Raw genomic sequence first — 55,591 nt, 5'->3', positions numbered from 1 at the left:
ACAGGTCGGCGCCGTAGTCGCCGGGCAGGGCGTAGAGCAGGGTGCCGTCGCCGGACCAGAGCGCCTGGTCGTCGATGTTGCGCTGCTCGGCGGTGGCGGTCTCCGTCATGGTGGCGAGGTCGAGCACGTACAGCCGCCACGGGGCGTCGGCGGGCAGGCCGGGGACGCGCTTCTTGTACGCGACGCGGGTGCCGTCCGGGGAGAGCGAGGGGCACTCGACGTTGTCGTGCAGGGTGGTGAGGGTGCGGGCGGCGAGGTCGCCGCGGACGAGGTGGGTCTGCCCGGCGCTGGCGAGGGTGGCGTAGAAGGTGTTGTCGTCGGCGAAGGTGACGCCCCAGATGTTGATGTCGTGCGCCTGGTACGGGTGGCCGTCCAGAACGACCGCGAAGTCCTCCAGGTTCTCCCGCAGGTTCCAGTCCCGGACGTCCACGATCGAGGTGCGGGTGGAGAAGTCGCTGCCCGCGTACGAGTCGCCGCTGACGAAGACCGTCCAGGCGGCGAGGTGCCCGGACGGCGAGACCCGGGAGCGGGTGGGGATGCCGGCCGCCGGGAACGAGCGGAGTTCGCGCAGGTGGTCGTCCAGGACGACGGCGCGGTAGGTGTCCTCCAGCGCGCCCTGCTGGGCCTGGAGGCAGATGCCGGTGCCGGCCGCGGCGTGGAAGCGCAGGCACCGGACGCCGGAGGCGGTGCGCGGGCCGTCGGGGTGGTCGGCGGCGACGGTGGTGATCTCGTCCCGGTGCGGGCCCCAGGCCATGTTGCGGAACAGCAGCTGCCGGCCGTGGCCGGACGCCTGGAGCGAGACGGTGCCGGAGGCGACCTCCGGTCCGCCGGGCTGGACCTGGTCCCGACGGGCGGTGCGGTCGGCGGCGTAGAGCACGGCTCCGGTGCCGACGGCGCCGAGCAGCACGACGGCGACCAGCAGCACGATCACCCTGGTCCGGTTCTGCGGGTTCACGGGTTCTCCTCGGCGGCGGGGACGGGTTCGGGCTTCCCGGCAGCAGCAGCGGCAACCGGTTCGGACGGGCGCAGCACCGCCGCCGCGCCGAGCACGCACAGCGCCAGCGCCCCCGCCGACCAGCCCAGCGCCGCCGGGCCGCCGACCGCGCCCCACAGTGCGCCGAACAGCAGCGAGCAGGCGAACCGGGCCAGCGCCTGCCCGGTACCGACCAGGGCGAGCCCGGCGCCGCGCTGCTCGGCGGGTACGGCGTCGGCGGTCGCGGCGGCGAGCACGCCGTCGGTGGCCGCGTAGAAGGTGCCGTGCAGCACCAGCACGCAGAGCACCGCCGGCAGCCCGCGCAGCGGCGAGAGCAGCAGCCCGTACCCGAGCAGCAGCACTCCGTGCCCGGCGAGGAAGAGCCGGTGGCGGCCGATCCGGTCGGCGAGCGCGCCGAGCGGGACGGCGAACAGCAGGAAGGCGGCGGCGGTGCCCAGCGGCAGCAGCGGGAACAGGCCGACGGGCAGGTCCAGCCGGCGCTGGACGAGCAGGTAGAGGAAGGAGTCGCTGACGGTGGTGAGGCCGAGCAGGACGGCGCAGAGCGTCAACCGGCGCAGCCCCGGCAGCCGCAACAGGGTGAGGCTGTCGCGCAGCGAGGGTGCGGAAGTCGACAAGTCGTCACCCTGCTGCCGGTTCGGCACGAACAGCAGCAGGATCAGCACGCCGAGCGCCGCGACGCACGAGCTGACCGCGAACACCGCGTCGTAGCCGTGCCGTTCGCCGCCGTCGGCGAGCAGCGGGCCGCCGGCCAGCCGCAGCACCAGGAAGGCGGTGAGCGGGCCGAGCAGGGCGCCGGCCGTGTCCATCGCCCGGTGCACGCCGAACGCCCGGCCGCGGTGGGCGGGTTCGGTGGCGAGCGAGATCATCGCGTCCCGGGGCGCGGTGCGCAGGCCCTTGCCGGTGCGGTCGACGGCGATCACGGCGCCGATCAGCGGCACGGTGTGGACGAACAGCAGCAACGGGCGGCACAGCGCGGACAGCCCGTACCCGACGGCCGCGACGGCCTTGTGGCGGGCGGCTCCGTCGCGGCCGCGGCGGTCGGAGAGGTGGCCGCCGGCCAGCCGGACCAGCGCGCTGAAGCCGTTCTGGATGCCGTCGAGCAGGCCGAAGCCGAGCGGGGAGAGGCCGAGGCCGGTGAGCAGGTAGAGGGGGAGGACGGCGGTGACCATCTCGGAGGAGATGTCGGTGACCAGGCTGACGGTGCCGAGGGCGACGACCGCCCCGGGCACGGCGCCCCGCCGCAGCGGGCCGGCGGCCGGCACAGCGGCGTCCGGCGCAACGGGCGCCTTCGAGCTGCGGGAGTCCGCGACGTACACGGGCGTCAGTTCCGGATTCCGGTGATGTCGGCGGCTCCGGCGGAGGTGCCCGCGTGGGCGCTGACCCCGGCCAAGCCCGCCGGGGTGTGCAGCACGAGGGACGCGGAGGCGGAAGCGGGGGCGGAGGCGGAAGCGGGGGAGCCGGGGGCGAGGGCCCCGGGGATGCGCAGTCGTGCGAAGGCCATGGGGTCCTCCGGATGTCGGGGCTTCCTGGGCGGGAGCGCCGAGAACAGTAGGAGCGCCGCGGTGTCGTGTACCGCACAACACAGGTGAAGAACAGGCGAACAGCTGCCGCGCACGGACGCACCGACAGCGGCGGGAACGGCGGCGGGAACGGCGGCGGATGTCACACCCGCCGCGATTGACCCGTTCCGGCCGGGCGTGGTGGGATCACCGGAGCTCGGGACGAAAGGGTGCGGTACGTGAGCGGACTGGTCACCATCGTCCCGCGCACCCTGGTGGTCGGCATCGGCGCGAGCAGCGGCGCCGAACGGACCGAGGTGCTGCGGCTGCTGACGGACACCCTCCAGGAGGCCGGACTGGCCCGCTCCGCGGTGGCCCGGCTGGCCACCGTGGCGGGCAAGGCGGACCACCCGGCGGTGCGCTGGGCGGCGGACCACCTCACCGGGGTGCCGGTGGACGAGCACCCGGCCGAGGTACTGGCGGGCGTGCCGGTCCCGAACCCCTCCACCACGGTCGGTACGGCCGTCGGCACCGCGAGCGTGGCCGAGGCGGCGGCGCTGGCGAGCGCTCCGGGCGGCCGGCTCGTGGTCACCAAGCGCAAGTCGGCACGGGCCACGGTCGCGATCGCCCGGGCGGCGGTGCACGGTCGACTCGTGCTCCTCGACCTCGACGCGGGCCCGCCGGCACCGCGGGTACGGGCGGAGCTGCGGCGCGCCTCGGCGGTCGTGGGCGCGCCCGCGGCCATCGAGGCGGTGGCCGGCGCACTCCGGCCGGGCACCCGGCGGATCACGGTGACGGACCGCGGGCCCCAACCACCGCTGGACGCCTTCGGCGGAGCGTTCGACCGCACCGGAGCGGCCGTCGCCCTCGCCTCCCACGGCCACACCGTCGCACTGGTCACCTTCGGCGACGGCCCTGGGGCCACCGTGCCACCCGGCCCGTACGAGCTCCACCGCGTCCCCCACCACCGGCCCTGACCACCCGAACCGCCCCGCAAGGAGACCCCGCGTGACCGCCCCCGAACCCGACCTGCGCCACCACGGCGACGCCGAGGTCCGCGCCGACGGGCTCGGCCTGGTCGACCTCGCCGTCAACGTCCGCACCGGCACTCCCCCGGCCTGGCTGCGCGAGCACCTCGCGGCCACCCTCGGCGACCTCGCCGCCTACCCCGACCAGAGCGCCGCGCGCGCCGCGGTGGCCGCCCGGCACGCCCGCCCGGTCGGGGAGGTGCTGCTCACCTCGGGTGCGGCGGAGGCCTTCGTGCTGCTGGCACGTGTTTTGACGCCACGCCACATCGTCGTGGTGCACCCGCAGTTCACCGAGCCGGAAGCGGCCCTGCGGGACGCCGGGCACCGGGTGCACCGGGTGCTGCTCTCGCCCGAGGACGGGTTCCGGCTGGGTGCCGTCCCCGAGGAGGCGGACCTGGTCGTCCTCGGCAACCCGACCAACCCGACCTCCGTGCTGCACCCCGCCGAGGCCGTCGCCGCACTGGCCCGGCCGGGGCGCACCCTGGTGGTGGACGAGGCGTTCATGGACACCGTCCCGGGCGAGCGGGAGTCCCTCGCCGCCGTCCGGGACCTGCCCGGCCGGGTCGTCGTACTGCGCAGCCTCACCAAGACCTGGGGCCTGGCCGGGCTGCGAATCGGCTATGTGCTCGGGCCCGCGCCGCTGATCGCCGACCTCGGTGCCGCCCAGCCGCTCTGGCCGGTCTCCACTCCGGCGCTGGCCGCGGCCGAGGTGTGCAGCGGCCCGGCGGCACTCGCCGAGGCGGAACAGGCTGCGGCCGAACTGGTGCTCCGGCGCGAGCACTTGACGAGGGGCCTGGCCGCCTTCCCCTCGGTGCGGCAGTACGGCGAACCGGCCAGCTCCTTCGTCCTGGTGCGGCTACCGGACGCGGCGGCCGTCCGGCAGCGGCTGCGCGAGCACGGCTTCGCCGTCCGGCGCGGGGACACCTTCCCGGGCCTGGGCGAGGAGTGGCTGCGGATCGCCGTCCGGGACGAGGCGACCACCGACCGCTTCCTCAACGCCCTTGAGGCCGTGCTCGGTTCGGTGCAAGAGCAGGCTCGACCGGGCGAACGACCGGCGCTCAGTGCACCGTGAGCCGGTCCCCGGTCCGGATCACTCCGGGTACCACCACCTGGGCGTACACCCCCGCACAGGGCAGCGCCGGCATGCCCTCCAGCGGCACCACCCGGTTCCGCTCGGCCGGGATGCGCAGCGCCTCGGGGCGGCGGGGCAGCGCCCCGTGCCGCAGGGTGGGGACGGCGCAGCGCGGGGTGGGCGCGAGGACTCGCAGGCGCAGCGTCGGCCCGATCGCCAACTCCCGTCCCACCCAGGCATTCTCGGCGTACCCCTCGCCCTCGGTGCGGACCACCAGGTTGGGCCGGTAGCGCTCGGCCGCACTTCCGGTGGCGCGCAGCGTCGCGGTGGTGATCAGGTGCAGCGGCGCGAAGTCGAAGAAGCCGCCCTCCGGTGCGGCGCGGCCCAACTCGTTGACGGTGAAGTCCGTTTCGGCCGCGATTCCGCGGGCCAGCACCTCCTCCGGCACGGCCCGCTCGACGGTCGCACCGGGCGGGCGCTCGGCGATCAGCGCGACCTCGCGGCCGAGCGCCGCGGACAGCTCCTGCTCGTCCGTACCGCGTCCGTCCGGGCCGGTGATCGCCACGCCGCCATCCGCCGTGGTCCTGGCCGTGTACCCCAGCAGGCCGGACCACAGCCGGGGCCGCTTGGCGCTGGCCACCCGGCCGGTGGCCAGGTCGAGCAGCGCCCGTTCCCGGTCACCGGCCAGGCCCCGGCCGGTCACCTCGGCCCGGTCCAGCTCCTCGCCGAGCAGCCCCTTCACCGGGTAGCGCCGCAGTCTTTCGACCGTGCCGGCCACCCGTCCGCCTGCTCCCGTCTCGGCCTCGCCCGTCACTCGTCCTCCACCCGCTCCCGCCTCGGCCACGCCCGTCACTCGTCCTCCGCCCATTCCCGCAGGGCCGCGAAGTGCAGCTCCCGCAGTCCGATCCGGGGGTCGACCCAGAGCGCCAGGCCCGGTCCCGGGTGATTCGCCTCGATCCACTCGATGTCCTGCGGGCCGAGTTCGTCGTCCACCCAGACGAACGGGCGCCCGTCGGCCCAGGCGACCACGTCCCTGGTCTTCCAGTGCAGCCCGTCCGGGTCCTCCCCGAACAGGTCGGACCAGCGGATGTACGGCAGTTCGGGCAGGCCGATGTGCGGGCCTATGTGGGTGTTCGCCTCGCCCATCCACCCGGTGGCCCACACCAGTTCGTACGGCAGCGCCAGCAGCTCCTCGCCGTGCGACGGGTTCAGCCAGACCCGCAGCGGCTTGACCCGGACAGCGGGCGGCTTGGCGTGCTTGGCCCGCGTGGCCTGCCGCGCCTGGACCGCCGCCAGGTGCTCCTGCTTCGCCACCCACCAGGCGGGGCGCAGACGGTGGGTGTCGTAGCCCTCGGGCCTCCGCTTCGGCGCGGCATAGGGGTTGAGCGGTCCGTCCACGTCGAGGAGGAGCAGGGGCTGCTGGGTCATGCCATGAATTCTCGGTCCGGTGGGGGCCCTTGACCAGCGATTTGCAGGTCACGATCGGGTTCCCGCAGCAGCCCGATGCCGGCCGGATCCAGCGGACCTTCTCCCGGACCTGGGCGGGCGGTTCGCCCCGGGCCGGGCAGACGTCCGCGTACCGGGCGTCCGTCTGCTCGGCGGACTCCCCGCCGGTCACCACGTTGGGCAACAGCCGGTCAGGGCAGAGGTCGAGGCAGGGGCCCGGGAGTGCCGCGACGCCCGCAGGCCCCCTCCCGGTGCGAGGGGGCCTGCGGGCGTCGCGCGTGTGCCGGATGCGGCGGCGGATCAGACCTGGCCGGCCTTCTCCAGGGCCTCGCAGCAGGTGTTGATCAGGAGTCGGGTGACGACGTAGGGGTCGACGTTGGCGTTCGGGCGGCGGTCCTCGATGTAGCCCTTCTTGTCCACCTCGACCTGCCACGGGATGCGCACGGAGGCACCACGGTCGGAGACGCCGTAGCTGTAGAGGTTCCACGGGGCGGTCTCGTGCTTGCCGGTGAGGCGGGACTGGATGTCGTCACCGTACTGGTTGACGTGCTCCAGCACCTTCTCCTGGGAGGCGCCGAGCGACTCGCAGGCGGTGATGATGGCGTCGTAGCCCTCGCGCATCGCCTTGGTGGAGAAGTTGGTGTGGGCACCCGCGCCGTTCCAGTCGCCGCGGGCCGGCTTGGCGTCGAGGGTGGCGTCGATGCCGAACTCCTCGGCGGTGCGGTAGAGCAGGTAGCGGGCGATCCACATGTCGTCCGAGACGGTCAGCGCGTCGACCGGGCCGATCTGGAACTCCCACTGGCCGGGCATGACCTCGGCGTTGATGCCGCAGATGGCCAGGCCGGCGTCGATGCAGCGGTCCAGGTGCAGCTCGACGATCTCGCGGCCGAAGACCTCCTCGGCGCCGACGCCGCAGTAGTAGCCGCCCTGCGGGGCCGGGTAGCCGCCCTCCGGGAAGCCGAGCGGGCGGGAGCCCTTGAAGAAGGTGTACTCCTGCTCGATGCCGAAGATGGACTCCTGCGCGGCGTACTTCTCCGCGACCTCGCGCAGCAGGGCGCGGGTGTTGGAGACGTGCGGGGTGCCGTCCGTCTCCAGGACCTCGCAGAGGACCAGGATGTGGTCGCCACCGCGGATCGGGTCCGGCACGACCCGCACCGGGTCCAGCACGCGGTCCGAGGCGTGGCCCTCGGCCTGGCTGGTCGAGGAACCGTCGAAGCCCCAGGTCGGGATCTTGTCGGCGTTGGGCAGGACGCGAGTCTTGGAACGGAGCTTCGCGGTCGGCTTGGTGCCGTCGATCCAGATGTACTCGGCCTTGATTGCCACGGCTTGTCCCTCGCATTGCTGGGTGGTGGGTGCCCGCGTAGCGTTGCAAGCCGCCGTTTCCCGGTTGTTCCTCTCGTGTAACGCGCATGTGAACCAACCGTCCGCATTGCCACGGTCACGGTGCGGGAGTGCCGGGGCGGCACTCCCGCCGTTCCGGGTGCCGTCAGTGACGGCATCGGTGTGGTCAGTGACGACGGGCGTGCGCGGCGCGGCGGCGGCGGGTGGCCCACAGGGCGGCCGCCCCGCCCGCGACCAGGGCGGCGGCCCCCGCGGCGAGCGGGCCGGTGGCGCTGCTGCCGCCGGTGGCGGCCAGCTTCTCCGGCTTCTCCACCGCGGCCTGCGGGGCGGGGGCGCGCGAGGTGGTGGTGTCGGCGACCGGCTGGGCGGCGGGCACGCCGGCGGGCGCGGTGCCCGGGGCGGCCGGGCCGGACGGGGCGGCCGTCGGCGCGGAGGGCTTCTCGCAGCTCACCGAGGCGACGGTGATCTTCCCGGTGACCTTGGCGACGTTCAGGTTGAGCGGGTTCACCTCCACCTGCACCTCCAGGGCCGAGGCTGCGGCCGTGGTCGTGGTGACGGTCTTCTTGGAGAACTCCACCGAGACGTTGCCGATCAGCGGCACGTCCACCTTGGTCGCCCCGTACAGACCGACGGTGACGGGCTTGCCGAGCACGCTGAGCTTGACCGGCGCGACCACGTCGGCGGTCGGCTGCCCGTCCACCGGGCAGGTCGCCTCGGCGCTCATCGCCTCCAGACCGAGCAGCACGGTGGCGGGCAGGCCGGGGGCGTGCACGTCGGCGTTGACCAGCTTGACGGAGGCGGTGGCGCCCTTGGCGTCGACGTGGGTCACCGACTTGCCGACGTCAGCCCTGACCAGGGTGACCGGGCCCTGCTGGTCGACCCCGTCCACCTTGGCGGTCAGGACGGAACCTCCCCCGGTCTCCGGCTGGGCGGACCCCCCTCGCTGCGCCTGCGACTCCACCTTGTTCAGCGCGATGTTCACCGGGACGTCCACCGCCTTGTTCAACAGACTGACGTCCAGGTCGAGTTCGGCGGTGACGGCGCGCGCCTTGCCGGGCGACGGGGCGGGCTCAGCCGCATGGACGGGCGCGGCGGTGAGCAGCGTGCTCGCCACCGCGGCGGTGGCCGCAGCAGCGGAAACGATTCGGCGAGAAGACATGGCGATACCCCCACACAGATGAAACGATGAGCCGCCAGTCTTCTCGAACAATCCGTCACATGAGTAACACAGAAAGTCATTTCACTCTTTGGAGTGAGATTGGCGTTCCGTGTCGACCCGGCTCTGCTACGGCAGCCGCCAGTCCACCGGCTGCGCCCCCTGCCGCACCAGCAGCTCGTTGGCCCGGCTGAACGGCCGCGAACCGAAGAAGCCGCGGTCGGCCGACATCGGGCTGGGGTGGACCGACTCGACCGACGGGACGCTGCCCAGCAGCGGGCGCAGGTTGCGGGCGTCGCTCCCCCACAGGATCGCCACCAGCGGGCCGCCGCGCGCCACCAGCGCGCGGATCGCCTGCTCGGTGACCGCCTCCCAGCCCTTGCCCCGGTGCTGGCCGCTCTTGCGCGGCTGGACGGTCAGCACGCGGTTGAGCAGCAGCACACCCTGCTGCGTCCACGGGGTGAGGTCCCCGTTGGACGGCTGCGGCAGGCCCAGGTCGGTGCCGTACTCGCGGTAGATGTTGATCAGGCTCGCCGGGATCGGCCGCACCTCCGGCGCCACCGAGAAGCTCAGCCCGACGGCGTGGCCGGGGGTCGGGTACGGGTCCTGCCCGACGATCAGCACCCGCACGTCCGCGAAGGGCTGCTGGAAGGCCCTCAGCACGTTCGGACCGGAGGGCAGGTAGGTACGGCCTGCGGCCAGTTCGGCGCGCAGGAAGTCGCCCATCGCGGCGACCCGTCCGGCGACGGGTTCCAGGGCGGTGGCCCAGCCGGGCTCGACGATCTCGTTCAGTGGACGCGGTGCCATGGTCGCCACCCTATCGGCCTACACCGACAGGACGTTCAGCGGATGATCATGGGATCGGGAGACCCCTCCCGAGGCCCGCCCCAGGGCAGTCCCCAGGGCAGTCCCGGCCACCCCCGAAGCCACGAAGCCACACGACGCGGCGCCCGCCCGACCGCCCCGCCCCCGACCCCGGCGCGACTACCCGACCGGCCGCCCCCGCAGCACCACCAGCCGCGGGTCCGCGAGCACCCGGACGTCCGCCCGCGGGTCCTGGGCGTACACCACGAAGTCCGCCGGCGCGCCTTCCTCCAGCCCCGGCCGTCCCAGCCACTCGCGCGCTCCCCAGCTCGCCGCCGACAGCGCCTCGGCCGGGCTCAGCCCCGCCTTGACCAGCTCCGCCACCTCGTCCGCGACCAGCCCGTGCGCCAGCGAGCCGCCCGCGTCCGTACCGACGAACACGGGGATGCCGGCGTCGTGCGCGGCCCCCACGGTGTCGTACCGGCGCTCGTGCAGCCGCCGCATGTGCGCCGCCCACGCCGGGAACTTGGCCTCGCCGCCGGCCGCGAGGTCCGGGAAGGTGCCGATGTTGACCAGGGTCGGCACGATCGCCACCCCGCGCTCGGCGAAGACCGGGATCAGCTCCTCGGTCAGCCCGGTGGCGTGCTCGACGCAGTCGATCCCGGCCGCCAGCAGGTCCGGCAGCGACTCGGCGGAGAAGCAGTGCGCGGTGACCCGGGCACCCTCCTCGTGCGCCGCCGCGATCGCCTCGGTCAGTGCGTCGCCGGGCCAGCAGGCGGCGAGGTCGCCGCGCTCGCGGTCGATCCAGTCGCCGACCAGCTTCACCCAGCCGTCCCCGCGCCGGGCCTCGGCCCGGACGTAGGCGGCCAGGTCGCCGGGCTCGATCTCGTGCGCGTAGTTGCGGATGTAGCGGCGGGTGCGGGCGATGTGCCGCCCGGCACGGATGATCCGGGGCAGGTCCTCGCGCTCGTCGATCCACCGGGTGTCGGCGGCCGAGCCGGCGTCGCGGATCAGCAGGGTGCCGGCATCCCGGTCGGTGAGCGCCTGCTTCTCGCTGGTCTCGGCGTCCACCGCGCCGTGCGCGTCCAGGCCCACGTGGCAGTGCGCGTCCACCAGGCCGGGCAGCACCCAGCCGGTCACCGTCCGCACGTCCCCGGCGGTCGGCGGGCGGGTGAAGCTCACCCGGCCGTCCACCACCCAGAGTTCGTCCCGGACGTCCTGCGGACCGGCCAGCACCCGACCCCGCACGTGCAGCACCGCGCCATCGTTCATGGCCGCACTCTACCGACGGGCGGGTTCCGTGTAAGCAGTCACGATGCGGCAGACTCGTTTCCGGCACCCCACCCCCGTGAAAGGCGATAAAGACGTGAGTCCCTTCCTCGACCTGCCCCCGCTCAGCGCCGCCGAGTTCGCGGCGATCGAGGACCAGGTGGCCGCGCTGCTGCACACCGAGGCCGACGTGATCGTCACCCAGGGCGAGGCGCTCCTCCCCCTGGAGGCCGCGATCCGCGGCGCCGCGCACCCCGGCTCGACCGCCCTCAACGTCGTCACCGGCCCGTACGGGCAGACCTTCGGCAACTGGCTGCGCTCCTGCGGGACGAAGGTCGTCGACCTGGCCGCGCCCTTCGACAGCGCAGTGAGCGCCGAGCAGGTCGCCGAGGCCCTGGCCGCCGACCCGGAGATCGACTTCGTCTCCCTGGTGCACGCCGAGGCCGCCACCGGCAACACCAACCCGGTCGCCGGGATCGGGGCCGTGGTCCGCGAGCACGGCGCGCTGCTGATGCTCGACGCGGTCGCCTCCGTCGCCGCCGAGCCGCTGCTCACCGACGAGTGGGGCGTCGACCTGTGCGTCATCGGCGGCCAGAAGGCGATGGGCGGTCCGGCCGGGGTCTCCGCCGTGTCCGTCTCCGAACGGGCCTGGGAGCGGATCGCCGCCAACCCGGCCGCCCCGCGCCGCTCCTACCTCTCGCTGCTCGACTGGAAGGAGCGCTGGACCGACGCCGGCCGCGCCGTCCTGCCGCACGCCCCGGCCCAGCTGGAGATGCTCGCACTCGGCGCCTGCCTGGACCGGATCGCCGCCGACGGCCTGCCCGCGGTGATCGCCCGCCACCGCGCCGCCTCCGCCGCCACCCGGGCCGGCGTCCGCGCACTCGGCACCCTGGCCCCGTACGTCGTCGAGGACGCCCACGCGGCCCCGGTCGCCACCACCCTGCGCACTCCGGACGGCGTCGACGCGACCGCCCTCGCCGCCCGCCTCGACCCGGCCCTGCCGGTCCAGCCGGGCGGCGGCGCCCTGGCCGGCTCGATGCTGCGGGTCAACCACTACGGGCAGGCGGCCGCGCTGGACACCGTCCGCGCCTGCCTCACCGGCCTCGCCGCCGCCACCTCGGCCGACCCGGCCCCCGCCCTGGCCGCCGCCGAGGCCGCCTGGAGCGCGACCGTCCAGGCCTGAGCGGGTACGTGACGGGCTGCGGCCCCGGAGGACGTCCTCCGGGGCCGCAGCCCTGTCCGCGCACCACGGCCGGCTCCGCGCACCACGGCCGGCTCCGCACACCGCAGCCGGCTCAGTGCCCGTTGACGTCCACCACCTCGACGCCGCGGATGTTCCGCTCGATGTCCTCGACCGGCAGCGCGATCGCCAGCGCCCAGTAGTAGACGACCAGCGAGAACGCCACCACGACGGCGATGTCCCACCACAGCGGCAGGTTCCCCCGCGAGCCCGCGCCGAAGGTGCCCTGCCAGGAGATCAGGCCCATGCCGACCAGGTAGACCGGCAGCCACTGCCCGGCCCGGAAGTCCATCCGGGGCGCGTTCGGCATCCCCTTCGAGCGCGCGTACCAGGAGTACCCGCCGAGCAGCAGGTAGCCGATCACGATCGCCAGGCCCAGTCGCCACAGGGTGTCCCAGCCGGACCAGTAGATGACCAGGCTGGCCACCACGAAGGCCAGCGGCGAGACCACTGAGCCGCCGGGCAGGTGGTACGAGCGCTCCATCGCGGGCAGCCGCTTGCGCAGCACCCCGAAGGCCAGCGGGGCGCCCGCGTACATCAGCACCACCGCCGAGGTGATGAACCCGACCAGCCGCTGCCAGCTCGGGAAGGGCAGGAAGCAGATCACCCCGGCCACCCAGGCGATGAGCAGGCCGAGCCAGGGCACCGCGCGCCTGTCGGTGGACTGCAGCACCTGCGGCGCGTAGCCGTTGCGGCTCAGGCCGTAGGTGACCCGGGAGCTGGAGGTGATGTAGACCAGCCCGGTGCCGGCCGGCGAGACGACCGCGTCGATGAACAGCACGGTGGCCAGCCAGCCCAGGCCGATCAGGGTCGCCAGGCCGGCGAACGGCCCGCTGATCCCGGGGTAGTCGAGCGTGCTCCAGCCCTGGGCGAAGGTCTCCGGCGGCAGCGCGCCGATGAACACCACCTGGAGCATCACGTAGACGATCGTGCCGACCACCACCGAGCCGAGCACGGCGCGCGGGATGTCCCGGCGCGGGTTGCGGCTCTCCCCCGCCCACTGGATGGCCTGCTCGAAGCCGAGCAGTGCGAAGATCACCCCGCTGCTGCTGATCGCGGTGAGCACGCCCTTGGCGCCGTCCGGCGCGAAACCGTGCACGCCGAAGTTGGAGCCGTGGAACTCGGTGAATCCGAGCGCGAAGATGGTCAGCACCGGGATGGCGACCTTCCACACGGTGGCCGCGCTGTTGGTGTGGGCGAGCAGCCGCACGCCGAGGAAGTTGACCGCGACGAAGACTCCCAGCAGGACGGCCGCGACGACGAACCCCCAGCCGGTCAGTGTCAGGTTCTTGTTCAGCAGGCCGTCCGCCCAGCTCCAGTGCTGGGCGTAGTTGATCATCGCCTGCACCTCGATCGGCGCGATGGTCGCGGCCTGGAGCCAGGTGAACCAGCCGAAGGACATCCCGGCGAACCCGCCGAAGGCGTAGTGCGGGTAGCGGGCCGTACCGCCCGCCACCGGGAACAGCCCGCCCAGCTCGGCGTGCACCAGCGCCAGCAGGATGATCGCCACCGCCCCGATGCCCCAGGACAGCAGCGCCGACGGCCCGGCCGCCACCGCCGCCTTCTGCGCCCCGAACAGCCAGCCGGAGCCGATGATCGCTCCGACCGAGGCCCAGAGCAGCCCGATGACGCCGACCTCGCGCCGCAGCCCGGTCTGCCCCGCGCCGGGCGGATTGGAGGAGGAATGGGCCATGGCCGATCGCCTCTCGAAGCAGGAGGAATTCCTCCGACAGTGCCGCAGCCGTGCCGTCTCCCCACCCCGAAACGCCCCGTGCCCCGCGCCCCTCACTCGAACAGCCTGCCGGAGCCGTCCACCGCGACCGCCCGCCGGCACAGTTCCCGCAGCGTTCACCTGCCCGGCACGTGGAACTCACCGGGGGCAGGCAGGCTCCCGACCGGGACGTGAAGTTGGCTATACAACTTCAGCCGATACGACAGCCGTAGTGCCGCCGAGGAGAAGACCGATGACCGAGCTGCCGCCGTACTGGCTGCGCGACAACTGCCCGTGCGCCGAGTGCCGGGACCCGCGCAACGGGCAGAAGCTGTTCCAGATCGACGACCTGCCGCAGGACCTGGCGGTCGCCCGGAGCGAGGAGGCCGACGGACACCTGGAGGTGCTCTGGTCGGACGGGCACCGCTCCCGTTACCCGCTGGAGTGGCTCGGCCGGGCGGACGAGGGCGACGGACGGACCGAGCACGGCAAGCGGCTCTGGACGGCGGCGGACTTCGCCCCCGGCATCCCGGAAGCGGACTGGGAGGCGTACCTGACCGACCCGGCCGAGCAGGCCGCGGTGCTGGCCGCCGTACGGCGCAACGGCTTCGCCGTGCTGCGCGGGGTGCCGGCCGTGGAGCGGCAGGTGCTGCGGGTCGCCGAGAGCTTCGGGTACGTGCGGGTCACCAACTACGGGGAGCTGTTCGACGTCCGGGTCGAACCGGACCCGAACAACCTCGCCTTCACCAGCGTCGCCATCGCCCCGCACACCGACAACCCGTACCGGGACCCGGTGCCGACCCTCCAGCTGCTGCACTGCCTGGAGAACTCGGCGACCGGCGGCGACTCCGGGCTGGTGGACGGGTTCATGGCCGCGGCGGTCCTCCGGGAGGAGGCGCCGGCCGAGTTCGAGGTCCTGACCCGCACGCCCGTCCCGTTCGTCTTCCGCGACCGTCACACCGAGCTGCGTGCCGACCGCCCGCTGATCGACGTGGACCCGCGCGGAAGGATCCGGGAGGTCAGGTTCAACAACCGCTCGATCGGCACCCTGCGCGGGAACGGGCCGAACGACCTGGACGCCTTCTACGCCGCCTACCGCCGGTTCGCCGCGATCACCCTGCGCCCCGAGCTCCGGCTCACCTTCCGCCTCGGCCCCGGCGACTGCCTGATCTTCGACAACACCCGCCTGCTGCACGCCCGGACGGCGTTCCGGCAGGACGGCCACCGGCACCTCCAGGGCTGTTACGCCGACCTCGACGGACTGCACAGCACCCTCGCCGTGCTGCACCGCCGCGCCGCCGCGCTGGACACGATCGCCGCCCTGTTCGCGGGCGAGGGCGCCGGGGAGTACCTGGGCGAGGAGGTCACCATGGCCGAGCACATGCTCCAGGCCGCCGCTGCCGCCGAGGCCGCCGGGGCGCCGGAGCACCTGGTCGCCGCCGCTCTGCTGCACGACGCCGGCCACTTCTTCGACGAGCACGGCCGGGGCACCCGGCACGGACGGGATCTGATGGAGGGCCAGGACAACCGCCACAGCCACACGGGCGCCGACTGGCTGGCCCGCTGGTTCGGCCCGGAGGTCACCGAGCCGGTCCGGCTGCACGTGGCCGCCAAGCGCTACCTGTGCGCGGTCGAGCCCGGGTACCGGGAGCGGCTCTCCGCGGCCTCGGAGTACACGCTGAGCGTCCAGGGCGGCCCGATGGACGAGCACCAGGCCGCCGCCTTCGCCGAACTCCCGGGCGCCCAGGACGCGGTGGCGGTGCGGCGCTGGGACGAGCAGGCGAAGGTGGCCGGCGCCCCGACGCCGGGCTTCGAGCACTACCGCCCGCTGCTCGCCGCGCTCATGCGGTGAGGACTCCCGGGGGCGGGCTCAGTCCAGCTCCCGGGCGTGCCGCGAAAGCGCCGAGGTGGCCAGGGAGTTGTGCACGCTGAACGCCACCGTCCCGGGCAGGTAGCGGTCCTGGGACCACTCCACCGGCGTGCCCGTCGGGTCGGTCGTGCGCCGCCGCTCGCGCAGCAGCGGACCGCCCCGACGGCAGCCGAGCAGCCGGGCGTCCTCGGCGTTGGCCGCGACGATGTCGATGGTGTGGTCGGCGTCGGTGAACAGGATGCCGTGCTCGCGCAGCACTTCGGTGTGCGAGACCACGTCCGGCGGCAGCTCGGCGACGATCTCGCCGACCCGCGGCGGGTAGACGGTGCGCTCGACCATCACCGGCGTCCCGGACAGCGTCCGCAGCCGGACCGTCACGTACACCTCGGCGCCGGGTTCCAGCCGCAGCTGCTCGCGCTCGGCGGCGTCGGCCGGGCGGCGCACCAGCGAGTCCAGGATGCCGCCGGGCTCCTCGCCCATCGAGTACGCCCAGTGCGTGAAGCTGAGCAGTTCGGAGAAGCTCTGCACCCGGGCGCCGCCGAGGACCACCCGGCGGGTGCCGCGGCGGGAGGTGACCAGTCCGTCGGAGCGCAGCACGGCGAGCGCCTGGCGGACGGTGCCACGGGAGACGCCGTACTGCTCGGCCAGCGCGCCCTCGGCGGGCAGCCGGCCGGCCTCGCCGTACGCGCCGGTGGTGATCGCCTCGCGCAGGTCGGCGGCCACCTTCCGGTACAGCGCGCCGGAGCGCTCGCCAGGGTGGTCCCCGGCTGCCGGGCGCCCCACGGCCTCGGGGCGCTGGGGCTCAGTTGCCACGTCAGTCAATGTCCCTCCTGGGGGTGTCCTGCGCAGCCGTACCGGCGCGGACAGCCCGACCTTATCCCGCTGCGCCTTCGAAGCATCGCACCGAACGGTTCACGCTCCGATGGCCGGATTCCACCGTTCCCGCAGCCGACCCCGGTTCTGGGCCGTCCGTTCACCTTCCCGTCACCGGGCTCCGGCGTACTTACTGCCGTCAGCGAAGTTGGCTAGTCAACTCGGACGACGTCGATCGATCGCTCACCCGGCCGGTCCGCCGCCCTTCGCGAGACCCAAGCCCGCGGAACCCCCCGCGAACGCCCCTCGCAGTACGCCCCCTTAACAGGAGACTTCCCCGTGACCGTGCACCGCGCCCGCGCCGCCGCCTTCGCGGCCGTACTGACCGCCGCCGCGCTCTCCCTCACCGCCTGCGGCTCCGCCGGTTCGAGCAGCAAGTCCGGCGACACCGCCACGGGCGGCGCCAAGGACGCCAAGACGGCCACCTCCGCCGCCGACTTCGGCGGCATGGACGGTCTGGTCGCCGCCGCCAAGAAGGAGGGCAAGCTGCACGTCATCACGCTGCCCCGGGACTGGGCGAACTACGGCAAGATCATCGACAGCTTCAAGGCCAAGTACGGCATCGAGGTCGAGGAGGAGAACCCGGACGGCGCCAGCCAGGACGAGATCAACGCGATCAACTCCCGCAAGGGCCAGGACCGCGCCCCCGACGTGGTCGACCTGGGCAGCGCCTTCGCCCTCCAGGCGGTCAAGGACGGCATCCTCGCCCCCTACAAGGTGGCCACCTTCGACAAGGTGCCGGACACCATGAAGGACGCGAACGGCGCCGCCGTCAACGACTACGGCGGCTACGTCTCGATCGGCTGCGACGCCAAGAAGATCGCCAACTGCCCGAAGACCTTCGCCGACCTGCTCAAGCCGGAGTACAAGGGCCAGGTCGCCCTCAACGGCAACCCGACCAAGTCCGGCTCCGCCTTCGGCGGCGTCTACGCGGCCGCGCTCGCCAACGGCGGCTCGCTGGACAACATCCAGCCCGGCATCGACTTCTTCGGCAAGCTGAAGCAGTCCGGCAACTTCAACCCGGTCGAGTCGACCCCGGCCACCATCGAGAAGGGCGAGACCCCGATCTCGATCGACTGGTCCTACCTGAACGCCGGTTACACCGACGAGTTCAAGGACAAGGGCATCGACTGGCAGGTCTCCATCCCGTCCGACGGCTCCTACGCCCAGTTCTACAACCAGGGCGTCAACAAGTGGGCCCCGCACCCGGCGGCCGCCCGCCTGTGGCAGGAGTACCTGTTCAGCGCCGAGGGCCAGAACCTCTTCCTCGGCGGCTACGCCACTCCGGCCACCTTCGAGGCCCTGAAGAAGGACGGCAGCCTGGACACCGCCGCGGCCGCCAAGCTGCCGATCGTCGAGAAGCCGTTCACCACCTTCCCGACCGTCGACCAGATCAACGCGGCCAAGAAGGTCGTCACCGAGAACTGGACCAAGGCCATCGCGGGCTGACACCCGCGCCGCGCACCGTACTTCGGGCTGAGAAAAGGCACTCATGACCACGGCTCCCACCCCGGTGCCGACCACCCCCGCCGCCACCTCCCCCGGTGGCGGCGCGGGGGCGTCCGCCACCGCCACGACCTCCCCCGCTCCCACTCCGCGGCGCCGGCCGCTCGCCCGCCTCGGCGGCGCGTCCTGGCTGGCCACCGTGCCGCTGCTGCTGTTCTTCCTGATCGGCTTCGGACTGCCCACCGTCGCCATCGTGATCGGCGCGTTCACCACCTCCAGCGACGCGGAGACCGGCGCCGGGCAGTTCACCTTCGACAACCTGACGGCCTCCGTCCAGGGCGGCTACCAGACGGCCATGCTGAGCAGCCTCAAGCTCTCCGCGCTGACCGCGCTGCTCGCCACCGTGCTCGGCCTGCCGCTCGCCCAGGCCGTCGTCACCTCCCGGCACGGCTGGCTGCGCCAGGCGGTGCTCACCGCCTCCGGCGTGCTCGCCAACTTCGGCGGCCTGCCGCTCGCCTTCGCGTTCGTCGCCACCCTCGGCAACGCCGGCGAGATCACCAAGCTGCTGCACCTCACCGACCACGGCTGGTCGCTGTACTCCTTCACCGGTCTGACCATCGTGTACCTGTACTTCCTCATCCCGCTGATGGTGCTCACCATCACCCCGGCCCTGGACGGCCTGCGGACCCAGTGGCGCGAGGCGGCCCAGAACAACCGCGCCACCACCGTCCAGTACTGGCGCCACGTCGCCCTGCCGATCCTGCTGCCCTCCCTGCTCGGCGGCTTCGTGCTGCTCTTCGGCAGCGCCTTCGCCGCCTACGCGACGGCCGCCGCCATGGTCGGCGCGACCGTCCCGCTGGTCAGCCGCTCGATCGCGGACGCGCTCTCCGGCAACGTGCTGGTCGGCCAGGGCAACCTCGCCCTCGCCCTCAGCCTCAACATGATCATCGTGGCCGTCCTGGTGATGGCCGTGTACCTCCCCCTCCAGCGCCGGAGCGCCCGATGGCTCAGCTGACCACCCCCGCCCGCCCCGGCCGACGCACCGTGCGCTGGTGGCGCGGCGCCGTGCTGCTGCTCGCCGGTGTCTACTTCGTCGTCCCGCTCGCGGCCTCCTTCTGGTTCTCGGTCGACGACCCCAAGGGCATCTCCTTCGAGGCCTACACCGGACTGCTCTCCGCCCCGGGCTTCCTGGACAGCCTCTGGCTGACCCTCGGCCTCGCCGTCGTCACCGTCGTGGTGCTGCTGCTCCTGCTCGTCCCGGCGCTGATCGCCGTCCGACTCGGCGCGCCGAAGCTGCGCCCGGTCATCGACGTGCTCTGCACCCTGCCGCTGGTCGTCCCGCCGGTCGCCCTGACCGCCGGCCTCATCGGGGTGCTCCGCTGGGGCCCGGACTACCTGATGGACACCCCGTTCTTCCAGACCTTCGTGTTCATCCAGGACCCCGACTTCCCGCTGGTGCTGGTCATCGCCTACGTGCTGATGGCCCTGCCGCTCGCCTACCGCGCCCTGGACGCCGGCCTGCGCTCGATGGACGTGCGCACCCTGGTCGAGGCCGCCCGCAACTGCGGCGCGAGCTGGCCGCGCGCGGTGTTCACCGTCGTCCTGCCCAACCTGCGCGGGGCCCTGCTGAACGCCTCCTTCCTCACCCTGGCCCTGGTGCTCGGCGAGTTCACCTCCGCCTCGATCCTCGGCTTCCAGCCCTTCCCGGTCTGGATCTACTCGGTCGGCAACAGCCAGGCCCACATGTCGGTCGCGGTCTCCATCCTGAGCCTGCTGCTCACCTGGCTGCTGCTGCTCCTGCTGGCCACCGCCGGGCGCGAGCGCCGCGCCAAGACCGCCGCCTCCTGAACCCCCCGGAGTCACCAGTCATGACCACGCCCACCGCCATCGCCAACGGCATCTCGCTCTCCCCCGGCAGTGCCACCGTCGAGTTCCGCTCCCTGCGCCGCACGTTCGGCGCCACCACCGCGCTCGACGGCCTGGACCTGACCGTCCACCCGGGCGAGCTGCTCGCCCTGCTCGGCCCGTCCGGCTGCGGCAAGACCACCGCGCTGCGCATCCTGGCCGGCTTCGAGCAGCACGACTCCGGCGAGGTGCTGGTCGACGGCCGGGACATCACCGCGATCCCCGCGCACAAGCGCGACGCGGGCATGGTGTTCCAGTCCTACAGCCTCTTCCCGCACCTGACCGCGCTGGACAACGTCGCCTTCGGGCTGCGGATGCGCGGCACCGGCAAGGCCGAGCGCCGCAAGCGGGCCCAGGAGCTGCTGGAGCTGGTCGGCCTGCCGCACCGCGCCGAGCACTACCCGCACCAGATGTCCGGCGGCCAGCAGCAGCGCATCGCGCTCGCCCGCGCGCTCGCCCTCCAGCCGCGTGTCCTGCTGCTGGACGAGCCGCTGTCCGCGCTGGACGCCAAGGTCCGCCTCCAGCTGCGCGAGGAGATCCGCCGCCTCCAGCAGGAGCTGGGCATCACCACCCTGTTCGTCACCCACGACCAGGAGGAGGCGCTGTCGATGGCCGACCGGGTCGCGGTGCTGCGCGCCGGAAGGCTGGAGCAGTGCGCCGTCCCGTCCGAGCTGTACGGCCGGCCGGCCACCGCCTTCGTCGCCGAGTTCGTCGGCACCATGAGCCGCATCCCGTGCACCCGCACCTCGGACGGCGTCGAGGTGCTCGGCCGCCGGCACGCGGTGGACGGCGCGATCCCGGCCGACGGCGAGCTCCAGGTGCTGGTCCGCCCGGAGAACGTCACCCTGACCCCGGACGAGAACGGCCCCGCACTGGTGGTCACCGCCTCCTTCCTGGGCGCCGTCACCCGGCTCACCGCCCGCCTGGACGACGGCACCGAGGTCAAGGTCGACCTGCCGACCGAGGCCGCCGCCGCGCTGCCGGCCGGCGCGCGGGCCGCACTCACCCTGCCGGAGCGTCCGGTACTGGTCGACCGCCGCGCCGTCTGAGAGCCTCACACCTCCCCGCTCCGACCGAAGAACCACCGAAGGTACCGCCATGCCTGACACCGCCATGCCCGACAGCGCCCTGTCCGACTCCGGGCCCGCACTCCCTGCCGCCGTCCTGTTCGACATGGACGGCACCCTGGTCGACACCGAGCAGCTGTGGTGGCAGACCGCCGCCGAACTCGCCGAGGAGCTGCACCGCCCGCTCACCGACCTGGACGCCCCCGAGGTGCTCGGCCAGGCCGTCGAGCACACCGCCGCCCACCTGCACAAGGTCAGCGGCACCGCCCTCAGCGAGGCCGAACTCGCCGCCAGGCTGGGCGAGTCCTTCGCCGGCAAGGTCGCCGCCGAGACGGTGCCACGTCCCGGTGCGCTCGCCCTGCTCGCCTCGCTGCGCGACGCCCGGGTGCCCACCGCGCTGGTCTCCGCCTCCCCGCGCCTGGTGGTGGACCTGGTGCTGTCCGCCATCGGCCGGGACTGGTTCGCCGTCACCCTGGCCGCCGAGGACACCGAGCGCACCAAGCCCGCGCCCGACCCGTACCTCGCCGCCGCCGAGCGGCTCGGCCTGGACCCGGCCGCCTGCCTCGCCGTCGAGGACACCCCGACCGGGGTCGCCTCCGCCACCGCGGCAGGCTGCGCCGTGCTCGCCGTGCCGTCCACCGCGGTACCGATGCCGCAGGGCGAGCGGATCACCCTGCTCGCCAGCCTGGAGCAGGCCGATCTCGCCCTGCTCGGGAAGCTCGCCGGCGCGGGCGCGGTTCGACCCTGACATGCCCTATCTCCTGCTCGCCCTTGCCATCGTCAGCGAGGTCTGCGCCACCAGTTGCCTCAAGCTCACCGAGGGGTTCACCCGGCTCTGGCCGAGCCTCGGCGTCGGCCTCGGCTACGTGCTCTCCTTCCTGCTGCTCGGCCGCGCGCTCAAGCACATACCGGTCTCCGTCGCCTACGCGGTCTGGTCCGGGGCCGGCACCGCGGCGGTCGCCGGGATCGGCGTGGTCGCCTTCGGCGAGTCGCTCGGGCGGCTCCAGTGGCTGGGGATAGCGCTGGTGATCGTCGGGGTGGTCGTGCTCAACCTCAAGGGCGGCCATTCCTGACGATGCGTCAATTCTGATCTCGCTGGTCAACTCGCCTGTCGGGGCGGGAAGTCGGACACACCGACTTCCCGCCCCGACGGCTTCGCTACGGTGTCCCCCATGACGGACCCCCGGCCCCACCACTACCGCTTCGTCCACCGCGAGCTCGCCCGCCAGGTGCTGGAGTTCGGCCCGCGCGTGGCCACCCCGACCCCGGACGGCGGCAGTCTGCTGCCCGTCGTCACCCAGATCTGGGACGACCTCGGCGGCACCCTGCCGCCCGAGGACCGCCTGCCCAGCCACGGCCTCGACTGCCGTCACCTGTCGGTCGACGGCCACCACATGCTGCTGGTCACCCTGCCCACCCCGGCCGGCGCCACCGAGGCCCACTTCGTCGCCGCCGTCCAGCCCCAGGGCGCCAGGACCGTCCGCTACGTGACCCTGGAACACGCGTTCAGCCCCTTCGACGGCAGCCCCGGCACCGTCCTCGGCGAGTGGACCGCCGAGAGCCACCTCAACCACGGCCCGGGTCCTTCACCCGTCGCCGAACTGTTCGTCACGGCCGTGGTGCAGCTCGTCACCCCGAAGAAGCGCGGCTTCTGGCACCGCTGAGGCCCGATCGCCCGCGCACACCCCAGGGTTGGGCCGCCGGCGTCAAGGAGGCGTCGACGGCCCGTAAAAGTCCCGTGACGACCGCGCCCTCTCCCGGCAGCGGCGATCGCCGGAGCGCCGGCTGGGACTATGCTCGCCCGGTCCGACAATCGACGCATCGGGGGGCGAAAGTGTCCGACTTCAAAGTCAGTACCGAATTCCTCGCCAAGTTGGCCCAGGACCTCAAGGCCTGTGGCGACGAACTCGACCAGGGGCTCAAGGCCTTCGAAGCGGCCGGCCACGCCGGCACCGGCTACGACTTCCTGGACGAGGCCTGCGGGCACTTCAAGGACAAGTGGCAGTTCGGTCTGAAGAAGGTCCGCGAGTGTGTCAAGGCCCTGGACGAGGGCCTGGAGCAGGTGCAGAAGAACTACGACGGCACCGAGCAGAGCATCGTCAAGGTCCTCGCCCCGGCGGGGCAGTCGTGAGCGCCCCCGCGCCGGCGGCGCCCGACTGGTCCGGCCTCGGCTTCAACCCCACCCCCGGCGACTCCGCCGCCGTCACCGCGCTCAGCAACAGCCTGCGCCGGGTGGGCCAGCACCTGAGCGGCGTGCACACCACGCTCTCCCAGATCTCCGACAACCAGGGCCAGTGGACGGGCGAGGCGGCCAAGCAGTTCGCCAAGCAGTTCGGCAAGCTGCCCGGCTACCTCCAGGACGCCTCCGAGTCGATCACCGCCGCCTACACGGCGCTCGACGTCTGGTACAAGGCGCTCACCGAACACCAGCCCAAGGCCGCCGAGTTGGCCGCCTCCGCGGTCGCCGCCAAGAAGAAGAAGGAGGAGGCCGACCGCGCCCACAGCGCCGCGGCCGCCGCCCCCGACCTCCAGCTGGCCGGCCGCTACTACGCCGACGACGCGAGCCTCGCCGCCGCCGAACAGCGCTACAACACGGCGAAGAGCCACCTGGACTCGGCCGCCAACCTGCTCACCAGTGCCTCGAACGAGCTGGCCGGCCTCCAGAAGCAGGCCCACGAGCTCGCCGGGACCCACAAGTCCGACGCCCGGAAGACGGCCGAGGCCATCCGCAAGGCCGCCGACAGCAAGGCCCCGCCGGAGCCGGGCATGCTCAGCAAGATCGGCGACTGGTTCAAGAACCACGGCGCGGACCTGCTGACGGTGGCGGCCGGCATCTGCGGCGTCGCGGCGATCTTCTTCCCGGCCTTCGCGCTGCCGGCGATCCTGCTGAGCGTGGCGGCCGCCGGCTGGCATGCGGGGCAGTACGGTGTCAGCGGCCTGGTGCCGACCAGCATGAAGAACCTCGGCAACGACCTCACCCTGGCCGGTGACCTCCTCGGGGCGCTCCCCGGAGGAGCCCTCTTCAAGGGCGGGATCACCGCGTTCAGGGGTGCCCGCGCTGCCGAAGGCGGGGTCAAGGCCGTGAGCGCGACGGCCAAGGAGGTCCGCACCGCCGCCAGAGCGATGGATCCGGCCAGTCCGATCTTCACCACCGCGATCGAGAAGCCCGCCATGAAGCTCGGGCTCTCCAAGGCCGCCGCGATGAACGTCTCCGACGGCGTGCAGGCGGCCAGCGGGCTCGCGCTGACGGCCCCCACCGCCATAGGCCTCACCACGGACGACCCGAGCCCGGGGCTTGGTGCCGCGATCAACTACACGACGGGCGGCGGCACCGCGCTCAACGGTGCCGGAGGGGCCATCGGCGGCAGCGGCAAGGGCCGGATCCTTCCCGCGCTGCTCGGCGGCGGCAGTGCGATCGTCACCGGTGTGTGGGGAGTGGGCCATGACTGACACGACCACCCCGTCGTTCTGGCTCTCCCTGCCCGAAGGGTTCACCAGCATCGACCTGTCCGAGGACCCGGGCGACCGCATGAGCCGGATCGTGGACGGACTCGAAGCGCTTACCGAGGCCGGTCCGGAGCAGAAGCTCGGCATCGCCATCTCCGCCGAGCTCGCTCTCCAGGCGCAGCTGCGCGAAGGCGTGGTCCACGTCTCCAACTGCCTGGTGCAGACCGAGGAAGGCGAGATCGTCCAGGGGATGTTCAGCCTGTTCCTGCGCGAGCAGGAGCTGGGCGCCCCGGGCAGCTATGCCCAGCGCGTCGCCCGGGAGCTTGCGACCGCCTGGCCGGATGCCGACGTCGACGTCCTCGATTTCCCGCTCGGCCGTGCCGCCGTGACCGTCCGCGACCTGGCCGTTCCCGTGTCCGGGGCGGTCTACGGCCTGCCGGGATCGGGCGTCGCCACCGTCCGCCAGCTGGAGGCCCTCTTCCCGCATCCGTGGAGCCCCCACGTGCTCGCCGTCGTCTTCACCACCCAGCACCTGGACTACTGGGACGGCTGGTCGGTCCTGGTGGGTGCCGCCATCAACAGGATCTCCTTCTACCCACCACTCTCCGAGGCGCCTGACGCCCTGCCGCCCGAGCGGCGGGACAACATCCGAAAGGCCTTCGGGTGACGATCCACCAGTCCGCCCCCAGGACGGGAAGCAAGCCGCACTGGCTGCGTCGTGGCGCCGTCCTGGCCGTCGCCCTGACATGCCTGTCCGCCGGTGTCGTCCTCACGTTCGTATACGTCGGCACATCCCTGGCCTTCGGGCTGGGTGCGCTGTACATGATCGCGGCGGGCGTCGGGCTCGCGAAGCTCGGCGGGCCGGGGAACGGCCCCGGCTACGAGGACGTCGGCGGCGGGCTGGCCCTCGTCTTCTTCGCCATCCTCATCGCCACCGGCGCGGGTACCGACGCCTGGGACAACCACGTGCTGGCCTCTGGCCGGAACGTCGATGCCGTGGTCGTCGCCGAACACATCGACAAGTCGATCCGTGGCACAAAGCGGACGTACGACCTCTCCTCCGACGGCGCGAGCGTCCCCGGTGGGGACCTGGAGCCGGACAACCGGCGCTTCAGCCCCGGCGACCACGTCACGGTCCGGATGGACCCGGCCGGCCGGGTTGCCCCCAAACTGCCCGGCGAGGCCGACTCCCCGGCCTCCCTGTGGACCGCGATCGGCATCAACGCGGGCATCGCCCTGTTCGTGCTGTGGTTCGCCCACGGCAGCGGAAAGCCACCCCGGGCACCACGCCCGGCCGGACCGTGGCGCGAGCGGATGCGTCGGCTCGACGGACTGCCACTCACTGCAGCGGCGACGGCGGTCTCGGTGCCCTGGCTCGTGTGCTTCCTGCTCGTCCGGAGCCGCCTCGGCCTGGCCCTGATGGTCGCGATCCCTTACCCTCTCGCCGGGTTGGCCGCCTTCGGCGCGCTCGTCCGCAATGAGGAGCGGAAACAACCCCAGGGCCTTGTCCTCCTCCTGGTCGGTCTCGTCTTCACCTCGCTCGCTCTGTTCCTCTGACCAGCGGCTTGGACTGAAAGACTGTCGGATGACCACCACTCGGTCGGCTCGGCTCGGGACGGAGCCCCGCCGGGGCTCCGTCCCCCTGACGATCGCCCTCGCGCTCGTCGCACCGCTTTCGATCGTCGGCCTCGCCGCCGCCTACGGCTCGTACGGCCGGCCCGTCGGCCTCGGTGTCCTGGTGGTCGCCACCGCCGTCCTGTCGGCGGGCCTCGGCCGCCTGGCCGGCAGCGCCGTGCGGCGCCCGCCCGTCGCGGGCCCGCCCGATCAGCCCAGCAGCGCGGGCAGTTCGGCGATCGAGCCGAGCACGTGGGTGGCGCCGTCGGCCCGCAGCCGGGCCTCGTCGTGGGCGCCGGTGAGGACGCCGGCGACGACCGGGGCGCCCGCCCGGGTGCCGGTCAGCATGTCGTAGCCGGTGTCACCGGCGACGGCGATCTGGCGGACCGATTCGGTGCCGGTGCGCAGCAGGGCGGTGAGCGCGAGGTCGGGGTACGGGCGGCCGCGGCCGGCCTCGGCAGGGCAGAGGGTCAGGTCGGCGATGGACTGCCAGCCGAGGGCGTCCAGGATGCGGTCCTGGGTGGTGCGCGAGAAGCCGGTGGTGAGGACCACCTTGCGGCCCTGGCCGCGCAGTTCGGCGATGGCCTCGGCGGCGCCGGGCAGGGCGGCGCAGTGGCCGGCGTCGACCAGGTCGTCGTAGGCGGCCTCGAAGGCGGTGTTGGCCCGCTGGGCCTTCTCCTCCTCGCCGAACAGGTGGCGGAAGACGGAGATCTTGGACTCGCCCATGGTGGCCCGGACGTGGGCCAGCATCGGGTCGAACTCCGGGCTGCCGGCCTCGACGCCGAGCGCCGCGGCGGCCGCGGTGAAGGCCTGCTCGACCAGGCCGTCGTCGGCGACGGTGGTGCCGGCCATGTCGAGCACGACCAGGCGGATGTCGGTAGTCATGACAACGTTCCTTACAGGTTGGCGAGTTCGGCGGTGGTCTCGGCGATGGCGGGCGAGCAGGTCATGCCGCGCCCGCCCGGGCCGGTGACCAGCCAGACGCCGTCGCGCACGCGCTCGCGGTGGACGACCCGGGTGGAGTCGACGCACTGGGCGTACACCCCGGCCCAGCGGCGGCGGATCCGCGGCATCGGGCGGCCGAGCAGTTCCTCGACGACGCCCACCAGGTGGTCGTACGGGTCCTCGACGACGTCGAAGCCGAACGGCTGGTCGTACTCGTGGGTGTCGCCGATGGTCAGGCCGCCGTCGCGGCGCTGGACCATCAGCAGCTGCATCTTGTGCTCGGCGGCGACCGGCGACTGCGGCTGGGCCTCGCGCAGCCGGTCCAGGGCGGTGCCGGTGAAGGCGGGGTAGTAGCGGAAGCTGTCGCCGTCGGCGACGGAGGTGGTCAGGGTCTCGCCGAGCGGGTCGGTCTGCATCATCTGGAGGCGGACCCGGCGGACGGGCAGGGCGGGGGCGAGCTCGCGGACCAGGCCGCCGAGCCAGGCGCCGGTGCAGAGGACCACGAGGTCGCCGGTGTGGACGTCGCCGTGGTCGTCGCGGACGGCGTTCTCGCCGACGACGTCGCGCACCTCGCGCCCGGGCAGGAAGGTGTACCGGCCGGTGGACTCCAGGTACCGGCGCAGCGCGGGCTGGGCGGTGCGGGATTCGACGGCGGCGTCGCGCTCGCACCACAGGGCGCCGAGCAGCTTGCCGCGCAGGGCCGGGTTGGCGGCCCGGGTCTCGTCCGCGTCGAGCAGCCGGTAGCCGCGGGCGGCGGCGTCCGGCAGGGTCAGGGCCTGCTCGGCGACGGCGAGTTCGGCCTCGGTGCGGATCGCGGTGAGCGATCCGTTGGCGCGGAAGCCGAGGTCGGGGACGCGGGCGCCGATGCCCTCCCACAGCTCGCGGGCCCGCAGCGCGGTGTCCAGCTCCTCGCCCTGTGCCCGGCCGCTGACCCAGACCAGGCCGAAGTTGCGCACCGAGGCGCCGCGCGCGTCGGCCTCGCGCTCCAGGTGGACGACCTCGTGGCCGCGCTCGACGGCCTGCCAGGCGTGCATGGTGCCCAGCACGCCTGCTCCTACGACGATGACTCTCATGCGTCCAGGCTGATGCGTCCAGGTGTCCGAGGGGCGTCGCACCGCGGTCCCGCAGATGAACCGCCCGAAAAGTTGTACAGACAACCTGCCGGTCATTGCGGCCGGCTACGACCGCACCACCCGCGCCCGCAGGTAGTTGCGCCGGCCGAAGTTCGGCTCGTCCACCGCCGTCAGCCCCTCCACCTGGAACCGGTACAGCGCCGCCGCCCCGCCCCCGGTGAGGAACTGCCGCCGGACCTCCTCGTCCTGTGCGAAGGCCGGGTAGCGCCCCTGGTAGGCGGCCAGCGCCGCCTCGGCCTGCCGCCCCCAGGCCTCGCCCGCACTGCCGGTCAGCTGGAGGCCGCGCAGCTGTTCGCCGAAGACCGGCGGCGGCAGGAAGACCGTGGCGGCGGCCCGGGCCTCCTCGGCCAGGTGGTGGCTGTGCCGGGTGGAGCGCTCGCTGACGAAGTAGAGGACGAGGTCGTCGTCGTACGCGAAGAAGGCCAGATTGGCGTGCGGGCCGTGCTCGTGGCCCGCGGTGGCGAGGGTGAGCACCATGGCCTCGGCCAACAGCCCCTCGACGCCCTTGTGCAGCAGGTCGCCCGGCCAGTCCCCCTGTGTGATGTCGAGTCGGTACGGCATTCGGCACTCCCTTCGCCGGCACGCCCGGCGCCCTCGCGCCCGAGCACGACTGAGCCGGGCGGGCGCCTCCCTGGGGAGGCCCCACACCCGGCTCACATGCTCCACCCGCCGTCCGAAACCGGACAAGGGGGCAGACGGACCGACAGCGTGCCGACGGCGGAGGTCAGTGCCGCCGCGCGGAGTACGACGCGTACCCGTGGCTGACCACCGGCAGCTCGCCGGGCCCGAGCAGCGGCCGCAGCGCGCCCGCCCGCATCCGGTCCACCAGCGGCCCGCAGCGCCCGGCGAGCGGCGCCAGCACCACCGCGACCAGCAGCCCGACCAGCGCACCCACCGCCACGTCGTGCGGGTAGTGCACGCCGACCCAGACCCGGGAGGCGGCCATCAGCACCGCGAACAGGCCGGCCACCCAGCCGAGCCGCCGGTTGACGAACCAGAGCGAGGCCGCGGCGGCGAAGGCGATCACCGAGTGGTTGCTCGGGAAGGACCAGTCCCCCGCGGTCGGGCAGGTCTCCAGCGCGACGCTGCCGGGGATCTGCGCGCAGGGCCGCAGTTCCTCGACCCAGCTCTTGAGCACCGAGTTGACGCCGTACGCGAGGACCACGATCACCGGCGAGGCCAGCACCCTGGCCATCACCACCGAGTCCGCGCCACGTGCCCGCCACCACGCGTAGACCATGAAGACCGCGAACAGCCCGAGGCCGAGCGCCGACCAGACCTTGATCAGCTCGTCCAGCCAGTGCGGGGCCGACTGGGCCCAGCCGTTGACCCGGGTGTACAGGCCGCCGTCGATGCCGCTGCCGTCGTACACGGCGAGCGCCCGGGAAGGCATCACGCGTCACCTCCGTGACGTCGCGCCTGACGGGCGCGGAACAGTTCGAGAACAATGGGGAGCACGGAGATAACTACTATCAGACCGATGATCGGCAGCAGATATCCGTCGATCCCGGGAATGGACGAGCCCAGCCCGTACCCGGCGAACACCACGCCGACCGTCCAGACCGCGCCTCCGGCCACCTGCCAGAGGGTGAACGAGCGGACCGGCACTTCGAGTACGCCGCAGAGCGGATTGAGCACCGTACGGACCACCGGGATGAACCGGGCGAGCACGATCGCCTTGCCGTGGCCGTACTCGGCCAGCAATTCCTCGGCCCGCACCACGCCGTCCAGCAGGCTCCTGCGCCGACTGCGCCGCAGCAGCGCCCGACCGCCGCGCCGGCCGATCAGGTAGCCGACCTGGGCTCCGACGAGCGCACCGACCAGGGCGGCGGGCAGCACCTGCCACAGCTCCAGCTGCGGCCCCTGGGTGGCGCCGGGCACGCAGAGCAGTCCGGCGGTGAACAGCAGCGAGTCGCCGGGCAGGAAGAAGCCCACCAGCAGGCCGGTCTCGGCGAACAGCACCACGGCGATGCCGAGCGCACCGAAGGCGGCGAGCAGTGAGGACGCGTCCAGCGGGTTCACCGCGAGGTGAACGGCCGGATCGGCAAGGAACTGGAGCAAGGCCGACGAACCTCCCGTACGTTGGGGGGCGGTTCGCACGGGAACCCGCCCGGACCGTCTACAGTTCCGTAGACGGTCTACATGACTGTAGACGAAAGTTGGAGGAAGCGCCGCCATGCCCGACGTACCGTCCGCCCGCCGGCCCGCCGGGGAGCTGGAGGCCGAGGTGCTGGCCGCCCTCTGGTCCGCCCGGCAGCCGATGACGCCGCAGGACGTCCAGGCCGCGCTCGGCGGGGACCTCGCCCGCACCACCGTCGCGACGATCCTGGCCCGGCTGTTCGACAAGGGGACGGTCGTGCGCACCCGGGCCGGCCGGGCCTACGCCTACACCCCGACCGTCCAGGACACCGCGGGGCTCGCCGCCCGCCGGATGCACACCGAGCTCGGCCGCGAGGCCGACCGCTCCACCGTGCTGGCCCGCTTCGTCTCCGACCTCTCCGCCGAGGACGAGCGGCTGCTGCGCGAACTGCTCGGCGACGGCGCCCCGGAGGCGGACGCCGTGGGGCCGGACGTCTTGGGGCCGGACACTGCCGGGCCGGACGCGCCGGGAGCGGCCGGCCGATGATGCTCGCCGTCTGGGTCCCGCTGCTGCTGCCCTTCCTGGCCGCCCCGCCGGCCCGCCGCCTCGCCGAGGCGCTGCCGCCGCGGGCCGCCGCCTGGATGCTGGCCGGCAGCGCCGCCGTCCTGGCCGGCGGCACCCTCTGCTCGCTCGGTCTGCTGGCCGCCGACGGGCTGCTCCAGCTCCCGCCGGTCGCGGCCCTCGGCCACCTCTCGCTGCCGTGGCTCACCTCAGCCGCACCCGACGCGCCGTTCGCGGCCGCGCTGGCCGCCCTGGCGCTCCTCGCGCTCGGCGCGCTGGCGGTGCGCACCGCCCGCCGGAGACTGCGGGAGCTGCGCACCGCCCGGGCCGCGCTCCCCGCCCACGAGCGCCGCGCGGCGCCCTACGACGAGCTCCGCACGGAACCGTTCGCCGGCCACCCCGCGGACCACGCCGACGGCCACCGCACGGACCGGCCGGGCCGCGCCCCCTCCCCTGCCCAGCATTCGGACATGCGCCCCCCGGGCGCCTCCGTGCGCCGGTCACGCACCCCGGCGCGGCTGACCGCCCTGCTCCGCCCCACCGCGCGGCTCCGGGCCGCCGACCACCCGCTCACCGTCCTGGACGACGAGTGCGCCGACGCCTTCGCCCTGCCCGGGCGCCTGGGCCGCCCCGGCCGGCCGGGCGAACCCGGCCGGATCGTGGTCACCTCCGGCATGCTGCGTGCCCTCACCGCCCCCGAACGCTCCGCCCTGCTCGCGCACGAACGGGCCCACCTGACCGCCCGCCACCACCTCTTCCTCGCCCTCGCCGAGCACGCCGCCGGTGTCCACCCGGCACTGCGCCCGCTGCGAGCGCCCCTCGGGTACCACCTGGAGCGCTGGGCCGACGAGGTGGCGGCGGCCCGGGTCGGCGACCGTGCCGTGACCGCCCGCGCGGTCGGCCGGGCCGCCCTGGCCGCGAGCCGTTCCCCCTGGGCGGCCCGCCCCCGGCTGGTCCCCGCCGCCCACTCCGGCCCGGTCCCGCGCCGGGTCGCCGCACTGCTCCAGCCCCGCCCGGCCACCGCCCCCGGCACCTGGCGGCGGGCCGCCGCCGTGGCCCTGGCCGCCTGCCTGGCGCTGAGCACCGCCGCCACCCTCCAGGCCACCGCCGACCTGCACCACACCGTGGAGGCGGCCCAGCACGGCTCCGGCGCCCAGCGCTGACCCCGCCCGGATGCGGGCCCGCCCTCGAACGCCCGCCGGGCGCCACGGGGCCGGGCCCGCATCCGTACCGTCCGGTATTCCGACTTGCCGGACCCCATCCCCAGCGGCCCACCGCACCCGTACGCTTTCGTCAGCGCGTCGGCCCCGACGCGTCCTCGAACGGCGGCGAGGAGCAACGCGAGTGCGGCAGACCGGACGGCAGTCCCGACGACCAGAGCGCCGCACCCCGCCGACCGCGGCGGAGCTGGCCAAGGTCCACGACCGCACCCTCGCCGACGCCGCCGTCCGGGAACTGGCCGTTCCCGCCCTCACCGAGCAGGCCGGCGGCCCCCGCCTGCTCGAACCCCGCCCCGAGATCGGCGACTCCTGGGCCCGGCTGCGCCGCCTCGGCCTCGACCCCGACACCGGCGCCGCCGCCGTCCTGCTGGGCCCCGGCGAAATCGAACAACGACGACGCACCAGCGGACTCGACACCGTCCTGCCGGTGCTGCGCGAGACCCTGCTGGAGGTGGGCGGCGCGGCCCCGCTGCTGCTGGCCGTCGCCGACGCCGAGGGCCACGTGCTCTGGCAGGAGGGCGAGCGCGGCCTGCGCCGCAGCGCCGACCGGATCGGCTTCATCACCGGCGCCCGCTGGATCGAGGAGAGCGTCGGCACCAACGGCATCGCGGTCGCGCTGCGCACCCGGCGCCCGATGCACGTCCACACCGCCGAGCACTACCTGCGCAGCCACCACTCCTGGACCTGCGTGGCCGCGCCGGTGCGCGACCCCGGCACCGGACAGCTGGTCGGCGCCGTCAACCTGAGCGGCCCGGCGCACAGCGTCCGCCCGTACCTGCTCCAGCTCACCGCCACCGCCGCCCGGCTCGCCGAGACCGAGCTGCGCGCCCACCGGCTGGAGGCACTGCACCAGCTGCGCGCCCTGGCCGCCCCGCTGCTCGCCCGGGTCGGCGGCCCGGCGCTGGTGGTGGACGCGGCCGGCTGGACCGCCGCCGCGGCCGGGCTGCCGCCACCCAGCCGGCTGCGGGTGCCCAGCGAGGGCTGGGCCCCGGCCGCCGTGCACTGGGTGCCGGGCCTCGGCGAGTGCGCGCTGGAGCCGCTCGCCGACGGCTGGCTGGTGCGCCCCGTCCGGCCGTCCGAGGAGGACGGCTCCGGCACGGTGACCGCCGAACAGGCCGAGGGCGCCCACCTCCGGCTCGACCTGCGCCGCCCGGACCGCCCCGAGCTGTCCGTCCGGGGCGCCGCCGACAGCTGGTCGCACCCGCTCAGCCCGCGCCACGCCGAACTGCTGCTCCTGCTCGCCACCGGACGCGAGGGCAGCACCGCCGCCCAGCTCGCCGAGGCGCTGTTCGGCGACGCGGGCCGGACGGTGACGGTCCGCGCCGAACTGTCCCGGCTGCGCCGCTACCTGGGCGGGCTGCTGGCCCACCGGCCCTACCGGATCACCGAGTCGGTGCTGGTCACCGTGGACGGGCCGGACGACCCGTACGACCTGCTGCCCGCCTCCTCGGCCCCGGCCGTCCGGCGGCTGCGGGCCGCGCTGGCCGCGGGGACGGCCCGGCTGCCCGACGTGCCGCCACTCCCGCCGCCGTGCGCCGCCGCGCCGCCGGAACGTCGCTGACGCCCCGTCCTCAGCCGTCCGCGAGCAGTGCGGCCAGCTCGGCGTCGGTGGGGCCGCAGCGGCGCTCCTGGTGCTCGGAGACCAGTGCGTAGGTGCGGTCCAGCCAGGCCTGCACCCGAGGCCTGGGGGCTTCCAGCAGTGCGCTGCCGTGCGGGGATTCGAGCGCCAGGTGCACCGTCGCACCGTGGCACGGGCAGTACGCCGGCCACAGCTTGACGTCACCCTGGCCGCTCAGCATGCGCAGGCCGTCGCGCAGCAGTTCGCGCGAGAACACCCAGTCGGCCTCGTCCGGCCGCCCCAGATGGAAGGTCAGCAGCACCTCGTACGGGCGCGCGGCGTCGAACCGGAACCTGGTGCGCACCTCGCCGACCACGTCCTCGCCCAGCGAGATCCGAAGGCTCAGCACCTCCTCCACCGCCGCCGGAGCGGCGGTGGAGCCGTCCCCATCGCCGCCCGTGGGGGTGGCGGCGAGGGGTGCACTGGAGGCTGCGGACAGCGGGTCGAGCGGCATGACGGTCTCTCCGGGACGGCGTGGGATGCCCTCAGCCTGCGTCACGCCCGACGCGGCGGGCAAGGGTTGCAAGGGGGTTGCAATAACCCCCGTCCGGACCGACCACCCCTTACTGCGCTTGTCGGACTGAACGTCAACTTCCGTATGCCAAACGGTTGTCCACGAAACGGATGACGAAGGATCACGATGCGGTCGCCCGCTGGTACGCTCTCCCCCTCCCCGCGCGGGCCCGCGCGGAGCCGGCCCTCGCCGGCCGGAGCCGGGCCCGGCGGTGACGCGTGGGAGAATACGGCGACGCGACGGCGGCTTCGGGGAGGGAGGGGTCCGGTGGCTGTGCGCGAGGACACCGCGCGGGACGTGCAGCACGAGCCCGCACGGCAGGGCCGGCACGGTCGGCCGCGCCCCTTCGGCGGCCTGTTCCGGCTGCCCACCCTGCGCTTCTCCGGCGCCGCGATGGCGATGTCCACCGTGGTCGGCATCAGCATCGCCACCACCCTGCTGCTCAACGAGCAGCAGGGGATCGGTCGGCGGGCCGGCGTCGCCCGGGTCGGCACCACCCCGCCGCCCACGCCGGGCACCACCGACCAGGCCGAAGCGGTCTCGGCGCAGACTCCGACCGACGGCCCGTCGTCCGGCGCCTCCTCCGGCCGTCCCACCGCGGGCCGGCCCTCCTCGCACGTCTCGGCGCATCCCTCGGGGGCCGCGGCGGTCGCCGCCACCCCGCCCGCACCCCGCACGGCGGGCCCGGACGCACCCCGGACCGGCGGCCAGACCTCGGCCGGGCAGGACGCGCCGACCCCCGGCACCCAGCTCGCAGGCACCGAGGCCGGTGCCCCGGCCCCAGCCGGCCCCTCACCTTCCCCTTCCGTCCCGGCCCCGGGCACCGGGCAGCCCGGCTACGTCCCACCCGCCTCCGGCCAGACGCCGAACGACCCCGGGCTGCGGCCGGACGTGCCCGCCCGCCCGGCGCCGCCGCCCGCCGCGAACGTCCCGGAGACCGACACACCGGCCGCCCCCGCCAAGGGCACTGACCCGGACGCCGACCACGCACTGTCCGGCGCCGCCCTGGTCTCCCCGCTCGGCCGCGACGGCCTGCGGCACCAGCTCACCCTCACGGTCGCCGAGCCGGTCACCGCGTTCCAGGCCGAATTCCGGCTCGCCCCGGGCGAGTCGGCCCCCGGCACCGGCTCCGCCTGGACCGATCTGCCGGGCGCCGTGGTGACCGCCCAGCAGGAGCGCGGCACCCTCGTCTACCGGTTCACCACCCCGCCCGGCATCGACGTCCGCCCCGGCCACTACACCTTCGGCGTCCGCGGCGCCCGTCCGGCCGCCGACCCGTCCGCGGTGGCGCGCAAGCCGGCCCCGACGGAGAGCTGGAGCGTGTCCGCCTTCGCCCTCGACCGCCCCCGCGCGGTCGCCGCGCTCGGCGGCTTCGGCCCGGTGCCGCCACTGCCCGCCGAGCCGCAGACGCCCGGTGTCCCGGTCGCCCCGCCGGTCCCCGCCTCGTCGGTCCCCGCCGCGGCGCGCTGACCTGCCGACGGCCGGGCGCGGCGGTCGTCCGACGGTCCGACAGTCGGCCTCGCCGCAGGGGCGCATCCCCGTACCCTCGTTCGTTACTGTGGGCAGCACCCGGCCCGGCGCCCCCGACGGCCCCGGCAGGGCCGCCGTTCCGCACCCGAGGAGGAGTCCGTGTCCACCGTCCTGACCCAAGGCGGCAACGCACCGCTGACCGCCGCGCGAGTGACCGTCGAGGTCACCGCGCCCAAGGCGCTGGACGTCTCCGGCCTGCTGCTGACCGATGCCGGAAAGGTGCGCTCGGACGACGACTTCGTCTTCTTCAACGCCCCGAACGGCCCGGGCGTCCGCCACCGCCCGGCCACCGCCGGCGCTCCGGACGCGATCACCGTCGACACCCGGGCCGTCCCGGCCGGCATCAGCAAGATCGTGGTCACCGCGAGCCCCGCCGACCAGGTCTCCACCTTCGCCGGGATGGAGCCCACCGCCACCGTCCGCGATGCCGACACCGGCGAGGTGCTGGTCACCTTCACCCCTCCCCGGCTGGGTCTGGAGACCGCGCTCATCGTGGTCGAGGTCTACCTGCGGGGCGGCGCCTGGAAGGTGCGCGCGGTCGGCCAGGGCTACGCCGACGGCCTCGCGGGCATCGCCACCGACTTCGGCGTCACCGTCGAGGACTCCCCGGCCCCGGCCGCCGCCGCACCGGTCGCGCCGCCGGCCCCCGAGGCCCCGGTGGCGCCGCCCGCCCCGGTGGACCGGACCGTCCAGCTCCCCGTCCCGCCCGCACCGCCCGTGCCGCCCGCACCGGCCTCCGTCCCGGTGGACCCGCGGATCGCCCTCGCCACCGGCCAGACCACCGTCCCGGCCCCGCCCCCGGCTCCCCCGGCCCCGGCCGCCCCCGGGAAGATCACCCTGGACAAGGGCCGGATCAGCCTGGTCAAGGGCAGCTCGGTCTCCCTGGTCAAGAACGGCCGCCCCTTCCTCTCCTCCGTCCGGATGGCCCTCGGCTGGAAGTCCACCGCCCGCGGCCGCGACATCGACCTGGACGCCTCCTGCCTCGCCTTCGACGCCCGGCACAAGCGGCTGGAGACGGCCTGGTTCATGAAGCTGAACATCTTCAACGGCGCGATCTCCCACTCCGGCGACAACCTGGTCGGCGGCGAGGGCGGCGACGACGAGGTGATCACCGTCCACCTGGAGGGCCTGCCGGCCGAGGTCCACGGGCTGGTCTTCGTCGTGAACTCCTTCTCCGGCCAGAAGTTCACCGACGTGCGCGACGCCTACTGCCGCCTGCTCGACGCCCGGACGGAGGAGGAGCTGGTCCGCTTCGACCTCACCAACTCCGAGCCGCACACGGGTGTGATGATGTGCAAGCTGGTCCGCCGTCCGGGCGGCGAGTGGGAGATGACGGCACTCGGCGAGTACGTCGACGGCAAGACCGCCCGGGCGATGATCGAGCCCGCCGCCTCGGCACTCTAGGAACGCCCTGCCCCGCGGCGTCACGGCCGCGCCCGCGAATTCACCCCCCTGAGGCATCAAGTCACCCACGCGGCGACTCGATTGACTCTCAAGGGGGGTGAATCGCGCTCTCCCCCGCACCCCGAGGAGGAGAGCCGTGCCACGCTTCCTGTCCCGCCTCGCCGTCGCCGGTACTGCCACCGCGCTCGCCGCCGGGCTGATCACCCCGACCACTGCCCAGGCGGTCGCCCGGCCGGGCGACCGCGCCGGCGCACTGCGGTGGACGGCCCTCGGCGACTCCTACACCGCCGGGGTCATCGAGGCCACCGGCGACGAGACCGAGCCGCGCGACGGCTGCGCCCGCACCGTCGAGTCCTACCCCGAGATCATCCGCCGCGACCTCGGCTCCCTGGTCGCACTGCGCAACGTCAGCTGCAGCGGCGCCACCACCGACGCCGTCGACGCGCACGCGCAGTCCCCGCTCGGCCGCCCGCTCCCGCCGCTCGGCACCGACCCGAACGCCCCCTACCCGCCCGTCCCGCCGCAGATCGACGCCGTCGACCCGGCCACCGACCTGGTCACCGTCGGGATCGGCGGCAACGACCTCGGCTTCGCCGAGATCCTCAAGGGCTGCATCGAACTCGGCGCCTTCCAGCTCGGCCAGGGCACGTCCTGCAAGGACAAGTTCGGCGCGAGCCTGCCCGACCGCCTCGACCGGCTGCGCAACGACTACGACCGGATGCTGACCGCACTGCACGCCAAGGCCCCGTCCGCCAGGGTCCTCACCATCGGCTACCCGCGCCTCGTCCCCGAGGACGCCACCCTCTGCCAGTACGGCAACCCCTTGCAGTTCGGCACCTTCACCACCGGCGACCTCGCCTGGGCCCGCACCGCGCTCCTGGAACCGCTCAACGCACTCATCGCCCAGGACAGCACCGCCCACGGCGACACCTTCGTGGACCTCTACCGCGCCGGCACCGGCCACAGCGTCTGCGACGCCGACCACTGGCTGGACGGCGTGCTGACCAGCGTCCTCCCCCTCGAGTACGCCGTGGTGCACCCCAACGCCACCGGCCAGGCCCACACCGCCGCCCTGGTCGAGGACGCCGTCCTCGGCGGCTGACCCGCTCCCCGTCGACCGGCCCCGGCCGACGGAACCGCGCAAAACCGGTGGCCCGCCCACCCGTCGGGGGCCATTCTGGTCCGATGCCCTTCGACATCCGCGAGGCCGCCCCCGACGACTGGCCCGCCATCTGGCCGTTCTTCCACACCGTCGTCGCCGCCGGCGAGACCTTCCCCTACCCCCTGGACATGTCCTCCGAGCTGGGCCGGCAGTGGTGGATGCTCGCCGCCCCGAACCGCACGGTGGTCGCCGTGGACGAGGACGGACGGATCCTCGGCACCGCCAGCATGAACCGCAACCGCCCCGGCAACGGCTCGCACGTGGCCAGCGCGAGCTACCTGGTCGACCCGGCCCACCACGGCAAGGGGATCGGGCGGGCCCTGGTCGAGTACACCCTCGACTGGGCCCGCCGGTCCGGCTTCCGCGCCATGCAGTACAACGCCGTGGTCGCCAACAACCACCACGCCGTGAAGCTCTACGAGTCGCTCGGCTTCGAGATCGTCGGCACCGTCCCCGGGGCCTTCCTCCATCCGGTGGACGGCTACGTCGGCCTGCACGTCATGTACCGGCCGCTGTAACCGGCCTACTCCTCGATCGCCCCGCCGACCCGCCGCAGGTGCTGCCGGAAGCTGTACGCCGGGTCGGCGGCGCGCCGCTCCAGGTACGCGTCGAAGGCGGTCTGCCGGCGCAGCGTGTCCCCGGAGGCGATCCGCCCGGCCTGCGCGCGCTCGGTCCGGGCGATCGCGCCGGCCGTCTCCAGCACCTCCGCGACCCGGTCGGCGGGCACGAACAGCACCCCGTCCGGGTCGGCGAACACCACGTCCTCGGCGCTCACCGGGTGCGGCCCGAACTCCGCCGTCAGCAGCGCCTCCGGCTCCCGGTCGTCCAGCCGCACCGGGCCGAGCGGCAGCGCCCCGTAGCTGAACACCGGCAGTCCGATCTCCAGCAGCTCGGGGGTGTCCCGGTGCAGTCCCCACACCACGATCCCGGCCACCCCGGCGGCCCGTGCCTCCAGCACCGCGAGGTCCCCGATGCAGGCCTCGTCGGTCCGCCCGCCGTTGTCGATCACCAGCACGTCCCCGTCCCGGGCCGCCCCGTACGCCTCCAGGAACACGTCCACGCTCCCGTAGTGCCGTACCGGCAGCGCCCGCCCCGCCACCCGGGCCCCGGCCACCACCGCCGCCACCCCCACCGGCGCCACCCGCAGCCCCACCCCGAGCCGCACACAGGCATCCGCCACCAACGGTGTCGACAACCCCTCGAAGGCCTTCAGCATCCCCAACTCCTCTCACCAACGGCTCAGTTCACCAGCCCCGGATCCTATTCGCCTCAAACTCACACCATCGAGTGAAAGTCCGCCGTATACGGCACAGCCCGGCGGAGCGGCGAATAGCGTGACGGCTCTCTGAAGGAGGGGCATCATGAGTGCTGTGGCGCATGAGCAACCGATCACGGGCTCCCCATCACAGGCCGACATCCTGCTGGAGAGCTTTCTGAGCCTGCACTCCCCCGAAGGCTTCCGAGCCGAGCTCATCGAGGGAGAGATCATCGTGGCACCACCGCCGGACGGCGATCACGAGGACCACATCAACCACCTGCTCAAGCAGGTGATCCGCCGATCCAAGACCGACATGAGCGTTTCCGGTGGCAAGGGCCTGCGTCTCGTGAGCGGCGGGCTCTGCCCGAAGAACCATGTCATCCCCGACGCCACGTTCGCCGCCGAGGAACTCCGTCTCTTCCGCGGCGCACCGTCCTGGATGGAACCGGACGGCGTCGCCATGGTCGCGGAGGTGACGTCCGCCAAGCCCGATCAGGACCGGATCACCAAGCGGCACTGCTACGCCCGGGCCGGGATCCCGCTCTACCTCCTCATCGACCGCGAGACGTCCCGGGTCAGTCTCTTCGGCAAGCCGCATCGCGAGGAGTACACAGAGGTCCACCTGGCCGCGTTCGGCGAACCGCTCGCCATCCCCGCGCCGTTCGACTTCGACCTCGACACCAAGCCGTTCCTCTGACGCGGACGGCCCGCACCCCCCGTCAGGGGTGCGGGCCGTGGTCCGTGGGCGCCCGGGTCAGCCGCGGGTGGCCATGGCGCGCAGGAAGAAGGTCAGGTTGGCCGGGCGCTCGGCGAGGCGGCGCATGAAGTAGCCGTACCACTCCTGCCCGTACGGGAGGTAGACGCGCATGGTGTTGCCCTCGCCGGCGAGGCGCAGCTGCTCCTCGGGGCGGATGCCGAACAGCATCTGGTACTCGAAGGAGTCCCGCTTGCGGCCGTTCCACTGGGCCAGCTGGCCGGCGATCTTGATCATGTTGGGGTCGTGCGAGGCGATCATCGGGTAGCCCTCGCCCGCCATCAGGACCTTCAGGGCGCGGACGTACGCGAGGTCGACCTCGTGCTTGCCCTGGAAGGCGACCGACTCGGGCTCCTTGTAGGCGCCCTTGCACAGGCGCACGCGCGAGCCGGCGCCGGCGAAGTCGCGGCAGTCGGCCTCGGTGCGGCGCAGGTAGGCCTGGAGCACGACGCCCAGCCAGGGGAAGTCCGCCCGCAGCTCACGCGCGATGCCGAGGGTGGAGTCGGTGGTGGTGTGGTCCTCCATGTCGAGGGTCACCGTGGTGCCAGCGTCGGCAGCGGCCTCGCAGATGCGGCGGGCGTTCTCCAGCGCGATCTTCTCGCCGTCCACCGGGAGGAACTGGCCGACGGCCGACAGCTTGACCGACACCTCGGCGCCGGCCGCGAGGCCGGTCTCCTTGAGGGCCTTGAGCAGGTGCTCGTAGGCCTCGGCGGTGGCGGCGGCCTGGGCGGCGTCCTGGGTGTCCTCGCCGAGGTGGTCCAGGGTGACCTTGCGGCCGGTGGCGATCAGGTCGTCGGTGGCGGTGATGGCCGCGTCGAGGGCGTCGCCGGCGACGAAGCGCTCGACTATCGCGTGGGTCGGGGGGAACTTCTCGACCACGGTGCGGACCTGCGGGGACCGGGAGGCCGCGAGAAGGGCGGAACGGAGCATCGTGACTCCTGGAGCTGGTGTTTCCAAGGGTGGCAGAAGGGCCGGGGCGACGGAATCAGGGTGCCGCGCGACGGGGGTCCCCCGGCCGAAGGCTGAGGGAGCGTCCCGGGAGGGGTGGCGGCGGGCGACGGGCGGGAAGGCCCCGCCGCCCCGGCGGGCGACGCCCGGCTGCGGGACCGGGCGTCGCGGGTGACCGGTGGCTGTTGGACGAGCCGCGATCAGAATGACAGGGCTGGTCAGCCCATGTGCGGGTAGCGGTAGTCCGTCGGCGGGACGAAGGTCTCCTTGACCGAACGGGTCGAGGTCCAGCGCGCCAGGTTCTGCTTGGCGCCCGCCTTGTCGTTGGTGCCCGAGGCCCGGCCGCCGCCGAAGGGCTGCTGGCCGACGACGGCGCCGGTCGGCTTGTCGTTGATGTAGAAGTTGCCGGCGGCGAAGCGCAGCTTGTGCATCGCGTCCTGGGCCGCGGCGCGGTCCTGGGAGATGATCGAGCCGGTCAGGCCGTACGCGGACACCGACTCCATCTGGGCCAGCATCTCCTCGTACTTCTCGTCCTCGTAGACGTGCACGGCCAGGATCGGGCCGAAGTACTCGTCCTTGAAGTACTCGCTCGCCGGGTCCTGGCAGACCAGGACGGTCGGGCGGACGAAGTAGCCCACCGAGTCGTCGTACGTGCCGCCGGCGAGGACCTCCACGGCCGGGTCTGCCTGGGCGCGGTCGATGGCGGCCTTGTTCTTGGCGAAGGAGCGCTCGTCGATGACGGCCGACATGAAGTTGGACAGGTCGGTGACGTCGCCCATGGTGAGGCCCTCGACCTCGGCGGCGAACTCGTCCTTGAGGCCGGCCCAGATCGACGCCGGGACGTAGGCCCGCGACAGCGCCGAGCACTTCTGGCCCTGGAACTCGAAGGCGCCGCGGGTCATGGCGGTCTTCAGGACCTTCGGGTCGGCGGACGGGTGGGCGACCAGGAAGTCCTTGCCGCCGGTCTCGCCGACGATCCGCGGGTAGGTGCGGTAGCCGGCGATGTTGTTGCCGACCTCGCGCCACAGGTGCTGGAAGGTGGCGGTGGAGCCGGTGAAGTGGATGCCGGCCAGCGCCGGGTGCTTGAGCGCGACCTCGGAGACGGCCAGGCCGTCGCCGGTCACCATGTTGATGACGCCCTTGGGCAGGCCGGCCTCCTCCAGCAGCTGCATCAGCAGGTGCGCGGAGAACTGCTGGGTCGGGGACGGCTTCCACAGCACCACGTTGCCCATCAGCGCGGGCGCGGTCGGCAGGTTGCCGGCGATCGCGGTGAAGTTGAACGGGGTGATCGCGTAGACGAAGCCCTCCAGCGGGCGGTGGTCGCTGCGGTTCCACACGCCGTCCGAGGAGATCGGCTGCTCGGCCATGATCTGGCGGGCGAAGTGCACATTGAAGCGCAGGAAGTCGACCAGCTCGCAGGGGGTGTCGATCTCGGCCTGCTGGGCGGTCTTGGACTGGCCGAGCATGGTGGCGGCGGCCAGGGTCTCGCGCCAGGGACCGGCCAGCAGGTCGGCGGCCTTGAGGAAGATCGCGGCGCGGGAGTCGAAGGAGAGCGCCTGCCAGGCCGGGGCAGCGGCCAGGGCAGCGTCGATGGCGTCCTGCGCGTCGGCCTGGGTGGCGTTGCGCAGGGTGCCGAGCCGAGCCGCGTGGTTGTGCGGCTGGACGACGTGGATCTCGGTGCCGCCGCCCATCCGGCGCTCACCGTTGATCGTCATGGTCAGCTGGACCGGCTCCTGGCCGCCCAGCTCCTTCAGCTTGGCCTCCAGACGAGCCCGTTCCGGGCTCCCGGGGGCGTAGCTGTGGACCGGCTCGTTCACCGGCGCGGGGACCTGGGTCACAGCGTCCATCGATGCTCCTGCGATTCCTAGATTCATCAGCGCGGAGGGTTTCCACACTGCTGCGCTCTGCGACATGCCTGAGGCATCGGGCAGGGCTTGTCCGTCATGAGGCCGGCTCGGCCGAGTGAGAAGCCCCTGGCGCGCCAGGGGAGGAGTCACAGGGCGCACGCTCTCCTTGTGAGAGGTTGCAGTGAGCTCCGGCGTGATCGCACGCCGACCAGAAGTAACGCTATTCCAGCCGCCCGGCCCGCATGATTGGCCGGGCGGCTAAATTCCCCCGTACGGCGTTGTCCGGGCCGACGAATCGGGTCACGCCGCGGTCACGAACCGCCCCCGACCGCCACACCGTTCACACCACCCCGCACCACCGGCTCACGTCCCCGGCCCGGGGCACCGGCTCACGCTCCGGCGCCCGCTTTCTGACCGTTCACCACCGCCGCCTTGGCCGCGACCGCTTCCACCACCGGCCGCCGGGCTGCCTCGTACGCCGCCAGGGCGCGCGCCAGGTCGGGCTGCCCGGCCAGGCAGCGGGCCAGTTCGACGGCGCTCTCGACGGCCAGTGAGACCCCCTGGCCGGAGCTGTTGGACGGGGCGTGCACCGAGTCGCCGACCAGCACCATCCGGTCGCGGTACCAGTGCGGCACGGACGGCATGATCTCCAGCCGGGGGAAGACCTCGACACTCGCCTCGTCCGCCGCGGCCAGGACCTCCCGGGCGGGCAGGTCCTCGGCGTGCCGCTCGCGGGCGAGCGCCAGCCAGTCCTCCCGCGACACCGCCCGGGCCTGTTCCGGGGTCAGCTGCTCGGGGCGCGGGATGTTGCTGAACCAGGCGGTCCCGGCCCCGTCCCGCAGCGCCCAGTACCCGAAGAACGCCCAGGCCCCCTGGGCGAAGTGGATGGACTCCCCGGCCGCGCGCGGGCCGTCCAGCCGGTGCGTGCTGTACCCGCCGACCCCGATCAGGCCGGTGTACTGCGGGCCGGGTGCGTCCGCATCGATCAGCCCGCGGACGGCGGAGCGGGTTCCGTCGGCGCCGATCAGCAGGTCCCCGTCCGCGGTGGTGCCGTCGGCGAACCGGGCGGTGATACCGGTCGTGCGCTCCTCGACGCCGACCAGCCGCTTGGCGTACCGGACCGGGACGCCCACCTGTCGCAGCCGCCGCTGGAGCACGGCGTACAGCTCGGCACGCCGCATCACCCGGCCGGACACCTCGGGGAACTCGGCGAGGACGCCGCCCCTGGCGTCCTCGATGACCATCCGGCCGACGGGCTGGCCGATCGCGGCGACCTCCGCCTCCAGGCCGACGGCCGCGAGCGCCGCCAACCCGTTGGACGCAGTCATAAAAGTTCCGCCCACGCCCTCGGCGGAGCTCCCGTAGGCCTCGTACACGACCGCCTCGATGCCGGCCTCGTGCAGCGCCAGCGCGGTCACCGGTCCGGCGATGCCGCCGCCGATGACCAGGGCCTTGTTCGCGGTGCGGGTCTCGCTCATTCCATCCTCCCCAGGTATTCCTCCAGGGTCCGGCCGAATTCCGGATCCCTGAGCTGTCCGATGAGGTTCTCGGTGTAGCGTCGCTCGGCCTCCAGCAGCGCGAGGGCGTAGTCCTCCTCGATGACGAACATCGGGTGGACGTCCATCCCGGCCACCTTGTGCAACTGCGCGCGGGTGGCGTCGATCCGCTCGTCCAGGGCCACCAGCCGCCGCCCGAGCAGGTCCGCCGACTCCTCGACCGGCAGGGCCGCCAGCAGGCACAGGGCGACCCCGAACGCCGGGTACTCGTGCTGCGGTTCGGCGACCAGTTCACACATCCAGTCGTCGAGCTCCGCCCTGCCCTCGTCGGTGAGGGCGTAGACGGTGCGCTCCGGGCGCTGGGTGTCGCGGACGGTCTCCTGCTCGGCGACGAACCCGGCCTTCCGCAGCTGCTCGACGACCATGTAGAGCGAACTGCGGTTGTACTTGATGTTGCGGTCCTTGCCCTGCTCCTTGAGCCGACGCCCCATCTCGTACGGATGCATCGGCTCGATCGTGAGCTCGGCCAGGACCGCGAGGGCCAGCGGGTTCGACACCTTGCGTCGCTTCGCCATGAGAGCGTTCCTCATCAATTGGTCAGTACTGACTATCCATTCCTGGATAGTCAGAGTCAACTATTCAGGATCGACGGACCTGAACTCTGTCCGCCCGGCTAAAATCAACCACAAAACGTTGTCCGAGCGGATGAAGGAGGACCGGCGTGACCACCCCCGGCCTGCCGCTCCGTCAACTCCTGATGTCCCTCGGCGAACCGCTGGTCGAACTCCAGGCCGCCCCGCAGGGCCTGGACGTCCCGGTGCGCGACGTCGCCATCCTCGACCCGGAGGACCCGCCGACCGCCGCCCCCGGCGAACTCGTGCTCGCGATCGGCGCCCGCGGCCGCGCCGCCCTGCCCGCCCTGCGCGCGGCCGGCCGGGCCGGGGCCGCCGCCGTCGCGGTCAAGCTGGACGGCCCCGGCCAGGCCGACGCGCTGCGCGAGGCCGCCACCGACGCGGGCGTCGCCCTGCTCTCGGTGCGCCGCGAGACCCGCTGGGAGCACCTCGACTCGCTGGCCCGCGCGATCATCGCCGGACCGGACGCCCCGGACGCCCCCGGCTCCCCCGAGCCCAACGCGGGCGACCTCTTCTCCCTCGCCCAGACCGTCGCCGTGCTGACCAACGGCATCGTCTCGATCGAGGACACCTCCAGCCGGGTGCTGGCCTACTCCCGGTCCTCCGACTCCGACGAGGTCGACGACCTGCGCCGGCTCTCCATCCTCGGCTGGCAGGGCCCGGAGCCGTACCTGTCCAAGCTCCGCGAGTGGGGCATCTTCCAGCACCTGCGCAGCTCGGACACCCCGATCGCGGTCGAACCGCACCCCGAACTGGGCCTGCGCCGCCGCCTGGCGGTCGGCATCCGGGCCGGGGCGCAGCCGCTGGGCACCATCTGGGTGCAGGAGGGCGCCCAGCCGCTGGCCCCGCTGGCCGAGCAGGCCCTGGTCGGCGCCGCCCGGGTCGCGGCCGCCCAGCTGGTGCGCCGCCGCCGGGAGCTGTCCGCCGATGTCCGGCTCACCCAGACCCTGCTCACCGGCCTGCTGGAGGGCTCCACCGGCCCCCAGTCGCTCGCCACCCACCTCGGCCTGGACCTGCGCCGCCCGGCCACCGTGCTCGCCTACAGCGCGCACACCACCGAGGCGCTGCACCGCTCCGACGTCACCGGCCTGATCTCGGTGCACACCGCCGCCCGGCACCGCACCGCGTTGCTCGCCCCGATCGAGTCCCGGGTGTACGTACTGCTGCCCGAGCTGCCGCCCGGCCTGCCGATGACCACCGTGCGCGACTGGGCCTCCGAGGTGGTGACGGCCGCCCGCGAGCACCTGGGCGTCCCGCTGCGCGCCGCGATCGGCTCGACCGTCGACGGTCTGGCCCAGGTCCCCGACTCCCGCGCACAGGCGGACCGCATCCTGGACGCGATGGGCCGCGGCGGGGTGGACCTCGACGTCGCCGCGCTGATCGACGTCCAGGCGGAGGTACTGGTCAGCGAGATGCTCGCGCTGCTCCAGGAGCGCACCGGCCTGCGCGACCCGCGGCTGACCGCGCTCACCGAGTACGACTGCCGGCACGGCACCCGGCTCGCCGAGTCCGTGCTGGCCTGGCTGGACGCGCTCGGCGAGGTCCGGGTGGCCGCGGACGCCCTGCACATCCACCCCAACACCCTGCGCTACCGGGTGCGCCGCGCCGAGCAGTTGACCGGCATCGACCTCGCCCAGCCGCAGCAGCGTCTGCTGGCGATGCTGCAACTGCGACTGCCCGCGGACGAGTAGTCCGCGGGCAGTCACTGGTCACGCCTGATCGGTCACGCCTGATCAGTCATGCCTGAACATTCGAACCCGACCATTCGCATCCGGCCGTTCAGGCCTGAACGGTCATCACGCGCCGTAGCCCTGGCCGCGCTTGTGCTCGTTCAGCCGGCGCCACGGGCCGCTGATGGCCAGCTGGATGCCCGGGGTCTGGATGTTGGCGAACAGGGTCTTGCCGTCGTCCGAGAAGGTCACCCCGGTGAACTCGCTGAACTCGGGCTTCTCGGCGGTGCCGATGTTCAGCTCGTTGCGGGCGATCGGGAAGACCAGGCCGTCCTCGGTGGCGCCGAACAGGTGCGAGATGCCCTCGCCGTCCTCGGCGATCACGATGCCGCCGTACGGCGAGACGGTGATGTTGTCCGGGCCGTCGAAGTTGTCGTGGTCGCCCCAGACGTCGTTGTTGACGCCCAGCAGCACCTTCAGGGTGATGGTGCGGCGGTTCGGGTTGTAGAACCAGACCTGGCCGTCGTGCTGGAGCGGGCTCTCCGAACGGGCGTAGCTGGAGACGAAGTAGAAGCCGCCGTCACCCCACCACATGCCCTCCAGCTTGCGGGCGCGGGTGACCTCGCCGTCCTTGAACTGCTTGCGCACCGAGACGGTCTTGGCGTCGCGGTCCTGGACCTTGACCCAGTCCACGCCGTAGGTGGTGCCGACCTTGGTGGCGCGGGACAGGTCGTCGATGAACTTGCCCTGCGCGTCGAAGACCTTGAAGGCCTCCAGCACACCGGCGTCCGCGGCGAGCTCGCGCAGCTTGTAGCGGCCGTGCTTGAAGCCGGCCGGCGGGGTCCAGCGGAACAGCAGGCCGTTCGGGTTCGAGGCGTCCTCGGTCAGGTAGACGTGGCTGCGCTTCGGGTCCACCACGACGGCCTCGTGCGCGTAGCGGCCGAAGGCCTTGATCGGCTGCGGGTCGCGGTTGTAGTCGTCGTCGAACGGGTCGACCTCGAAGATGTAGCCGTGGTCCTTGGTGAAGCCGTTCTTGCCGGCCTTGTCCTCGGTCTCCTCACCGGACAGCCAGGTGCCCCACGGAGTCACGCCACCGGCGCAGTTGGTGGCGGTGCCGGCGATGCCGACCCACTGCTCGACCGAGCCGTCCCGCTTGGCGTGCACGATGGTGCAGCCGCCGGCCGCGCCCGGGTCGTAGACGTGGCCCTCGGTCAGCGGCACCGGATGCGGCCAGTTGGCGCGGGCGCCGGCCAGCTCGTGGTTGACGACCATCAGGTTGCCGCCGCGCTCGTCCTCGAAGGCGGAGGTGCCGTCGTGGTTGCTCGGAGTGAACTCGCCGGTGCGCAGCTTGGTGACGCCGGCCCGGTTGAGGACCTTGTACGAGAAGCCCTTCGGCAGGGACAGCAGACCGGCCGGGTCCTGGACGAGCGGGCCGTAGCCGATGGCGGTGCCGGCGGCCGAGTTGGTCCCGGTGGCCGCGGCCACCGGGACCTCGCCGCCGACCGGGGCGGCGATCGCGCCCGGGGCGCTGGCCAGCGCCTCGGCGCTGCCGGCGATCAGCACGCCGGCCCCGACGAGGGTGGAACGGTTGACGAAGTCCCGGCGGGACAGCGACATGGCAGCAACTCCTGAGGATGAGCGGGGGCGTCGGTGCGGGATGCCGACGCCCAGCAGGCTCCGCCGGGCGGGTGAACCCGGCATGACGCCCACCTCACACCCAGGCGGCCATTTGCCGACCGATGACCATCACATGACCTCCGCTTTGCACGCGTCCCGGTCAGGCCACCGGGGCCGGAACGCCACCGGCCCACCCGGTCCGGCACCTCGTCAGGCCGGATGCACAGACCGGACGCGCGGGCCGGGCGCAGCGGCCGGTGCCCCGTCAGCGCCGCGCCGCCCGCCACTGCTCCCAGGCCGACAGCCACAGCTGCTCGGCCAGCCGCTGCTCCTCCCAGACCCCCGCCCCGCCACCGCCCGGCCGCTCCCGCCACAACTGCGCCCAGGCCCGCTGCGCCGGCAGGCTCGCCACCTCGCTCGCGAACACCGTGTACCGGACGACCTCCTCGACGGCCGCCTCGCCCTCCGTCGTGCCGACCAGCCAATGCGTCTGCTCGGAAAGCCTGTTGAGGTGGTTCACCATCGAGGTCACCGCCGCCACGGCCTCCTCCCGGGTTTCGGTGGCCAGCCGCATCTGCTGGCGCACCGCCGCCTCCCAGCGCACCGCGCCGGCCTCCCCGCGCAGCCCGCGCGGCAGCCTCGGCGTGCGCCCGACCCGCACCTGCGCCTCGATCGCGGCGGACTCGGCGACGGTCTGCGCGATCAGCGCCCGGTGCGCCTCCATCCCGACGGCGGGCGGCAGTTCGCGCTCCTCGACCGGCACGTGGCGGGCCCGCCGGGCGGCCAGGTCGCGCAGCAGTTCGGTGCGCCCGCGCAGACAGCGTTCGAAGTCGCCGATCGAGCCGAGCTCCACCACCCCGGGGGCCACCCCGCGCCCGCACACCGTCACGGTCAGCCCGCCGACCCGCAGCCGCCCGGCCCACACCGGCTCCGGCCCGACCGACGCCGGGGCGCCGGGCTCCGGCACCGGTCGGTCCTCGTGCACCTCCACCGCGCAGGGCTCGCCGTCGACCGTGATCCACGCGCGCAACGCCCGCACCAGGCCCGGCCCGTCGCCCTCGTCGACGCCCAACTGCTCGTAGACCCGGTCCCGTTCGTCCTCGACCAGGTCCTCCAGCTCGGGCAGCTGCTCGCCCCGTTCGGCCCCCGGCCGGTAGGTGCGCACGGTCACGTACGGGCCGGCCGCCGAACGCCAGTCACCGCACTGGACCTCGACCCAGCGCAGCTCGCCGCCGGAGGTCTCGAAGGCGGCCAGCGCCTCACCGGCCGGCGCCTCGCCCACCGGTGTTTCCCCGGCCGACGCCCCACCCTCGGTGGCCGGCCCGACGGCCACGCCGTACACCGGGAAGTCGGCCGCCGCCAGGGTCCGGCGGGAGAACTCCTCCTGGTCGGCGAACCGGTCGGCGAGCTGGTCGGCGAGCCGGCCGACCGCCCGGTCCAGCGACTGATCCGCGGTCCGGCCGGCGAAACGGTCCTCCCGGACCCGCCGGTCCGGAGCCGGGGCGGACCCCGAGGACCCGGTGTTCCGCTTCTGGTGCCTGCCGCCGCTCTCCCGCATCATCCTGTGCCGCACCCCCGAGTCCTCGCACCCGCACCGCTGACGCCACCTTACGTGCCCGCAGCTGCCGGGTCATCAGCTCCGCCTCCGGGCGGGGGTGGTGGTCGTGTCAGGACACCCGGTTGTCAGCCGCCCTCCCTAACCTGGCGGCATGACAGCACAGAACGACACAGCACAGGGCCGGACCGCGCCGGGCACCTTCCCCGCCCGGATCAGCATCGTCACCCTCGGGGTGACCGACCTCGACCGCAGCGCCCGCTTCTACGAGGCGCTCGGCTGGAAGCGCTCCGCCGCCTCCAGCCCGGAGATCGTCTGGTTCCGTACCGCCGACTCGGCGCTCGGCCTCTTCCCCACCGAGGAGCTGGCCGCCGACGCGGGCGTGCCCGCCACCGGCGAGCCCGCCTTCCGCGGCGTCACCCTCGCGGTGAACCTGGAGTCCCCCGCGCTGGTGGACGCCGCGCTGCGGACGGCGGTCGAGGCCGGCGCCGTGGTGGTCAAGCCTCCGGTCCCGACCGACTGGGGCGGCTACTCCGGCTACTTCGAGGACCCGGACGGCCACCTCTGGGAGCTGGCCCACAACCCGTTCTTCCCCTTCACCGAGGACGGCTCGCTGGACCTGCCCTAGGACCGCTTTGGAGCCCGCCCTGCGGCTTCAGTTCCGGGAGCGCGCCTTGAAGGCCGCCTTGCGCGCCTCCTTGGCCAGCGCCCGGTCCGGGTGCAGCTCCCCGATCGCCTCCAGGACGTCCGCCGTGTACGGGTGGTCGACCCGCCACAGCTCGCCGAACCACCCGGCCGGATCGCCGTTCACCGGCAGGTCGGTGATCAGCTCGCGCAGCAGCTCGGCGTCCCCGCCGCTGTCCAGCAGCTGGGCGGCGAACGTGTCGACCACCGTCCACAGCGCCATCGCCCGGTCCGGCACCGGCACGTCCGTCGCCCCCTGCGCGGTCAGCCAGGCCCGCGCCGCGCCGCCCAGCTCGGGGTCGTCCATGACGTCCCGGACGGCCGGCGCCGCGTCCGGCCCGAGCAGGTTGAGCGCCGAGACGCAGAGCATCCGGCGCAGCGGGCCGTAGCCGTCGGTGCCGCGCGCCGCCGCGAGCAGCTCACGCGCCGCCGCCAGCGGCTCCCGGCCCGCGGTCCACACCCGCAGCTCCTCCTCCGGCAGCACGTTGGCCGACTCGCACACCCCGCGCAGCAGCTCGGCCGCGTCCCCCTTGGCCAGGTCGCCGACCAGCGGCGCGTCGTAGCCGTCCTCCAGCAGCCACTGCCGGATGCCGTACTGGCCGAGCGGGGTGAGCCGGACCAGCCCGAAGCGGGCCGACTCCTCCTCGTCCAGCGGCTCCTCCCCGACCACGGCCGACTCCTCGCCGTCCTCCTCGTCGAACAGCTCGGGGTCGATCGGGCGGTAGTCCAGCAGACCGAGCTCGGCGAGGTCGCCCAGCATCGGGTCCAGCGCGACCATCACGTCCGTGATGTCGCCGAGCAGTTCCTCGCTCGGCTCCTCGCCCTCCGGGACCACCAGCAGCGCGGCCAGCACGCCCAGCGGCACCGTCTCGTTGCCCGGCTCGGCGAAGGCGGTGGTCTCGTAGAGCACCTGCAGGGCCTCGTCCAGCAGCTCGGCGGCCTCGTCGCGGGCCTCCTCGACCTCGGAGAGCCCGTCCTCGTCCTCCTCGCCCTCCCCGGCCGGCTCCCCCTCGGCCTCGGCCTCCTCCGGGACCGAGTCCGCCTCGACGGCCAGCTCCCGGACGATCCCGGCGGCGGTCAGCCACAGCTCCAGGACGGTCTCCGGGTCGCCCTGCTCGGCGGGCTCCAGGTCCGGGCCCGGAACCGCGACGTGCTCGCCCTCCGCGGTCGTGCCGAGCTCCACCAGGTCCAGGTCACAGGCCAGCGACCAGGCCCGCAGCGCCTCGACCTCGGCTTCCTCGGGCACCTCGCCCTCGGCCGGGGCCAGGCCCAGCAGCCGGGCCGCGGGGGCCCGGTCCTCCTCGACCAGGTCGCCGAACTCGTCCACTGCCCGGTGCGGGGCGGCCCAGCGAGCCAGCGCCAGCGCGTACCCGAACATCGGTACGGCCTTCGCCTGCTCCGCCAGTTCGCGCTCGGCGGGCAGCTTCACCGGCGGGACCAGGACGGCCGCGTCGTCCAGGTCCTCGTCATCCAGCCCGTGCGCGGCGAACGCCCCGTAGAGGTCCTGGAGCTCCAGGTCGGCGGGCAGCACGGTCTCGGCCGTGCCCTCATCCGCCGAAGCTCCCGCGTTCTTCCGACGTCGTCCGGCCATCGTCGTGTGCACTCCCTCAGCCAGCGGTCAGCTCGAACAGCTCCGCGTACTCGATCTACCTACTCAGCGTATAGGCCGGGCACCCCCGATGCCCGGCCTCTAGGGGCGCACCCAGGGGCGCGCGCCGTGGGCGTGCGCCCACCCTTTATCCTTCGGTCTGGTATCGCGCACACCCCGCGCGTGCCACCGGGGCAACGAAGCCCACCGCCCTCCGCCCGACCCCGGGCCGGAGGGGCCCTCTTCAGCTCACCTCGCCCCACCAGGGAGCCCGTACCCGCGGCCACCACCACAGCGCCTTCGGACGGGCACGCCGGCACACCCCGCCGACCCCGGTGGTGCCCTGCCACAGGAGACCCCTCACATGGCGGACCTCTCCCCCGCCGGCGCCGGCCTGCGCACCGCGCAGCTCGACGGACGCCGACTGTCGGAGGCCCTGCTTCCCCTGGAGCTCGCGCCCCGCGCCCAGCTCCAGCTCGCCGCGATCAGCCGCTGGAACGCGCTGCGCGGCGTCCGCGTCGGCCTGGTGGCCGCCGCGCTGCTGCTGATGCTGATCGGTGCGAACCTCGCGACGCCGATCTACTCGCTCCTCCAGCAGCGGCTGCACCTCACCGCGCTCGACACCACCGTCCTCTTCGCGATCTACGTGTTCGCGCTGGTCCCGGTGCTGGCCGTGGTCGGCCACTGGTCCGACCACCTCGGCCGACGTGCCCTGATCCTGCCCGCCGTCGCGCTGTCGGCCGTCGGCGACGTCGTGTTCGCCACCTCCGGCAGCTTCTGGCAGCTCGCCGCCGGCCGAGCCGTCCAGGGCATCGCCGTCGGTCTGTCCACCGGCGCCGCCGGCGCCGCCCTCGGCGACCTGCTGCCCGACCACCCGACCCTGGCCGCCAAGATCACCCTGGCCTGTTCCGCCGGCGGCGTCGCGCTCGGCCCGGTGGTCGGCGCCCTGCTGGCCGGTGGCTCCGACCCGCTGCTGACGCCCTTCCTGCTGCACGCCATCGCCCTGCTCGCGCTCTGCGCGCCGCTCGCCCTGGTGCACCCGCGGATGCCCGGCCGCAACCGCCCACCGGCGTCGCCGCCCCGCATCACCACCCCCGCCCACCTGCGCCCGCAGCGCCTGCGGCTGCCGCGCACCGGACGCCGCGAGTTCCTGCTCGCCGCCACGGCCGGGTTCATCTCCTACGCGGTCTTCGGCGTCTACCTCAGCCTGGCCCCGGCCTTCGCCGCCAAGCTGCTGCACACCGACTCCAAGCTGGTCGGCGCGATCGTGGCCGCCCTCCTGCTCGGTTCCTCGGCCGCCACCCAGCTGATCGTCCCGCCGACCTCGGACCGCGTGGTGACCGCCCTCGGCATGACCGGCCTGGCCACGGGCCTCGGCCTGGTCGTCGCCGCCGGGTACACCGGCACCCCGGCGTTGCTCTTCATCGGCAGCGTCCTCGGCGGTATCTGCCAGGGCGTGGCCTACCGTTCCCTGTTCACCACCGCCGTCGCCGCCATGGACCCGGAGCGGCGCGGATCCGAACTCTCCGCCCTCTGGATCATCGTCTACCTCGGCAGCTCCGCCCCCATCATCGCCCTCGGCGCCCTCGTCCAGCGCTACGGCCTCCTCCTCTCCGTCAGCGGCTTCACCGCCCTCGCCGCCCTCGCCTGCACCGCCCTGGCCGTCGCCGTCGCCCGCAAGCCCAAGGCGGCCTGACCCCCACGGACAACGCCGCTGCCCGGGACTTCCGAAGAAGTCCCGGGCAGCGGCGATTCACGTTCACTCCCACGACTTCCATTTATCGGTGGCGACTTCGACATCGAAGGGCTCCGGCAACCGGATGGTCTCGCCGAACTTCCACTCCTCCAGCACCTCGTACGTCCCCTCTGCCCTGTTCGGCTCTCCGAACAGGGTCACCCCAGGCTGCTGCGGGTCGCGATCCACCAACAGGTAGTACGGAACCCCGGTCCACGCATACCCGCTCCACTTGGTGAACTTGTCGGACTCCGGACGCCGGTCATCGTGTGCGCTGGGATGCGCAGTGACCTCAGCGACCAAGCCGATCTCGCTCGGCCTGAGGTACCGATCCTCTGCCCTCGCCAACAAATCCACCTCAGCGGTCACCACAATGAGGTCGGGGCAGTAGCCGTCCCCGATCTCCGCAAGATCGACGCCGACGTGCTGCACCACCTGCCACGGGGAACCTTCACCCCTGAGTTCGGCGCGGAAAAACCACTCATGGATGTCCCGGAGCATCAGGCATGGCCCACCGATGGATAGGACGTCACGACGAACTCCCCACCGATCACCTCGACGCGCAACACTTCAGGCAACCCCAGCTGCTCATCGAGCTCGCCCCGAACCCAGAGCGCATACGGCGATTCGGGCAGGACCCACTGCCCGGGCGCAACAACAGGCGGCATGATCCCCACCTTCGCCACCCGTGGGCAGCAGTAGATTGACGACAGGTGTGCGGCTGTCAGGATCAGCGCATGAGGATTCTCGTGCTGGGTGGCGGCTGGTTCCTGGGCCGCGCGGTCGTGAGTGGCGCCCTGGAACGAGGCTGGGAGGTGACCACGTTCACGCGGGGGCTGTCCGGTATCCCGGTGCCCGGGGCGGTCGCCGTGCACGGCGACCGGGAACGCCCCGAAGACCTGGCGCGTCTGGCCGATCACGGCCCATGGGACGCCGTGATCGACACCTCGGCCTCGGAGCTGTCGCCGCATGTCGTCCGGTCGGGCACCCGAACCCTGGAGCCGGTCGTCGGCCGCTACGTGTACGTGTCCACGGTCGCGGTGTACGAAGGCTGGCCCACTGAACCTCTGAACACCTGCTCCCCGGTCTGGGCGGCTCTGACCTCTACCCGGCCGGACACTACTCAGCCCCCGGACAGCGCCTCAGGCATCAACCCCGACTACGGGCGGCGGAAGGCCGGTACCGAGCATGCAGTGACCGAGACGTTCGGACTCGCCCGAACGAGCCTTCTCAGGCCGGGCGTGATCCTCGGTCCTGGGGAGTACGTCGGCCGACTGCCGTGGTGGCTGCACCGAACCGAGCGGGGCGGACTGATTCTCGCGCCTGGGGACCCCGCGAGACGCTTCCAAGCGGTCGATGTTCGGGACGTCGCCACCTTCGCACTCGACCAGGTCGTGCACGTCGGACACCAAGTCCACAACCTCGGCACCCCGATCGGCCGGGAGACGATGGGCGGATTCCTCCAGGCGTGCATGGACGTGACCGGCAGCACCGGGGAACTGCTCTGGGTGGAGGACGAGATCTTGCTTCGCCACGGTCTGCGGCAGTGGACCGAGCTTCCGCTGTGGTGGATCCACCCTGGCGTATCCGTGATCGACTCGTCCTCGGCGGTCGCGGCCGGCTTCCACAGCCGGCCGCTCGCAGAGACCGTGACCGACACGTGGCACTGGCTGAGCCAAGGCAACACGCCGGTTCCGCACAGGCGTCGGGCCAAGCACGGTATCACCCCGGCCAAGGAGCAGGCCATCCTAGACAGCGTGCACTAGGTTCTGTCCGGTCGATCATGAGCGGAGCCAGATGGCCAGGGCGGCGACCGTGACCGTGCCGAGGAAGACATAGACACGTTTGTCATATCTGG

The 55,591-nt window shown here is 73.3% G+C and carries 54 protein-coding genes (1 of these 54 cut by a window edge); 27 read left to right on the top strand and 27 right to left on the bottom strand.

The window, feature by feature from the left end; all coding sequences use genetic code 11:
* The 3 genes in view from AB0O11_RS30940 to AB0O11_RS30930 are tightly spaced (at most 5 nt apart) and all read right to left on the bottom strand, a layout consistent with a single transcriptional unit that may run on beyond the window.
* On the bottom strand, positions 1–955 hold the 5' portion of the coding sequence (locus AB0O11_RS30940) for a TolB-like translocation protein (RefSeq protein WP_363393606.1). 77 nt of this gene lie to the left of the window's left edge; the window shows 955 of its 1,032 coding nt (coding positions 1–955); it begins with the start codon at positions 953–955; its stop codon lies beyond the left edge, outside the window.
* Entirely contained in the window at positions 952–2,310 is a 1,359-nt protein-coding gene (locus AB0O11_RS30935) for an MFS transporter (RefSeq protein ID WP_363393604.1), read from the bottom strand. Before AB0O11_RS30935 ends, AB0O11_RS30940 begins: the two co-directional genes overlap by 4 nt.
* Before the next feature lie 5 nt (positions 2,311–2,315).
* Positions 2,316–2,495, bottom strand: coding sequence for a hypothetical protein (locus tag AB0O11_RS30930; protein ID WP_363393602.1), 180 nt, complete (start codon positions 2,493–2,495; stop codon positions 2,316–2,318).
* 237 nt (positions 2,496–2,732) lie between these two features.
* Between AB0O11_RS30930 and AB0O11_RS30925 the strand changes: the two genes are divergently transcribed.
* Both AB0O11_RS30925 and cobC read left to right on the top strand, forming a co-directional pair.
* Positions 2,733–3,470 (top strand): cobalamin biosynthesis protein, encoded by a 738-nt coding sequence (locus AB0O11_RS30925; protein ID WP_363393600.1) that lies wholly within the window; start codon positions 2,733–2,735, stop codon positions 3,468–3,470.
* A gap of 31 nt (positions 3,471–3,501) precedes the next feature.
* A complete protein-coding gene (gene cobC, locus AB0O11_RS30920; RefSeq protein ID WP_363393598.1) occupies positions 3,502–4,593 on the top strand; it encodes an Rv2231c family pyridoxal phosphate-dependent protein CobC in 1,092 nt (363 codons plus the stop codon).
* On the opposite strand, the gene AB0O11_RS30915 is transcribed toward cobC, so the two are convergent.
* The 6 genes from AB0O11_RS30915 to AB0O11_RS30890 form a co-directional block, all read right to left on the bottom strand.
* A complete protein-coding gene (locus AB0O11_RS30915; protein ID WP_363393596.1) occupies positions 4,580–5,407 on the bottom strand; it encodes an MOSC N-terminal beta barrel domain-containing protein in 828 nt (275 codons plus the stop codon). The genes cobC and AB0O11_RS30915 overlap by 14 nt on opposite strands.
* Positions 5,408–5,442: 35 nt before the next feature.
* Positions 5,443–6,021 (bottom strand): hypothetical protein, encoded by a 579-nt coding sequence (locus tag AB0O11_RS30910; RefSeq protein ID WP_363393594.1) that lies wholly within the window; start codon positions 6,019–6,021, stop codon positions 5,443–5,445.
* A gap of 318 nt (positions 6,022–6,339) precedes the next feature.
* Positions 6,340–7,362: a glutamine synthetase gene (gene glnII / locus AB0O11_RS30905; protein ID WP_363393592.1), complete on the bottom strand. Its 1,023-nt coding sequence runs from the start codon at positions 7,360–7,362 to the stop codon at positions 6,340–6,342.
* A 184-nt stretch (positions 7,363–7,546) separates the two neighbouring features.
* Entirely contained in the window at positions 7,547–8,539 is a 993-nt protein-coding gene (locus AB0O11_RS30900; RefSeq protein ID WP_363393590.1) for an SCO1860 family LAETG-anchored protein, read from the bottom strand.
* Between the two features lie 126 nt (positions 8,540–8,665).
* Complete coding sequence (locus tag AB0O11_RS30895; RefSeq protein ID WP_363393588.1) at positions 8,666–9,343, bottom strand: uracil-DNA glycosylase; 678 nt, start codon at positions 9,341–9,343, stop codon at positions 8,666–8,668.
* Positions 9,344–9,520: 177 nt separating this feature from the next.
* Positions 9,521–10,612 carry an amidohydrolase family protein gene (locus AB0O11_RS30890; protein ID WP_363393586.1) on the bottom strand — a complete coding sequence of 364 codons (1,092 nt, stop codon included), beginning with the start codon at positions 10,610–10,612 and terminating at the stop codon, positions 9,521–9,523.
* Between the two features lie 94 nt (positions 10,613–10,706).
* On the opposite strand from AB0O11_RS30890, the gene AB0O11_RS30885 reads away from it, so the two are divergent.
* Positions 10,707–11,792: an aminotransferase class V-fold PLP-dependent enzyme gene (locus AB0O11_RS30885; RefSeq protein WP_363393584.1), complete on the top strand. Its 1,086-nt coding sequence runs from the start codon at positions 10,707–10,709 to the stop codon at positions 11,790–11,792.
* A gap of 112 nt (positions 11,793–11,904) precedes the next feature.
* On the opposite strand, the gene AB0O11_RS30880 is transcribed toward AB0O11_RS30885, so the two are convergent.
* Positions 11,905–13,542: an APC family permease gene (locus tag AB0O11_RS30880; protein ID WP_363393582.1), complete on the bottom strand. Its 1,638-nt coding sequence runs from the start codon at positions 13,540–13,542 to the stop codon at positions 11,905–11,907.
* Positions 13,543–13,813: 271 nt separating this feature from the next.
* Here AB0O11_RS30880 and AB0O11_RS30875 point away from each other — a divergent pair, with 271 nt between their 5' ends.
* Positions 13,814–15,412, top strand: coding sequence for a TauD/TfdA family dioxygenase (locus AB0O11_RS30875; protein ID WP_363393580.1), 1,599 nt, complete (start codon positions 13,814–13,816; stop codon positions 15,410–15,412).
* Between the two features lie 18 nt (positions 15,413–15,430).
* Here AB0O11_RS30875 and AB0O11_RS30870 read toward each other — a convergent pair whose 3' ends face one another.
* The gene (locus AB0O11_RS30870) at positions 15,431–16,243 is read right to left on the bottom strand and encodes a GntR family transcriptional regulator (protein WP_363393578.1); all 813 of its coding nucleotides are present in this window, start codon (positions 16,241–16,243) and stop codon (positions 15,431–15,433) included.
* A 339-nt stretch (positions 16,244–16,582) separates the two neighbouring features.
* Between AB0O11_RS30870 and AB0O11_RS30865 the strand changes: the two genes are divergently transcribed.
* The 11 genes from AB0O11_RS30865 to AB0O11_RS30815 all read left to right on the top strand — a co-directional run bounded on the left by AB0O11_RS30865 (position 16,583) and on the right by AB0O11_RS30815 (position 25,725).
* Positions 16,583–17,752: an extracellular solute-binding protein gene (locus AB0O11_RS30865; protein ID WP_363393576.1), complete on the top strand. Its 1,170-nt coding sequence runs from the start codon at positions 16,583–16,585 to the stop codon at positions 17,750–17,752.
* Positions 17,753–17,795: 43 nt separating this feature from the next.
* Entirely contained in the window at positions 17,796–18,764 is a 969-nt protein-coding gene (locus tag AB0O11_RS30860) for an ABC transporter permease subunit (protein ID WP_363393574.1), read from the top strand.
* Positions 18,752–19,597 carry an ABC transporter permease subunit gene (locus AB0O11_RS30855; protein ID WP_363393572.1) on the top strand — a complete coding sequence of 282 codons (846 nt, stop codon included), beginning with the start codon at positions 18,752–18,754 and terminating at the stop codon, positions 19,595–19,597. Before AB0O11_RS30860 ends, AB0O11_RS30855 begins: the two co-directional genes overlap by 13 nt.
* A 20-nt stretch (positions 19,598–19,617) precedes the next feature.
* On the top strand, positions 19,618–20,703 hold the full coding sequence (locus AB0O11_RS30850) for an ABC transporter ATP-binding protein (RefSeq protein ID WP_363393570.1): 1,086 nt from the start codon (positions 19,618–19,620) through the stop codon (positions 20,701–20,703).
* A 49-nt stretch (positions 20,704–20,752) separates the two neighbouring features.
* Positions 20,753–21,469, top strand: a complete 717-nt coding sequence (locus tag AB0O11_RS30845) for an HAD family phosphatase (RefSeq protein ID WP_363393568.1) — start codon at positions 20,753–20,755, stop codon at positions 21,467–21,469.
* Position 21,470: 1 nt separating this feature from the next.
* Positions 21,471–21,794 (top strand): multidrug efflux SMR transporter, encoded by a 324-nt coding sequence (locus tag AB0O11_RS30840; RefSeq protein ID WP_363393566.1) that lies wholly within the window; start codon positions 21,471–21,473, stop codon positions 21,792–21,794.
* Positions 21,795–21,893: 99 nt separating this feature from the next.
* Positions 21,894–22,385, top strand: coding sequence for a hypothetical protein (locus AB0O11_RS30835; RefSeq protein ID WP_363393564.1), 492 nt, complete (start codon positions 21,894–21,896; stop codon positions 22,383–22,385).
* A 170-nt stretch (positions 22,386–22,555) separates the two neighbouring features.
* Positions 22,556–22,852: a hypothetical protein gene (locus tag AB0O11_RS30830; protein ID WP_363393562.1), complete on the top strand. Its 297-nt coding sequence runs from the start codon at positions 22,556–22,558 to the stop codon at positions 22,850–22,852.
* Positions 22,849–24,171, top strand: coding sequence for a putative T7SS-secreted protein (locus AB0O11_RS30825; protein ID WP_363393560.1), 1,323 nt, complete (start codon positions 22,849–22,851; stop codon positions 24,169–24,171). The genes AB0O11_RS30830 and AB0O11_RS30825 overlap by 4 nt, the downstream gene beginning before the upstream one ends.
* The gene (locus AB0O11_RS30820; protein ID WP_363393558.1) at positions 24,164–24,835 is read left to right on the top strand and encodes a hypothetical protein; all 672 of its coding nucleotides are present in this window, start codon (positions 24,164–24,166) and stop codon (positions 24,833–24,835) included. The genes AB0O11_RS30825 and AB0O11_RS30820 overlap by 8 nt, the downstream gene beginning before the upstream one ends.
* Positions 24,832–25,725, top strand: coding sequence for a hypothetical protein (locus AB0O11_RS30815; RefSeq protein ID WP_363393556.1), 894 nt, complete (start codon positions 24,832–24,834; stop codon positions 25,723–25,725). The genes AB0O11_RS30820 and AB0O11_RS30815 overlap by 4 nt, the downstream gene beginning before the upstream one ends.
* A 267-nt stretch (positions 25,726–25,992) precedes the next feature.
* On the opposite strand, the gene AB0O11_RS30810 is transcribed toward AB0O11_RS30815, so the two are convergent.
* The 5 genes from AB0O11_RS30810 to AB0O11_RS30790 all read right to left on the bottom strand — a co-directional run bounded on the left by AB0O11_RS30810 (position 25,993) and on the right by AB0O11_RS30790 (position 29,921).
* Positions 25,993–26,667 (bottom strand): phosphonatase-like hydrolase, encoded by a 675-nt coding sequence (locus tag AB0O11_RS30810; protein WP_363393554.1) that lies wholly within the window; start codon positions 26,665–26,667, stop codon positions 25,993–25,995.
* A gap of 11 nt (positions 26,668–26,678) precedes the next feature.
* Positions 26,679–27,800, bottom strand: a complete 1,122-nt coding sequence (locus AB0O11_RS30805; protein WP_363393552.1) for a TIGR03364 family FAD-dependent oxidoreductase — start codon at positions 27,798–27,800, stop codon at positions 26,679–26,681.
* 105 nt (positions 27,801–27,905) lie between these two features.
* Positions 27,906–28,421, bottom strand: coding sequence for a pyridoxamine 5'-phosphate oxidase family protein (locus tag AB0O11_RS30800; protein ID WP_363393550.1), 516 nt, complete (start codon positions 28,419–28,421; stop codon positions 27,906–27,908).
* Positions 28,422–28,584: 163 nt separating this feature from the next.
* A complete protein-coding gene (locus tag AB0O11_RS30795) occupies positions 28,585–29,253 on the bottom strand; it encodes a phosphatase PAP2 family protein (protein WP_363393548.1) in 669 nt (222 codons plus the stop codon).
* Positions 29,253–29,921, bottom strand: a complete 669-nt coding sequence (locus tag AB0O11_RS30790) for a DedA family protein (RefSeq protein ID WP_363393546.1) — start codon at positions 29,919–29,921, stop codon at positions 29,253–29,255. The genes AB0O11_RS30795 and AB0O11_RS30790 overlap by 1 nt, the downstream gene beginning before the upstream one ends.
* Positions 29,922–30,036: 115 nt before the next feature.
* On the opposite strand from AB0O11_RS30790, the gene AB0O11_RS30785 reads away from it, so the two are divergent.
* The 3 genes from AB0O11_RS30785 (at position 30,037) to AB0O11_RS30775 (ending at position 33,282) form a co-directional block, all read left to right on the top strand.
* Positions 30,037–30,486: a BlaI/MecI/CopY family transcriptional regulator gene (locus AB0O11_RS30785; RefSeq protein WP_363393544.1), complete on the top strand. Its 450-nt coding sequence runs from the start codon at positions 30,037–30,039 to the stop codon at positions 30,484–30,486.
* Positions 30,483–31,664 (top strand): M56 family metallopeptidase, encoded by a 1,182-nt coding sequence (locus AB0O11_RS30780; RefSeq protein WP_363393542.1) that lies wholly within the window; start codon positions 30,483–30,485, stop codon positions 31,662–31,664. The genes AB0O11_RS30785 and AB0O11_RS30780 overlap by 4 nt, the downstream gene beginning before the upstream one ends.
* Positions 31,665–31,845: 181 nt before the next feature.
* Complete coding sequence (locus AB0O11_RS30775) at positions 31,846–33,282, top strand: GAF domain-containing protein (RefSeq protein WP_363393540.1); 1,437 nt, start codon at positions 31,846–31,848, stop codon at positions 33,280–33,282.
* A gap of 10 nt (positions 33,283–33,292) precedes the next feature.
* On the opposite strand, the gene AB0O11_RS30770 is transcribed toward AB0O11_RS30775, so the two are convergent.
* Entirely contained in the window at positions 33,293–33,793 is a 501-nt protein-coding gene (locus AB0O11_RS30770) for an SsgA family sporulation/cell division regulator (RefSeq protein ID WP_363393538.1), read from the bottom strand.
* A 327-nt stretch (positions 33,794–34,120) separates the two neighbouring features.
* Here AB0O11_RS30770 and AB0O11_RS30765 point away from each other — a divergent pair, with 327 nt between their 5' ends.
* The 4 genes from AB0O11_RS30765 (at position 34,121) to AB0O11_RS30750 (ending at position 38,467) form a co-directional block, all read left to right on the top strand.
* Complete coding sequence (locus tag AB0O11_RS30765; protein ID WP_363393536.1) at positions 34,121–35,323, top strand: hypothetical protein; 1,203 nt, start codon at positions 34,121–34,123, stop codon at positions 35,321–35,323.
* Positions 35,324–35,494: 171 nt separating this feature from the next.
* Positions 35,495–36,787, top strand: a complete 1,293-nt coding sequence (locus AB0O11_RS30760) for a TerD family protein (protein ID WP_363393638.1) — start codon at positions 35,495–35,497, stop codon at positions 36,785–36,787.
* A gap of 136 nt (positions 36,788–36,923) precedes the next feature.
* A complete protein-coding gene (locus tag AB0O11_RS30755) occupies positions 36,924–37,889 on the top strand; it encodes an SGNH/GDSL hydrolase family protein (protein ID WP_363393534.1) in 966 nt (321 codons plus the stop codon).
* A gap of 83 nt (positions 37,890–37,972) precedes the next feature.
* Positions 37,973–38,467 carry a GNAT family N-acetyltransferase gene (locus tag AB0O11_RS30750; RefSeq protein WP_363393532.1) on the top strand — a complete coding sequence of 165 codons (495 nt, stop codon included), beginning with the start codon at positions 37,973–37,975 and terminating at the stop codon, positions 38,465–38,467.
* 5 nt (positions 38,468–38,472) lie between these two features.
* Here AB0O11_RS30750 and AB0O11_RS30745 read toward each other — a convergent pair whose 3' ends face one another.
* Complete coding sequence (locus AB0O11_RS30745; RefSeq protein ID WP_363393530.1) at positions 38,473–39,165, bottom strand: RraA family protein; 693 nt, start codon at positions 39,163–39,165, stop codon at positions 38,473–38,475.
* Between the two features lie 145 nt (positions 39,166–39,310).
* Between AB0O11_RS30745 and AB0O11_RS30740 the strand changes: the two genes are divergently transcribed.
* The gene (locus tag AB0O11_RS30740; protein ID WP_363393528.1) at positions 39,311–39,904 is read left to right on the top strand and encodes a Uma2 family endonuclease; all 594 of its coding nucleotides are present in this window, start codon (positions 39,311–39,313) and stop codon (positions 39,902–39,904) included.
* A gap of 57 nt (positions 39,905–39,961) precedes the next feature.
* Here the strand turns inward: AB0O11_RS30740 and AB0O11_RS30735 are convergent, their stop codons facing one another.
* The 4 genes from AB0O11_RS30735 to AB0O11_RS30720 all read right to left on the bottom strand — a co-directional run bounded on the left by AB0O11_RS30735 (position 39,962) and on the right by AB0O11_RS30720 (position 44,827).
* A complete protein-coding gene (locus tag AB0O11_RS30735) occupies positions 39,962–40,891 on the bottom strand; it encodes a proline dehydrogenase family protein (RefSeq protein WP_363393526.1) in 930 nt (309 codons plus the stop codon).
* A 236-nt stretch (positions 40,892–41,127) separates the two neighbouring features.
* The gene (gene pruA / locus AB0O11_RS30730; RefSeq protein ID WP_363393524.1) at positions 41,128–42,756 is read right to left on the bottom strand and encodes an L-glutamate gamma-semialdehyde dehydrogenase; all 1,629 of its coding nucleotides are present in this window, start codon (positions 42,754–42,756) and stop codon (positions 41,128–41,130) included.
* 389 nt (positions 42,757–43,145) lie between these two features.
* Complete coding sequence (locus tag AB0O11_RS30725) at positions 43,146–44,234, bottom strand: FAD-dependent monooxygenase (protein ID WP_363393522.1); 1,089 nt, start codon at positions 44,232–44,234, stop codon at positions 43,146–43,148.
* Positions 44,231–44,827, bottom strand: coding sequence for a PadR family transcriptional regulator (locus tag AB0O11_RS30720; protein ID WP_363393520.1), 597 nt, complete (start codon positions 44,825–44,827; stop codon positions 44,231–44,233). The genes AB0O11_RS30725 and AB0O11_RS30720 overlap by 4 nt, the downstream gene beginning before the upstream one ends.
* 146 nt (positions 44,828–44,973) lie before the next feature.
* Between AB0O11_RS30720 and AB0O11_RS30715 the strand changes: the two genes are divergently transcribed.
* A complete protein-coding gene (locus AB0O11_RS30715; RefSeq protein WP_363393518.1) occupies positions 44,974–46,575 on the top strand; it encodes a helix-turn-helix domain-containing protein in 1,602 nt (533 codons plus the stop codon).
* A 105-nt stretch (positions 46,576–46,680) separates the two neighbouring features.
* Here AB0O11_RS30715 and AB0O11_RS30710 read toward each other — a convergent pair whose 3' ends face one another.
* Positions 46,681–48,171: an alkaline phosphatase PhoX gene (locus tag AB0O11_RS30710; RefSeq protein ID WP_363393516.1), complete on the bottom strand. Its 1,491-nt coding sequence runs from the start codon at positions 48,169–48,171 to the stop codon at positions 46,681–46,683.
* A gap of 265 nt (positions 48,172–48,436) precedes the next feature.
* Positions 48,437–49,744 carry a hypothetical protein gene (locus tag AB0O11_RS30705; protein ID WP_363393515.1) on the bottom strand — a complete coding sequence of 436 codons (1,308 nt, stop codon included), beginning with the start codon at positions 49,742–49,744 and terminating at the stop codon, positions 48,437–48,439.
* 136 nt (positions 49,745–49,880) lie between these two features.
* Here AB0O11_RS30705 and AB0O11_RS30700 point away from each other — a divergent pair, with 136 nt between their 5' ends.
* A complete protein-coding gene (locus AB0O11_RS30700; RefSeq protein ID WP_363393513.1) occupies positions 49,881–50,354 on the top strand; it encodes a VOC family protein in 474 nt (157 codons plus the stop codon).
* A gap of 27 nt (positions 50,355–50,381) precedes the next feature.
* Here AB0O11_RS30700 and AB0O11_RS30695 read toward each other — a convergent pair whose 3' ends face one another.
* Positions 50,382–52,001, bottom strand: a complete 1,620-nt coding sequence (locus AB0O11_RS30695) for a hypothetical protein (protein ID WP_363393511.1) — start codon at positions 51,999–52,001, stop codon at positions 50,382–50,384.
* A gap of 361 nt (positions 52,002–52,362) precedes the next feature.
* On the opposite strand from AB0O11_RS30695, the gene AB0O11_RS30690 reads away from it, so the two are divergent.
* On the top strand, positions 52,363–53,694 hold the full coding sequence (locus AB0O11_RS30690; RefSeq protein ID WP_363393509.1) for an MFS transporter: 1,332 nt from the start codon (positions 52,363–52,365) through the stop codon (positions 53,692–53,694).
* Positions 53,695–53,757: 63 nt separating this feature from the next.
* Here AB0O11_RS30690 and AB0O11_RS30685 read toward each other — a convergent pair whose 3' ends face one another.
* The gene (locus AB0O11_RS30685; RefSeq protein ID WP_363393507.1) at positions 53,758–54,234 is read right to left on the bottom strand and encodes a Uma2 family endonuclease; all 477 of its coding nucleotides are present in this window, start codon (positions 54,232–54,234) and stop codon (positions 53,758–53,760) included.
* On the bottom strand, positions 54,234–54,401 hold the full coding sequence (locus AB0O11_RS30680) for a hypothetical protein (protein ID WP_363393505.1): 168 nt from the start codon (positions 54,399–54,401) through the stop codon (positions 54,234–54,236). The genes AB0O11_RS30685 and AB0O11_RS30680 overlap by 1 nt, the downstream gene beginning before the upstream one ends.
* A gap of 69 nt (positions 54,402–54,470) precedes the next feature.
* On the opposite strand from AB0O11_RS30680, the gene AB0O11_RS30675 reads away from it, so the two are divergent.
* Positions 54,471–55,499, top strand: coding sequence for an NAD-dependent epimerase/dehydratase family protein (locus AB0O11_RS30675; RefSeq protein WP_363393503.1), 1,029 nt, complete (start codon positions 54,471–54,473; stop codon positions 55,497–55,499).
* Positions 55,500–55,591 lie beyond the last annotated feature (92 nt).

Source organism: Kitasatospora sp. NPDC093102 (assembly GCF_040683915.1).
GTDB lineage: Bacteria > Actinomycetota > Actinomycetes > Streptomycetales > Streptomycetaceae > Kitasatospora.
This window is presented reverse-complemented; position numbering and strand designations above follow the sequence as displayed.

Excerpts from the sequence above, each read along its gene's own strand:
- AB0O11_RS30855 (WP_363393572.1), top strand. The coding sequence starts at position 18,752 with ATGGCTCAGCTGACCACCCCCGCCCGCCCCGGCCGACGCACCGTGCGC.
- AB0O11_RS30710 (WP_363393516.1), bottom strand. The coding sequence starts at position 48,171 with ATGTCGCTGTCCCGCCGGGACTTCGTCAACCGTTCCACCCTCGTCGGG.
- AB0O11_RS30780 (WP_363393542.1), top strand. The coding sequence starts at position 30,483 with ATGATGCTCGCCGTCTGGGTCCCGCTGCTGCTGCCCTTCCTGGCCGCC.
- AB0O11_RS30770 (WP_363393538.1), bottom strand. The coding sequence starts at position 33,793 with ATGCCGCTCGACCCGCTGTCCGCAGCCTCCAGTGCACCCCTCGCCGCC.
- AB0O11_RS30875 (WP_363393580.1), top strand. The coding sequence starts at position 13,814 with ATGACCGAGCTGCCGCCGTACTGGCTGCGCGACAACTGCCCGTGCGCC.
- AB0O11_RS30860 (WP_363393574.1), top strand. The coding sequence starts at position 17,796 with ATGACCACGGCTCCCACCCCGGTGCCGACCACCCCCGCCGCCACCTCC.
- AB0O11_RS30735 (WP_363393526.1), bottom strand. The coding sequence starts at position 40,891 with ATGCTCCGTTCCGCCCTTCTCGCGGCCTCCCGGTCCCCGCAGGTCCGC.
- AB0O11_RS30895 (WP_363393588.1), bottom strand. The coding sequence starts at position 9,343 with ATGGCACCGCGTCCACTGAACGAGATCGTCGAGCCCGGCTGGGCCACC.
- AB0O11_RS30785 (WP_363393544.1), top strand. The coding sequence starts at position 30,037 with ATGCCCGACGTACCGTCCGCCCGCCGGCCCGCCGGGGAGCTGGAGGCC.
- AB0O11_RS30835 (WP_363393564.1), top strand. The coding sequence starts at position 21,894 with ATGACGGACCCCCGGCCCCACCACTACCGCTTCGTCCACCGCGAGCTC.
- AB0O11_RS30910 (WP_363393594.1), bottom strand. The coding sequence starts at position 6,021 with ATGACCCAGCAGCCCCTGCTCCTCCTCGACGTGGACGGACCGCTCAAC.
- AB0O11_RS30880 (WP_363393582.1), bottom strand. The coding sequence starts at position 13,542 with ATGGCCCATTCCTCCTCCAATCCGCCCGGCGCGGGGCAGACCGGGCTG.
- AB0O11_RS30795 (WP_363393548.1), bottom strand. The coding sequence starts at position 29,253 with ATGCCTTCCCGGGCGCTCGCCGTGTACGACGGCAGCGGCATCGACGGC.
- AB0O11_RS30695 (WP_363393511.1), bottom strand. The coding sequence starts at position 52,001 with ATGGCCGGACGACGTCGGAAGAACGCGGGAGCTTCGGCGGATGAGGGC.
- AB0O11_RS30720 (WP_363393520.1), bottom strand. The coding sequence starts at position 44,827 with ATGGCGAAGCGACGCAAGGTGTCGAACCCGCTGGCCCTCGCGGTCCTG.
- AB0O11_RS30750 (WP_363393532.1), top strand. The coding sequence starts at position 37,973 with ATGCCCTTCGACATCCGCGAGGCCGCCCCCGACGACTGGCCCGCCATC.
- AB0O11_RS30725 (WP_363393522.1), bottom strand. The coding sequence starts at position 44,234 with ATGAGCGAGACCCGCACCGCGAACAAGGCCCTGGTCATCGGCGGCGGC.
- AB0O11_RS30800 (WP_363393550.1), bottom strand. The coding sequence starts at position 28,421 with ATGCCGTACCGACTCGACATCACACAGGGGGACTGGCCGGGCGACCTG.
- AB0O11_RS30745 (WP_363393530.1), bottom strand. The coding sequence starts at position 39,165 with ATGCTGAAGGCCTTCGAGGGGTTGTCGACACCGTTGGTGGCGGATGCC.
- pruA (WP_363393524.1), bottom strand. The coding sequence starts at position 42,756 with ATGGACGCTGTGACCCAGGTCCCCGCGCCGGTGAACGAGCCGGTCCAC.
- AB0O11_RS30675 (WP_363393503.1), top strand. The coding sequence starts at position 54,471 with ATGAGGATTCTCGTGCTGGGTGGCGGCTGGTTCCTGGGCCGCGCGGTC.
- AB0O11_RS30930 (WP_363393602.1), bottom strand. The coding sequence starts at position 2,495 with ATGGCCTTCGCACGACTGCGCATCCCCGGGGCCCTCGCCCCCGGCTCC.
- AB0O11_RS30900 (WP_363393590.1), bottom strand. The coding sequence starts at position 8,539 with ATGTCTTCTCGCCGAATCGTTTCCGCTGCTGCGGCCACCGCCGCGGTG.
- AB0O11_RS30690 (WP_363393509.1), top strand. The coding sequence starts at position 52,363 with ATGGCGGACCTCTCCCCCGCCGGCGCCGGCCTGCGCACCGCGCAGCTC.
- AB0O11_RS30805 (WP_363393552.1), bottom strand. The coding sequence starts at position 27,800 with ATGAGAGTCATCGTCGTAGGAGCAGGCGTGCTGGGCACCATGCACGCC.
- AB0O11_RS30850 (WP_363393570.1), top strand. The coding sequence starts at position 19,618 with ATGACCACGCCCACCGCCATCGCCAACGGCATCTCGCTCTCCCCCGGC.
- AB0O11_RS30820 (WP_363393558.1), top strand. The coding sequence starts at position 24,164 with ATGACTGACACGACCACCCCGTCGTTCTGGCTCTCCCTGCCCGAAGGG.
- AB0O11_RS30890 (WP_363393586.1), bottom strand. The coding sequence starts at position 10,612 with ATGAACGATGGCGCGGTGCTGCACGTGCGGGGTCGGGTGCTGGCCGGT.
- AB0O11_RS30845 (WP_363393568.1), top strand. The coding sequence starts at position 20,753 with ATGCCTGACACCGCCATGCCCGACAGCGCCCTGTCCGACTCCGGGCCC.
- AB0O11_RS30680 (WP_363393505.1), bottom strand. The coding sequence starts at position 54,401 with ATGCCGCCTGTTGTTGCGCCCGGGCAGTGGGTCCTGCCCGAATCGCCG.
- AB0O11_RS30840 (WP_363393566.1), top strand. The coding sequence starts at position 21,471 with ATGCCCTATCTCCTGCTCGCCCTTGCCATCGTCAGCGAGGTCTGCGCC.
- AB0O11_RS30740 (WP_363393528.1), top strand. The coding sequence starts at position 39,311 with ATGAGTGCTGTGGCGCATGAGCAACCGATCACGGGCTCCCCATCACAG.
- AB0O11_RS30810 (WP_363393554.1), bottom strand. The coding sequence starts at position 26,667 with ATGACTACCGACATCCGCCTGGTCGTGCTCGACATGGCCGGCACCACC.
- AB0O11_RS30685 (WP_363393507.1), bottom strand. The coding sequence starts at position 54,234 with ATGCTCCGGGACATCCATGAGTGGTTTTTCCGCGCCGAACTCAGGGGT.
- AB0O11_RS30700 (WP_363393513.1), top strand. The coding sequence starts at position 49,881 with ATGACAGCACAGAACGACACAGCACAGGGCCGGACCGCGCCGGGCACC.